Annotated in this window: 49 protein-coding genes (2 of these 49 running past the window's edge); 16 read left to right on the top strand and 33 right to left on the bottom strand. The window is 71.6% G+C overall.

Annotation, left to right across the window (positions count from 1 at the left end; genetic code table 11):
• Positions 1-12, bottom strand: partial view of a Flp pilus assembly protein CpaB gene (gene cpaB / locus ACIPJI_RS08575; protein WP_402245204.1) — the start only. The gene continues 702 nt to the left of window position 1, outside the view; 12 of the gene's 714 nt are visible here — the first part of the coding sequence; the start codon lies at positions 10-12; its stop codon lies beyond the left edge, outside the window.
• Positions 13-169: 157 nt separating this feature from the next.
• A complete protein-coding gene (locus ACIPJI_RS08570; protein WP_402245202.1) occupies positions 170-1,033 on the bottom strand; it encodes a hypothetical protein in 864 nt (287 codons plus the stop codon).
• A gap of 269 nt (positions 1,034-1,302) precedes the next feature.
• Between ACIPJI_RS08570 and ACIPJI_RS08565 the strand changes: the two genes are divergently transcribed.
• Positions 1,303-3,048: a chitinase gene (locus tag ACIPJI_RS08565; RefSeq protein WP_402245200.1), complete on the top strand. Its 1,746-nt coding sequence runs from the start codon at positions 1,303-1,305 to the stop codon at positions 3,046-3,048.
• 87 nt (positions 3,049-3,135) lie between these two features.
• Here ACIPJI_RS08565 and ACIPJI_RS08560 read toward each other — a convergent pair whose 3' ends face one another.
• Positions 3,136-4,443: an Nramp family divalent metal transporter gene (locus ACIPJI_RS08560; protein ID WP_356623340.1), complete on the bottom strand. Its 1,308-nt coding sequence runs from the start codon at positions 4,441-4,443 to the stop codon at positions 3,136-3,138.
• 215 nt (positions 4,444-4,658) lie between these two features.
• On the opposite strand from ACIPJI_RS08560, the gene ACIPJI_RS08555 reads away from it, so the two are divergent.
• Positions 4,659-5,996 (top strand): M14 family metallopeptidase, encoded by a 1,338-nt coding sequence (locus ACIPJI_RS08555; protein WP_307708037.1) that lies wholly within the window; start codon positions 4,659-4,661, stop codon positions 5,994-5,996.
• 243 nt (positions 5,997-6,239) lie between these two features.
• Positions 6,240-7,043: a hypothetical protein gene (locus ACIPJI_RS08550; protein ID WP_402245197.1), complete on the top strand. Its 804-nt coding sequence runs from the start codon at positions 6,240-6,242 to the stop codon at positions 7,041-7,043.
• A 22-nt stretch (positions 7,044-7,065) separates the two neighbouring features.
• On the opposite strand, the gene ACIPJI_RS08545 is transcribed toward ACIPJI_RS08550, so the two are convergent.
• The 5 genes from ACIPJI_RS08545 to ACIPJI_RS08525 form a co-directional block, all read right to left on the bottom strand.
• Complete coding sequence (locus ACIPJI_RS08545) at positions 7,066-7,827, bottom strand: hypothetical protein (protein ID WP_402245195.1); 762 nt, start codon at positions 7,825-7,827, stop codon at positions 7,066-7,068.
• A gap of 61 nt (positions 7,828-7,888) precedes the next feature.
• Positions 7,889-9,361 carry a gluconate:H+ symporter gene (locus ACIPJI_RS08540; protein WP_356623346.1) on the bottom strand — a complete coding sequence of 491 codons (1,473 nt, stop codon included), beginning with the start codon at positions 9,359-9,361 and terminating at the stop codon, positions 7,889-7,891.
• A 126-nt stretch (positions 9,362-9,487) separates the two neighbouring features.
• Positions 9,488-9,892 (bottom strand): RidA family protein, encoded by a 405-nt coding sequence (locus ACIPJI_RS08535; protein WP_159687936.1) that lies wholly within the window; start codon positions 9,890-9,892, stop codon positions 9,488-9,490.
• Positions 9,889-10,653: an IclR family transcriptional regulator gene (locus ACIPJI_RS08530; protein WP_005312701.1), complete on the bottom strand. Its 765-nt coding sequence runs from the start codon at positions 10,651-10,653 to the stop codon at positions 9,889-9,891. Before ACIPJI_RS08530 ends, ACIPJI_RS08535 begins: the two co-directional genes overlap by 4 nt.
• A complete protein-coding gene (locus tag ACIPJI_RS08525; protein ID WP_402245192.1) occupies positions 10,650-11,717 on the bottom strand; it encodes a sugar kinase in 1,068 nt (355 codons plus the stop codon). The genes ACIPJI_RS08530 and ACIPJI_RS08525 overlap by 4 nt, the downstream gene beginning before the upstream one ends.
• Before the next feature lie 130 nt (positions 11,718-11,847).
• Between ACIPJI_RS08525 and ACIPJI_RS08520 the strand changes: the two genes are divergently transcribed.
• The gene (locus tag ACIPJI_RS08520; protein ID WP_402245190.1) at positions 11,848-13,122 is read left to right on the top strand and encodes an amino acid deaminase; all 1,275 of its coding nucleotides are present in this window, start codon (positions 11,848-11,850) and stop codon (positions 13,120-13,122) included.
• Between the two features lie 257 nt (positions 13,123-13,379).
• The gene (locus tag ACIPJI_RS08515; RefSeq protein WP_402245188.1) at positions 13,380-14,990 is read left to right on the top strand and encodes an amidohydrolase family protein; all 1,611 of its coding nucleotides are present in this window, start codon (positions 13,380-13,382) and stop codon (positions 14,988-14,990) included.
• Positions 14,991-14,998: 8 nt separating this feature from the next.
• Here the strand turns inward: ACIPJI_RS08515 and ACIPJI_RS08510 are convergent, their stop codons facing one another.
• The 4 genes from ACIPJI_RS08510 to ACIPJI_RS08495 form a co-directional block, all read right to left on the bottom strand.
• Positions 14,999-15,628 carry an alpha-ketoglutarate-dependent dioxygenase AlkB gene (locus tag ACIPJI_RS08510; protein WP_402245186.1) on the bottom strand — a complete coding sequence of 210 codons (630 nt, stop codon included), beginning with the start codon at positions 15,626-15,628 and terminating at the stop codon, positions 14,999-15,001.
• Between the two features lie 90 nt (positions 15,629-15,718).
• A complete protein-coding gene (locus ACIPJI_RS08505; RefSeq protein WP_356623473.1) occupies positions 15,719-16,579 on the bottom strand; it encodes a tyrosinase family protein in 861 nt (286 codons plus the stop codon).
• Positions 16,580-16,598: 19 nt separating this feature from the next.
• The gene (locus ACIPJI_RS08500) at positions 16,599-17,132 is read right to left on the bottom strand and encodes a tyrosinase family oxidase copper chaperone (protein WP_356623474.1); all 534 of its coding nucleotides are present in this window, start codon (positions 17,130-17,132) and stop codon (positions 16,599-16,601) included.
• 265 nt (positions 17,133-17,397) lie between these two features.
• Positions 17,398-17,775, bottom strand: coding sequence for a hypothetical protein (locus ACIPJI_RS08495; RefSeq protein WP_402245184.1), 378 nt, complete (start codon positions 17,773-17,775; stop codon positions 17,398-17,400).
• Between the two features lie 162 nt (positions 17,776-17,937).
• On the opposite strand from ACIPJI_RS08495, the gene ACIPJI_RS08490 reads away from it, so the two are divergent.
• Positions 17,938-19,203: a cytochrome P450 gene (locus ACIPJI_RS08490; protein ID WP_402245182.1), complete on the top strand. Its 1,266-nt coding sequence runs from the start codon at positions 17,938-17,940 to the stop codon at positions 19,201-19,203.
• Positions 19,204-19,249: 46 nt separating this feature from the next.
• On the opposite strand, the gene ACIPJI_RS08485 is transcribed toward ACIPJI_RS08490, so the two are convergent.
• From ACIPJI_RS08485 to ACIPJI_RS08470, 4 genes are all read right to left on the bottom strand, one after another.
• On the bottom strand, positions 19,250-19,750 hold the full coding sequence (locus tag ACIPJI_RS08485; RefSeq protein ID WP_356623479.1) for a DUF5949 family protein: 501 nt from the start codon (positions 19,748-19,750) through the stop codon (positions 19,250-19,252).
• A gap of 114 nt (positions 19,751-19,864) precedes the next feature.
• Positions 19,865-20,374, bottom strand: coding sequence for a hypothetical protein (locus tag ACIPJI_RS08480; RefSeq protein ID WP_402245180.1), 510 nt, complete (start codon positions 20,372-20,374; stop codon positions 19,865-19,867).
• Between the two features lie 497 nt (positions 20,375-20,871).
• Positions 20,872-22,071 carry an NAD(P)-binding domain-containing protein gene (locus ACIPJI_RS08475; RefSeq protein ID WP_402245178.1) on the bottom strand — a complete coding sequence of 400 codons (1,200 nt, stop codon included), beginning with the start codon at positions 22,069-22,071 and terminating at the stop codon, positions 20,872-20,874.
• Positions 22,053-23,348: an ATP-grasp domain-containing protein gene (locus tag ACIPJI_RS08470; RefSeq protein WP_402245176.1), complete on the bottom strand. Its 1,296-nt coding sequence runs from the start codon at positions 23,346-23,348 to the stop codon at positions 22,053-22,055. Before ACIPJI_RS08470 ends, ACIPJI_RS08475 begins: the two co-directional genes overlap by 19 nt.
• A 146-nt stretch (positions 23,349-23,494) precedes the next feature.
• On the opposite strand from ACIPJI_RS08470, the gene ACIPJI_RS08465 reads away from it, so the two are divergent.
• The gene (locus ACIPJI_RS08465) at positions 23,495-24,745 is read left to right on the top strand and encodes a glycosyl hydrolase (RefSeq protein WP_402245173.1); all 1,251 of its coding nucleotides are present in this window, start codon (positions 23,495-23,497) and stop codon (positions 24,743-24,745) included.
• Positions 24,746-24,850: 105 nt separating this feature from the next.
• Here ACIPJI_RS08465 and ACIPJI_RS08460 read toward each other — a convergent pair whose 3' ends face one another.
• From ACIPJI_RS08460 to ACIPJI_RS08420, 9 genes are all read right to left on the bottom strand, one after another.
• The gene (locus ACIPJI_RS08460; protein ID WP_402245171.1) at positions 24,851-26,005 is read right to left on the bottom strand and encodes a GNAT family N-acetyltransferase; all 1,155 of its coding nucleotides are present in this window, start codon (positions 26,003-26,005) and stop codon (positions 24,851-24,853) included.
• Positions 26,002-26,667 carry a lipopolysaccharide biosynthesis protein gene (locus tag ACIPJI_RS08455; RefSeq protein ID WP_402245169.1) on the bottom strand — a complete coding sequence of 222 codons (666 nt, stop codon included), beginning with the start codon at positions 26,665-26,667 and terminating at the stop codon, positions 26,002-26,004. Before ACIPJI_RS08455 ends, ACIPJI_RS08460 begins: the two co-directional genes overlap by 4 nt.
• A complete protein-coding gene (locus ACIPJI_RS08450; protein ID WP_402245167.1) occupies positions 26,664-27,821 on the bottom strand; it encodes a glycosyltransferase in 1,158 nt (385 codons plus the stop codon). Before ACIPJI_RS08450 ends, ACIPJI_RS08455 begins: the two co-directional genes overlap by 4 nt.
• Positions 27,818-28,588: a polysaccharide deacetylase family protein gene (locus tag ACIPJI_RS08445; protein ID WP_356623490.1), complete on the bottom strand. Its 771-nt coding sequence runs from the start codon at positions 28,586-28,588 to the stop codon at positions 27,818-27,820. The genes ACIPJI_RS08450 and ACIPJI_RS08445 overlap by 4 nt, the downstream gene beginning before the upstream one ends.
• Positions 28,578-30,269 (bottom strand): murein biosynthesis integral membrane protein MurJ, encoded by a 1,692-nt coding sequence (gene murJ, locus ACIPJI_RS08440; RefSeq protein ID WP_402245785.1) that lies wholly within the window; start codon positions 30,267-30,269, stop codon positions 28,578-28,580. The genes ACIPJI_RS08445 and murJ overlap by 11 nt, the downstream gene beginning before the upstream one ends.
• 200 nt (positions 30,270-30,469) lie before the next feature.
• Complete coding sequence (locus ACIPJI_RS08435) at positions 30,470-31,798, bottom strand: O-antigen ligase family protein (RefSeq protein WP_402245166.1); 1,329 nt, start codon at positions 31,796-31,798, stop codon at positions 30,470-30,472.
• A 2-nt stretch (positions 31,799-31,800) separates the two neighbouring features.
• Complete coding sequence (locus ACIPJI_RS08430) at positions 31,801-33,285, bottom strand: exopolysaccharide biosynthesis polyprenyl glycosylphosphotransferase (protein ID WP_402245164.1); 1,485 nt, start codon at positions 33,283-33,285, stop codon at positions 31,801-31,803.
• Positions 33,282-34,463 carry a glycosyltransferase gene (locus ACIPJI_RS08425; RefSeq protein ID WP_402245162.1) on the bottom strand — a complete coding sequence of 394 codons (1,182 nt, stop codon included), beginning with the start codon at positions 34,461-34,463 and terminating at the stop codon, positions 33,282-33,284. The genes ACIPJI_RS08430 and ACIPJI_RS08425 overlap by 4 nt, the downstream gene beginning before the upstream one ends.
• A 41-nt stretch (positions 34,464-34,504) precedes the next feature.
• Positions 34,505-35,599 carry a DUF3344 domain-containing protein gene (locus ACIPJI_RS08420; RefSeq protein ID WP_356623497.1) on the bottom strand — a complete coding sequence of 365 codons (1,095 nt, stop codon included), beginning with the start codon at positions 35,597-35,599 and terminating at the stop codon, positions 34,505-34,507.
• A gap of 351 nt (positions 35,600-35,950) precedes the next feature.
• Here ACIPJI_RS08420 and ACIPJI_RS08415 point away from each other — a divergent pair, with 351 nt between their 5' ends.
• On the top strand, positions 35,951-36,247 hold the full coding sequence (locus tag ACIPJI_RS08415; RefSeq protein ID WP_402245160.1) for a hypothetical protein: 297 nt from the start codon (positions 35,951-35,953) through the stop codon (positions 36,245-36,247).
• Positions 36,248-36,456: 209 nt separating this feature from the next.
• The gene (locus tag ACIPJI_RS08410; RefSeq protein WP_402245158.1) at positions 36,457-36,867 is read left to right on the top strand and encodes a rodlin; all 411 of its coding nucleotides are present in this window, start codon (positions 36,457-36,459) and stop codon (positions 36,865-36,867) included.
• 70 nt (positions 36,868-36,937) lie between these two features.
• On the opposite strand, the gene ACIPJI_RS08405 is transcribed toward ACIPJI_RS08410, so the two are convergent.
• Positions 36,938-37,570, bottom strand: coding sequence for a vitamin K epoxide reductase family protein (locus tag ACIPJI_RS08405; RefSeq protein WP_356623502.1), 633 nt, complete (start codon positions 37,568-37,570; stop codon positions 36,938-36,940).
• Positions 37,571-37,736: 166 nt separating this feature from the next.
• Here ACIPJI_RS08405 and ACIPJI_RS08400 point away from each other — a divergent pair, with 166 nt between their 5' ends.
• Entirely contained in the window at positions 37,737-38,147 is a 411-nt protein-coding gene (locus ACIPJI_RS08400) for a rodlin (protein ID WP_356623503.1), read from the top strand.
• Between the two features lie 211 nt (positions 38,148-38,358).
• Here ACIPJI_RS08400 and ACIPJI_RS08395 read toward each other — a convergent pair whose 3' ends face one another.
• Positions 38,359-39,201 (bottom strand): putative protein N(5)-glutamine methyltransferase, encoded by an 843-nt coding sequence (locus ACIPJI_RS08395; protein WP_402245156.1) that lies wholly within the window; start codon positions 39,199-39,201, stop codon positions 38,359-38,361.
• 361 nt (positions 39,202-39,562) lie between these two features.
• Here ACIPJI_RS08395 and ACIPJI_RS08390 point away from each other — a divergent pair, with 361 nt between their 5' ends.
• Complete coding sequence (locus ACIPJI_RS08390; RefSeq protein WP_356623506.1) at positions 39,563-40,774, top strand: pyridoxal phosphate-dependent aminotransferase; 1,212 nt, start codon at positions 39,563-39,565, stop codon at positions 40,772-40,774.
• Between the two features lie 101 nt (positions 40,775-40,875).
• Complete coding sequence (locus ACIPJI_RS08385) at positions 40,876-41,262, top strand: hypothetical protein (RefSeq protein WP_307708007.1); 387 nt, start codon at positions 40,876-40,878, stop codon at positions 41,260-41,262.
• A 172-nt stretch (positions 41,263-41,434) separates the two neighbouring features.
• Here ACIPJI_RS08385 and ACIPJI_RS08380 read toward each other — a convergent pair whose 3' ends face one another.
• Together ACIPJI_RS08380 and ACIPJI_RS08375 are read right to left on the bottom strand one after the other, a co-directional pair.
• A complete protein-coding gene (locus ACIPJI_RS08380) occupies positions 41,435-43,171 on the bottom strand; it encodes an Ig-like domain repeat protein (protein ID WP_402245154.1) in 1,737 nt (578 codons plus the stop codon).
• A gap of 219 nt (positions 43,172-43,390) precedes the next feature.
• Positions 43,391-45,211, bottom strand: coding sequence for a phosphoenolpyruvate carboxykinase (GTP) (locus ACIPJI_RS08375; RefSeq protein ID WP_356623509.1), 1,821 nt, complete (start codon positions 45,209-45,211; stop codon positions 43,391-43,393).
• A gap of 207 nt (positions 45,212-45,418) precedes the next feature.
• On the opposite strand from ACIPJI_RS08375, the gene ACIPJI_RS08370 reads away from it, so the two are divergent.
• The 4 genes from ACIPJI_RS08370 to ACIPJI_RS08355 all read left to right on the top strand — a co-directional run bounded on the left by ACIPJI_RS08370 (position 45,419) and on the right by ACIPJI_RS08355 (position 50,162).
• Positions 45,419-46,096, top strand: coding sequence for a hemolysin III family protein (locus ACIPJI_RS08370; RefSeq protein ID WP_356623510.1), 678 nt, complete (start codon positions 45,419-45,421; stop codon positions 46,094-46,096).
• Between the two features lie 139 nt (positions 46,097-46,235).
• Entirely contained in the window at positions 46,236-47,702 is a 1,467-nt protein-coding gene (locus ACIPJI_RS08365; protein WP_402245783.1) for an MFS transporter, read from the top strand.
• A gap of 5 nt (positions 47,703-47,707) precedes the next feature.
• Complete coding sequence (locus tag ACIPJI_RS08360; RefSeq protein ID WP_402245152.1) at positions 47,708-48,331, top strand: TetR/AcrR family transcriptional regulator; 624 nt, start codon at positions 47,708-47,710, stop codon at positions 48,329-48,331.
• A 76-nt stretch (positions 48,332-48,407) separates the two neighbouring features.
• On the top strand, positions 48,408-50,162 hold the full coding sequence (locus tag ACIPJI_RS08355) for an NlpC/P60 family protein (protein WP_402245150.1): 1,755 nt from the start codon (positions 48,408-48,410) through the stop codon (positions 50,160-50,162).
• A 132-nt stretch (positions 50,163-50,294) separates the two neighbouring features.
• On the opposite strand, the gene ACIPJI_RS08350 is transcribed toward ACIPJI_RS08355, so the two are convergent.
• The 4 genes from ACIPJI_RS08350 to ACIPJI_RS08335 form a co-directional block, all read right to left on the bottom strand.
• Positions 50,295-52,673, bottom strand: a complete 2,379-nt coding sequence (locus ACIPJI_RS08350; RefSeq protein ID WP_402245781.1) for a galactose oxidase-like domain-containing protein — start codon at positions 52,671-52,673, stop codon at positions 50,295-50,297.
• A gap of 117 nt (positions 52,674-52,790) precedes the next feature.
• On the bottom strand, positions 52,791-53,996 hold the full coding sequence (locus ACIPJI_RS08345) for a glycosyltransferase family 2 protein (RefSeq protein WP_356623513.1): 1,206 nt from the start codon (positions 53,994-53,996) through the stop codon (positions 52,791-52,793).
• Positions 53,993-55,669 (bottom strand): ArnT family glycosyltransferase, encoded by a 1,677-nt coding sequence (locus tag ACIPJI_RS08340; protein ID WP_402245148.1) that lies wholly within the window; start codon positions 55,667-55,669, stop codon positions 53,993-53,995. Before ACIPJI_RS08340 ends, ACIPJI_RS08345 begins: the two co-directional genes overlap by 4 nt.
• Positions 55,666-56,645: the 3' portion of a glycosyltransferase gene (locus ACIPJI_RS08335; RefSeq protein WP_356623515.1), read on the bottom strand. Its footprint extends 292 nt past the window's final position; only the last 980 of its 1,272 coding nucleotides appear in the window; its start codon lies beyond the right edge, outside the window; the stop codon is at positions 55,666-55,668. Before ACIPJI_RS08335 ends, ACIPJI_RS08340 begins: the two co-directional genes overlap by 4 nt.

Genomic DNA, 56,645 nt, shown 5'->3' with positions numbered 1-56,645 from the left:
CCGTGAATTCATGGGTAGGACGACCTCGTTCGATGACGTGGGACGAATGGGGCGGACGGTACCGATGCGGCAGACACGGCGGGGGCGGCGAAAGCGGTCGGTGCGGTGGACGACGCGGCGGGGGCGGCGGCCATGGTGGCGGTCACGGCGGGCAGCCGGGCGTGGCCTTTCATGGCCCCGCGGTCAGCGCCCTGGTCGCCCCGGTGCGGCTCGAGGCGGCCGTGAGCGGGGCGGAGCAGAAGCCGCAGCGGTCACCGATGAGTTGGATGCCGCACCATGTGCACACCTCTCGCCGTACGGAAGAGACCAGTTGGTAGAGGACCGAGATGTCGGGGAGGAACGCGGCGAACTCGATCAGCCGTCCCGTCCCCCACCAGCGCGCGGAGTCCTGGGGCAGCGGGACCTCGTGGACCTGCTGCACGCGCCAGGCCGGGGCGAGGGTGCCGGTCACCCACTCCGACTGGAGCTGTCCTCCGGCGACGATCAGCTGCGTGGCGAAGTCGGGCCCTGCCAGGTGTCCGCCCCCGCCGACCTTGACCATCTGGGGCCGGGGGCCGGCCAGCACACCGAACTGGGTGCCGGGCATCCAGGACTTGGCGTGGGACTTCAGGCTCACCGGGATGCGGTCGAGCCGGGCGACGGAGCCGAGCAGGGCGCCGGCGTAGATGTAGTGGGACAGCAGCCGGGCGGCGGAGGCGATGACTCCGGCTCCGAAGTCGCAGATCGACAGCTGCCGTAGCTGCCGGGCGAGCACGGCGACGCCGAGCGGCGGCAGGTCGAGCCCCAGCAGGGCGATGCGGTCGCTCTCCAGCACGGCGCGGACCGTGTGCAGCCGGCGCTTGTGGGCGGCGGGGAGCGAGGCAGGGTAGAGGCCGACGACGTAGCCGTGCTGCTCGAGCAGGACGCTCATGTCGCTGAGCGCGGCGTCGAGAGGGGCCTCGTCCGGCGGGTGGAGCAGGGCGGCGGTGGGCGTCTGTTGATCGGTGGGCGGTAGCACCAGGTCGGCGCTGGTGACTGCTATTGCGGTCGGCACGCTCGTTCCCCGTTCAGCTCCGGACACCGGGGTGTCCGGCGGCCGCAGATCCCAACTGCTCCCGTGCTCCTGCTGCTGGTGCTCGCTACTCCGTGTTCCTGCATGAGCACTCTAACCATCACCGCCCAGGCAGTGAACACCGTTCCAGGGACCAATCACTGCCAGAGGTCTTGACAACCCAATTGGTCTGGACCAGCTTTTACGCCCAACGGTGGCCACCGTCCGCAAGCCCCATCCCCACCCCCCAACTCCCCCACCGGAGGCCGCAAGTGGACCGCACCACACGCTCACGGAGATGGCCAGGTCCTTCCTGGAACCGCCCGGCGCGATCCGGACAAAGGGCCCTGGGCGCCGGCCTGGCGCTCGCGGTCGGCACCGGGCTGACGCTGATGGGCACCGCCGGGACCGCGCAGGCCGCCGACGTCAACGTCGCGAAGAACGCCGGCTTCGAATCGGGTCTCACCAACTGGTCCTGCTCCGGCGGCAGCGGCGCCGCCGTGTCCTCCCCGGTGCACAGCGGCGCCTCCGCGCTGAAGGCCACGCCCGCCGGCCAGGACAACGCCAAGTGCTCGCAGAGCGTCGCGGTCAGACCGAACTCGACGTACTCGCTGAGCGCGTGGGTGCAGGGCAGCTACGTGTACCTGGGGGCGAGCGGCACCGGGACGACGGACGTGTCCACCTGGACGCCGGGCGGCAGCAGCTGGACGAAGCTCACCACCTCCTTCACCACGGGTGCGAGCACCACGTCGGTGACCGTCTACACCCATGGCTGGTACGGCCAGGCCGCCTACTACGCCGACGACGTGAACGTGTTCGGCCCCGACGGCGGTGGCGGCACCGATCCGGACCCGGTGGTCCCGGCGGCGCCCGCGGCTCCCACCGTCGGCGCGGTGACGTCGTCCTCCGTGGCCCTCAGCTGGGGCGCGGTCTCCGGCGCGACCGGCTACAACGTCTACCGTGACGGCGCCAGGGTCCAGTCCGTCTCCGGTACGTCGGCGACGGTGACCGGCCTCTCCGCGGACACCTCGTACCAGTTCCAGGTCACGGCCACGAACACGGCGGGCGAGTCGGCCAGGTCGGCCGCGGTCACCGGCAGGACCGGCCCCACGGGCGGCAACCCGGGCAATCCGGCGGTGCCGAAGCATGCGCTGACGGGCTACTGGCAGAACTTCGACAACGGCGCCACCGTGCAGAAGCTGCGCGACGTGCAGTCGCAGTACGACATCATCGCGGTGTCGTTCGCCGACTCCACCACCACGCCGGGCCAGATCGTCTTCAACCTCGACCCGGCCGTCGGATACGCCTCCGTCGCCGACTTCAAGGCGGACATCGCCGCGAAGAAGGCCGCGGGCAAGTCGGTGATCATCTCGGTCGGCGGTGAGAAGGGCAACGTCACCATCAACAGTGACGCGTCCGCCACGGCCTTCGCGAACAGCGCCTACGCGCTGATGCAGGAGTACGGCTTCAGCGGGGTCGACATCGACCTGGAGCACGGCATCAACTCGACGTACCTGACCAAGGCGCTGCGCCAGCTGTCGCAGAAGGCGGGCTCGTCGCTGGTGCTGACGATGGCACCGCAGACCATCGACATGCAGAACACCGGCACGGAGTACTTCAAGACCGCGCTGGCCGTGAAGGACATCCTCACCGTCGTCAACATGCAGTACTACAACAGCGGCTCGATGCTCGGCTGCGACGGCAAGGTGTACTCGCAGGGTTCGGTCGACTTCCTGACCGCGCTGGCCTGCATCCAGCTCCAGGGCGGCCTCGACGCCTCCCAGGTCGGCCTCGGCGTCCCGGCCTCCACCCGCGGCGCGGGAAGCGGCTACGTCGACCCGTCGATCGTGAAGAACGCGCTCGACTGCCTCGCCCGCGGCACGAACTGCGGTTCGTTCAAGCCCTCGAAGACCTACCCGGGTCTGCGGGGCGCCATGACCTGGTCCACCAACTGGGACGCCACGGCGGGCAACGCCTGGTCCAACGCGGTCGGACCGCACGTCCACAACCTGCCGTAACCCCTGGCCCCCGTACCGGGCCGTACCGCCGCTCCCCCGGCGGTACGGCCCGGTCGGTGCTTCACCGCCTTCGTGCGGACGGGTACGTCACCAGGGCAGTTCCCGCACCTGCTGGACGCACAGCACGACGAACAGCAGGCCCGCGGCGGCCAGCATCACGTTGCTGAGGATGCCGTTGCGCCACTGCGCCGGGGTGCGTGAGGAGTTGAGCAGCCAGATCAGGGTGAGCGCCAGGAAGGGCATGAAGAACGCGCCCAGCACGCCGTAGGCGACGACCAGGCCGAACGGCTGGTCCAGGAAGAGCAGCGTGATCGGCGGGAACGTCAGCCAGAGCAGATACGCCCTGAACGGCAACGAGCGCTCCTTCCGGCCGGCCGCCACCTCCTCCACGGTGCCCTTGTCGACGGGCACGCCCTTGCGGTCGAGCTGGAGCCGCTCGACGAAGTCGGCGAACATCAGGCTGACGCCGTGCCACACGCCGATCAGGGACGAGAACGAGGTGGCGAAGAAGCCGACCAGGAACAGCTTGGCGGTCACCGCGCCGTACTTGTCCTCCAGGATCGCCCCGAGGTCGATCAGCCCCCTGTCGCCCTTGGTGAGGGCGAGGTGCGAGGCGTGCAGCAGCTCGGCGCCGACGATGAGCATCGCGACGACGAAGACGCCGGTGGTGATGTACGCGACCCGGTTGTCCAGGCGCATGACCTTCATCCAGCCGGTGTTGGTCCAGCCCTTGGCGTTGACCCAGTAGCCGTACGCGGCCATGGTGATCGTGCCGCCGACACCGCCGATCAGACCGAGGGTGTAGAGCAGCGACCCGTCGGGCAGCACCGGGGCCAGGCCCGCGAACGCGGCGCCGATGTCGGGCGTGACGCGGATCGCGACGTACACCACGACCACGAACATGATGCCGATGAGCACCGTCATGACCTTCTCGAAGACGGCGTACCGGTTGAACCAGACGAAGACCAGGCCGACCAGGCCCGTGAGGACCGCCCACACCTTGAGGCCCGGACCGTCAGGGAACAGGGCGACGATGGGCAGCGCGCTGGAGGACATCGCGGTGGCCCCGTAGACGAACCCCCAGACGACCACGTAGATGGCGAAGTAGACGGTGGTCCACTTCCCGAGGGACCGCCAGCCCTCGAAGAGAGTGCGCCCGGTCGCCAGATGCCAGCGTCCGCACGCCTCGGCCAGCGAGATCTTGACGACGCAGCCGATGACGGCCGCCCACATCAGCGTGTATCCGAACTTGCTGCCCGCGATGAGCGTCGCGACCAGGTCTCCGGCCCCGACACCGGTCGCCGCGACGACGATCCCGGGCCCGATGTACTTCCAGCTCGACTTGCGCGGCACGGAGAGCGTCCCGTCCGCGTCCTGCTCGGTGGTGCCTGCCATGGCACAGCCGCCTTCCACTCGTCCCAGGTGATCGCTGTCACCAAAGCGCCGCGCGGGTGATCGCGCAAGGGGCAGTGCCGATCCGGCGGCGTCCAGGATCGGCCGATCCTCTCCTTGACCCGAGCATGTCACCCCGACACGATGTGCTCGAACACCGGCACAGACCCGCACGTCGCACCTGAACACCCCCCACAACTCCCCACCCAGGAGACAGCATGCGACTTCGCATACGTGCGAACCGGAGGAAGGCCGCCACCCTCGCGGCCGCCCTCGCGCTCGCGGTGGCCGCGCCCATCAGCGCCGGCGCCGCACCGTCGGCGGACCGGCCGGCACCCGCCGCCGCCGAGGACGAGCAGATCAGGCAGTACCAGATCCACGGGCCCGACACCGTCGCCGACCGCACCGCCATCGCCCGCACCGGTGTGTCGATCGACGAGGCCGACGACCACACGGTCGTGGTCAGCGCAACCGCCGCGCAGGCACGGCGGCTTCGCGCCCTCGGACACACCCTCAAGGCGCTGCCCGCGCCGCCGCAGCACCGCACGGCGGCGGACGTGAAGCCCTTCGACTTCCCGTCGGCCGACTCCCGCTACCACAACTACGCGGAGATGACGGCCGAGATCAACCAGCGCGTGGCGCAGCACCCGAACATCATGAGCAAGCGGGTCATCGGCAAGAGCTACCAGGGCCGGGACATCGTCGCCGTCAAGATCAGCGACAACGTGGCCACGGACGAGAACGAGCCGGAGGTCCTCTTCACCCACCACCAGCACGCCCGCGAGCATCTCACCGTCGAGATGGCGCTCTACCTGCTGCGCGAGTTCGGCGAGGACTACGGCAGCGACTCCCGGATCACGAACGCGGTGAACGGCCGCGAGATCTGGATCGTCCCCGACCTCAACCCTGACGGCGGCGAGTACGACATCGCGTCCGGTTCCTACCGCAGCTGGCGCAAGAACCGGCAGCCCAACACCGGCTCGTCGAACGTCGGCACGGACATGAACCGCAACTGGAACTACAAGTGGGGCTGCTGCGGCGGCTCGTCGGGCTCCACGGGCTCGGAGACGTACCGCGGCCGCGCCGCCGAGTCCGCGCCCGAGGTGAAGGTCGTCGCCGACTTCGTGCGCAGCCGGGTGGTCGGCGGCAAGCAGCAGATCACCACGGGCATCGACTTCCACACGTACAGCGAGCTGGTGCTCTGGCCGTTCGGCTGGACCAATGCCGACACCGCCCCGGGCATGACCCAGGACGACCGTGACGCCTTCGCCGCCGTCGGAAGGAAGATGGCCGCGAGCAACGGATACACCCCGGAGCAGTCGAGCGACCTCTACATCACCGACGGTTCGATCGACGACTGGCTGTGGGGCAGCCAGAAGATCTTCGGCTACACCTTCGAGATGTACCCGGCCGGCTTCGGCGGCGGCGGCTTCTACCCGCCCGACGAGGTGATCGAGCGCGAGACGAGCCGCAACCGGGACGCGGTGCTCCAACTGCTGGAGAACTCGGACTGCATGTACCGCTCCATCGGCAAGGAGCAGCAGTACTGCGCCTGACCGTTCGACGACCGGTGCCGCGCGGGACACCTCCCGCGCGGCACCGGCACGTCCGGGCACGTGTCCGTCCGGGGAGCGCAATCCCTCCGGACCGGTGAAAGGCAATCTTTCCAAAAGCGTCACAGGTGCTGCGCACCGCCTCCTGGAGCCGCCGTTAGCGTTGCTCGCCGACCGGCCCAAGCACGCTCAACGTGAACAGGTCGCCGATGATCTTGGCGGCGTAGTCAGCACAGGAAGAAGCACATGGACTACTGCTCCTCATGCCGTCGGCACCTCAACGGCGCCCTGGTGTGCCCCGGCTGCGGCGCGTACGCCCCCGACATAGCCCCGCCCACGCACGGCGCGGGGGCCACGGCGGCAACGGCTGCCACGGCTGCCACGGTCTGGGAGCCGTACGGGGCGGAGGAGTTCCCCGCCCGGCCGGAGGCCGCCTCTGCCGCCGGCACGGACAGCGCGACGGCCACGACCACGTCCACGTCCACGTCCACCGGACAGGGCCGTGCCGCCCGGCGGCGGCAACTGGCCCGCTGGAAGAAGAACAAGCGGCGTGCCGCCGCGGGCACGGCGCTCGCGATCGTCGGCGGCGCGCTGACGATCGCCGCGCTGCCCACCGACTCCGGCAAGGGCGGCGCGAGCGCCGCCGCCGCACCGGACCCGACCGTCCCGGACGAGGCCAGGAAGAGCCGGCCCGTCGCGTCCCCGACGCAGTCCGGTGAACGCGCCACGAGGTCTCCCGAGCCCCGGCCGTCCCAGACCGCCGCCTCCGCCCCGCGGACGGCGCAGGCTTCCTCTGCTCCCACCGCGGCGCCCGACCGGGCCGTGCCGGCACGCACCGTGTCCGCCGCTCCCGAGGCCCCGCAGGCCCGTCCGACGCAGGCCCCCGCCTCACCGGCCACCACGCCGGCGACCACGGCCCCCAGCGTCCGGCCGTCCCCCACCTCGCCCGCCGCAGCCGGCTCCGGGGCCGACGAGCCGCAGACCCGCCCGACGGACACGGCGACGACCTCCCCGAACGAGGTCTGCCTGCTCGTCCTCTGCCTCGGCTGACCCGGGGCCGTCCGCCGGGGCCTCACATGCCCGGGTTGCCGCCTCGGTAGTGGCCGAGCGTCACGGCGAGCTGCTGCGACCACTCCCGCAGCTTCTTCTGACGGCCGGCGCCGACCCGGCACTCGTGGAACACGCCATTGCGGTGGGTCACTCCGACCAGCAGGCACAGACCCCGGACGGTGTGGTGGACGGCGTGGACGTCCTGCCAGGCGAAGTCGGTGACGACGTCCCGCTGGTCGAAGGAGACGCCCACCGCGTCGACGAGAACCGCGTTGTCCGCGTCGGCGGCGACGAACTCGGGCCCCTGGGGCACCGCCGGGTACGCAGGCGCGGCAAGCGGGTTCATGGGGTACGCCGGCGCGGTGGCCGGGCTCATGGGGTACGCCGGCGCGGCAGCCGGATAGGCAGGCGGGCTCGCCGGATACACCGGCGCCACCGGCGGAAACCCGGGCTGCGCCTGCGTCAGGGGGATCGACCCGTGCGGCCGGTCCGGGTCCCACCCGGGAAGCAGGGCCGCCATCGCCCGGCGCAGATCGTCCTCGGAACGGACGTCGTACAGCGGCATCAGCATGGGGCTCGAACCGAACTGCCAGACGGCGCCGGTCCGCTTCACGACGAGGTCCGGCCCGTTGCCGTACGTCATCGCGGACGCGTCCCCGTCGAGGTACGCGTCCGGCTGGGTGGTGACCAAATAGGCGTACCCGATGTCCGTGATCCGCCGCTCGGCGTGCAGGGGGCCGTATCGGCCGCGGACCCATTCACGCACCTGTTCGTATGTCAGCACCCGCCGAGCCTAAGGGCAGGGGGAGGGACGCGTCCCTCCCCCTGCCCGGCCCGGGTCGCCGCTAGACGACCAGACTCAGCGCCGCGGCGACCGCGAAGCCCGCGACCGACAGCACCGACTCGAGGACCGTCCACGACTTGAGCGTGTCCCGTTCCGAGATGCCGAAGTACTTGGCGACGATCCAGAATCCGCCGTCGTTGACGTGCGAGGCGAAGATCGAGCCCGCCGAGATCGCCATGATGACGAGCGCCAGGAACGCCTGCGAGTGGCCGCCGTTCTCGACGAGGGGCAGCACGATGCCGGCCGTGGTGACGATCGCGACCGTCGCCGAGCCCTGTGCCACACGCAGCACCAGGGAGATCAGGTAGGCGAGCACGATGATCGGCAGACCGACGTCGTTGAAGGTGTCGGACAGGGCCTGCGCGACACCGCTCGCCTTCAGGACCGCGCCGAACACACCGCCCGCGCCGACGACGAGCAGGATGTTGCCGACCGGCTTGAGGGACTGGGTGGACACCGACTCGAGCGACTTGCGCGACCAGCCGCGCCGGATGCCGAGCAGCCAGTACGCCATGACGAGCGCGATCGTCAGGGCGACGAACGGGTTGCCGAAGAACTCGACGACCGAGCGGAGCGTGGACTCCTCGAGCGCGATGGAGGAGAACGTCGCGGCGAGGATCAGCACCAGCGGCGTACCGATGATGGCGAGGACGGTCCCGAGCGCGACCGGCGCCTCGTGCGGCTGCCGGCCCGCCGCCGCCTGTTCGGCGGCGACGGCGGCCTTGGCGTCCTCCGCGGCCTCCAGCATGTCCTGCGGGACCTCGACGAACAGCCGCTTGCCGATCCAGGCGGCGTAACCCCAGGCGGCGATGACGGCGGGGATGCCGACGACGATGCCCATCAGGATGACCCAGCCGAGGGAGACGTCGAACAGGCCGGCGGCGGCGACCGGGCCGGGGTGCGGCGGGAGGAAGGCGTGGGTCATCGACAGACCGGCCAGCAGCGGCATCGCGTAGAGGATGATCGACTTGCCGGAGCGCTTGGCGGCCGCGTAGACGATCGGCGCGAGGACGAAGATGCCGACGTCGAAGAAGACCGGGACGCCGAAGATCAGGCCGGTGAGACCCATGGCGAGCGGTGCCCGCTTCTCGCCGAAGAGATTCAGCAGGCGGGACGACAACACCTCGGCCCCGCCGCTCACTTCGAGGATCGCGCCGAGCATCGTGCCCAGGCCGATGATGATGGCGACGTGGCCGAGGATGCCGCCCATGCCGGACTCGATGACCGAGACGGCCGCGGACTTCTGCACCGTGCCGAAGAGTTCGGTGACCGACAGGCCCGCCGCGAGGCCGACGGTTATGGAGACGGCGAGCAGCGCGACGAACGGCTGCAGCCGGACCTTGATGATCAGGACGAGCAGCAGCGCGATACCGAGCGCGGCGACGGTCAGCAGTCCGGCGGTGCCGTCGATGAGGGTGAGCAGGCCGCCCGTGTGCGGTGTGGGTGGTGGGGGTGCGTCAGCGGCGAGGAACATGGGGAGCGTCCGTTCAGGGGATTTCAGGCGGATCCAGGCGCTTTCCGCCTGTTTTCGGCAAGGGGGGAGCGCGGCACGGCGCTTCGGGGAGCAGCGCCGTGCCGTGGAGCGGCGGGTTCAGGAAGATCAGTCCAGGACGGCCAGGGCGTCGATCTCGATGAGCAGGCCGGCGGGAAGGCCGACGTAGACGGTCGTACGGGCGGCGGGGGCGACCGTCAGATCCTTGAAGTACTCGTTGTAGATCTCGTTCATCTCGGCGAAGTGCGCCGTGTCCGTGAGGTAGACGCGGATCATCATCACGTCGTCCCAGCTCGCGCCGCCCTCCTCGAGGATCGCCTTGACGTTGGCGAAGGTCTGGAGGGTCTGCTCACGCAGGGTGGGTCCGGCGGGGGTGGGGGCCTTGCCCTCCTCGGCCGGCAGGAAGCCGACCTGACCGGCGACCTGGAGGATGTTGCCCTTGCGCACGCCGTGGGAGAACTTGGCGGGCGGCGCGGTGTGGGTGCTCGGGGTGAGGGCGGTCTTCTCGGTCATGGGCGTTCTTCCTGTCGGGGTGCTTGTCCTGAGTACTCCCGGCTGATGGCGTCGGCGGTGCGGCGCACCAGCGGGAGGAGGGTGAGGAGTTCGTCGGCCGTGACGACGACGTTCGGTGCGGACACCGACATGGCGGCGACGACCCGGCCGTCCGCACCGCGGATGGGGGCCCCGATGCAGTTGATGGACTCCTCGTGGCCACCCAGGTCGGTGGCCCAGCCCTGTTCGCGCACGGTCGCCAGCTCCTTGAGGAAGGCGCCGGCGTTCGGGATCGAACGGGACGTGTACATGGGGAAGTCGAGCTTCTCGGCGAGTGCGCGCCGTTCGGCCTCCGGCAGATCGGCCAGCAGCAGCTTCGCCACGGCCGCGACGGTGATCGCGACGGGCTTGCCGATACGGGAGTACATCCGTACCGGGTAGCGGCTCTCGACCTTGTCGATGTAGAGGACCTCGCTCTCCTCGTACACGGCGAGATGGACGGTGTGCCCGATCTGCTCGTTGAGGGCGACGAGATGCGGATGGGCGATCTCGCGCACGTCGAGGTTCTCCACGGCCTCCTGCGCCAGCGCGAACAGGCGGGCGCCGAGGCGGTAGCGCTGATCCTGCTGGCGGTGGACAAGGCCGTGCTCGTGGAGGGTGCGCAGCAACCGCAGCGCGGTGGACTTGTGCACGCCGAGGCGGTCGGCGACCTGACCGAGGTCGGCCGGCCCCTCCGCGAGCAGCGGAAGGATGCTCAGCGCACGGTCGACGGTCTGGCTCATGGTGTACGTACCTCCTGGTCCTCCCCCGTCCACCCGGGGCCGAGGTGCAGTCTCCCCCAGGCCTCGTCGTCCAGGGCGACGAGCCGGTCGGCATGAGCGGCGGCGGGCGGCGCCGCCAGGTCCCCCGGGACGGTGAGTGCGGCCGCGGCCCACAGGTGCCCGTGCCGCAGCCGCTGCCGCGCCGTGAGCCCGCGGAGCGTGGCGGACAGGAACCCGGCGGCGAAGGCGTCACCGGCGCCGACGGGGGCGGTGACGGTGACGCGGGGGGCTGGGACGGTGGTGAGGACGTCGGTGCCGGTGCCGGTGCCGGTGTCGAGGGCGGGGAGCCGCTCCGGGCCCCGGGTGAAGGACACCGCCCCCGCGGCGCCGCGCTTCACGACCACCACCGACGGCTGCGGCAGCGCCGCGCGGATCGCGTCCGCGCCCCGTACACCCCATGCCTCCTCCGCCTCGTCCTCCCCGACGAACACGATGTCCGCCCCGCGTGCCAGCTCCAGCAGGACGTCCGCGCCGGACGGATCGCGCCACAGGCCGGGCCGGTGGTTCACGTCGAAGGAGAGGAGCGGACCACCGTCCCGCCGGGCGGCGAGGCCGCGCATCAGGGCGAGGCAGTCGGGCGAGAGGGCAGCCGTGATGCCGGAGAGGTGCAGCACGCGGCCGGACCGGACCGCGCCGGACGGCACGGTGTGCGGGGACATCGCCGAGGCGGCGGAGCCCGCGCGGTAGTAGACGACCTCGTGCGCGTCCGTCGCCCGGTCGGTCGCCGTGCGGAAGTAGACGCCCGTCGGGCGTTCCGGGTCGCGGGCCACCATCGAGGTGTCCACCCCGTACGCGGCGATCGCCGAGACGAGGTGGTCACCGAAGCCGTCTGCGCCGACCCGGCCCACCCAGCGTGTGCGGTGTCCCGCCGCGGCGAGCGCGCATGCCACATTGGACTCGGCGCCCCCGATACCGCGGACGAAGGACGGCACATCGGCGAGACGCCCTGCCTGGGTGGGCAGGAACGTGACCATGGACTCGCCGAGGCAGACGACGTCCACGGGTCCGTGCACGCTCGCGGTCATGATCGCGTGGGCTCCTCGCTGGGTCGGTCGCCGGGCCCATTGACCCCGCGTCGGCTCGGATGTTAGACAGCCTCAAGCGAAATACGCAATGGGCGTTGCACATACTGCAACGCGATTGAGGAGGGCTCCCATGGCTGCCGACCACGCCGTCGCACGGCTCGCCGACGAACCGGCCGACCACCGGTTCAAGGCGCTCCCGCCCGACGCCGAAGGCCTCACCGTCGGTGAGCTGGCGGCCTCCCGCCGCAACCTCTTCACCGGCGGCTTCACCACCCCCGTCCTCGCGCTGTCCGCCGAGTCCGTCGAGCACAACCTCGCCCTGCTCGAGACCTACTCGGAGCGCCACGGCCTCGCCTTCGCCCCGCACGGCAAGACCTCGATGTCCCCGCAGCTCTTCGCACGCCAGTTGGAGCGCGGCGCCTGGGGCATCACCGCGGCCGTCCCCCACCAGGCCCGGGTCTACCGCGCCTACGGGATCCGGCGGATCTTCCTCGCCAACGAGGTCGTCGACGCGGCCGCCCTGCGCTGGATCGCCGGGGAACTCGACACCGACCCGGACCTCCGCCTCATCTGCTACGTCGACTCCGTGCGCGGCGTAGAGCTCATGGACGAGGCCCTGCGGGGCGTCTCGCGCCCCCTCGACGTCGTGGTCGAACTCGGCGCCGGCGACGGCGCCCGCACCGGAGCCCGCACGGAGGCGGACTGCGCCGCGGTCGCCGACGCGGTGGCGGCCACCGGAACGCTGCGCCTGGTCGGCGTGGCCGGTTACGAGGGCGAGGTCCCCCGGGCCGACAGCGACCGGGTACACGCCTGGCTGCGGCGGCTGGTGGCGATCGCCGCGGACCTCGACGCCTCGGGCCGTTTCGCCGGCACCCACGAGATCGTGATCAGCGCGGGCGGCAGCGCGTGGTTCGACGCGGTCGCCGCTGTCTTCGCCGAGATCCCCGACCTGTCCCGCCCCGTGCTGAAGCTGCTGCGCTCCGGCGCGTACGTCTCGCACGACGACGGCCACTACCGGCACCTCACGCCCTTCAACCGGGTCCCGGAGGAAGGCGCGCTGCAGCCCGCGTTCCGCTTGTGGGCCCAGGTCGTCTCACGGCCCACCCCGGACCAGGCCTTCGTCAACGCGGGCAAGCGGGACGCCGCGTACGACCTCGACCTCCCGAAGGCCCAGGTCGTCCGCGACGCCCGCACCGGCGACCTCCGCCCCGCCGACGGCATCACCGTCACCGGCCTCTCCGACCAGCACGGCTGGCTCACCACCACCCCGGAAGCGGACCTGGAGGTCGGCGACTGGGTGGGGATGGGGCTGTCGCATCCCTGCACGTCGTTCGACAAGTGGCAGCTGATTCCGGTGGTGGAGGGGGACGGCACGGTGACGGACTTCATCCGCACGTTCTTCTGACCCTGCGGGGCCGTTCCCCCACCCCGCCCCTTCCCGAGACCGGGCCAGGCCCCGGGCCCCGTACCGCCCTGCGGGCGGCGTACCGCGCTTCGCGCGGTGCCCTCGAACGCCGGGCGGGCCGGAAATGCCGCTGCGCGGCAGCCGGCCCCGCCGGCACGGGGGTCCGGGCGGAGCCCGGTCCGTGAAGGGGAGGGGTGGGGAACAGCCCGCCGCAGGCGTCACCCGCCCCCACCGCCCGCGCCCCGAAAGGCACCCCCATGCACCTCGTCATCCGCGACGCCCGCGTCATCGACGGCACCGGCGGTGCCTCCTTCCGTGCCGACGTCGGCATCCGGGACGGCCGTATCGCCGAGATACGCGGAGAAGGCACCGGTCCCCGCCCCACCGCCCCCCGCGTCCTCGACGCGGACGGCCTCGCCCTGTCCCCCGGCTTCATCGACATGCACGCGCACTCCGATCTGGCGCTGCTGCGCGACCCCGACCATTCCGCGAAGGCCGCCCAGGGCGTGACCCTCGAGGTGCTGGGGCAGGACGGGCTGTCGTACGCGCCCGTCGACGACGACACCCTCGCCGCGGTGCGCAAGGCGATCACGGGCTGGAACGGCGACGGCTCAGACATCGACTTCGACTGGCGTTCGGTCGGCGAGTACCTGGACCGCCTCGACCGGAACTTCGGCGGTCAGGGCATCGCGGTCAACGCCGCGTACCTGATCCCGCAGGGCACCGTGCGGATGTACGCGATGGGCTGGGAGGACCGCCCCGCCACCGACGCCGAGCTCACGCGCATGAAGCAACTGGTGGCCGAGGGCATGGCGCAGGGCGCGGTCGGCATGTCGTCCGGTCTGACGTACACGCCCGGGATGTACGCGAACGACTCGGAGCTGGCGGAGCTGTGCCGGGTCGTGGCCGAGTACGACGGCTACTACTGCCCTCATCACCGCTCCTACGGCGCCGGCGCGCTCCAGGCGTACGAGGAGATGGTGAACCTGACCCGCCAGGCCGGATGCGCCCTGCATCTCGCGCACGCCACCATGAACTTCGGTGTGAACAAGGGCAAGGCGCCCGAGTTGCTCGCGTTGCTCGACGAGGCGCTGGACGCCGGCGCGGACATCTCCCTGGACACCTATCCGTACACCCCCGGCTGCACCACGCTCGTGGCGATGCTGCCGAGCTGGGCGGGCGAGGGCGGCCCCGACGCGGTGCTGGCGCGACTGCGGGACGACGCCACGGCCGAGAGGATCCGGCACCACCTGGAGGTCGTCGGCTCCGACGGCTGCCACGGCGTCCCGATCGAGTGGGACACCATCGAGATCTCCGGAGTGAGCGACCCGGCGGTCACGGGCCACGTCGGCCGGACGATCCAGCAGTCGGCCGACGAGCGCGGCGAGGCCCCTTGGACGACCGCCCGGCGGCTGCTGATCGAGGACCGCCTCGGTTCGACGATCCTCCAGCACGTCGGCCACGAGGAGAACGTGCGTCAGATCATGCGCCACCGGGTCCACACCGGCGGGAGCGACGGCATCCTCCAGGGCGACAAGCCGCATCCGCGGGCCTACGGCACGTTCCCGCAGTACCTCGGCCGGTACGCGCGCGAGCTGGGCATCCTGTCGCTGGAGGAGACCGTCGCCCGTCTGACCTCACGCCCGGCCGCCCGGCTGCGGCTGCCCGACCGGGGTCTGGTCCGTGAGGGGTACCGCGCCGACCTGGTGCTGTTCGACCCGCGGACAGTGGCGGCCGGCTCGACCTTCGAGGAGCCGCGCACGCTCCCCGTCGGCATCCCGCACGTACTGATCGACGGCCGGTTCGTGATCGAGGACGGCGCCCGAACCGACGTGCTCGCCGGCCGCGCCGTACGCCGCACGCCCTGACGTGCGCGCTAGCGCACGCCCCGCGGCCGGTACTGGATGCTGATGCGCGGTCCGACGGCGCGCGCCGTCTTGAGGACGGCGTGCTCCCAGGTCCGCTGGCACGAGCCGCCCATCACGATCAGGTCGCCGTGGCCGAGCGCCTTGCGTACCTGCGCGCCGCCGCCCCGCCGGGGCCGGAGCGCCAGCTCGCGCGGGGCGCCGACGGAGAGAATGGCGACCATGGTGTCCTCGCGCGAGCCGCGCCCGATGGTGTCCCCGTGCCAGGCGACGCTGTCCCGGCCGTCCCTGTAGTAGCAGAGACCGGCGGTGCGGAACGGCTCGCCGAGCTCCTCGGCGTAGTGCCGCGACAGGGTGTCCCGCCCCTGCTCGAGCACGGGATGGGGAAGCGGGTCGTCCTCCCCGTAGTAGGCGAGCAGCCTCGGCACGTCGACCACCCGCTCGTACATCTGCCGCCGCTCCGCCCGCCAGGGCACGGTGCCCACGAGCTCGTCGAAGAGGGCGTCCGCGCCGGAGAGCCAGCCGGGCAGAACGTCGATCCAGGCCCCGTCACCGAGCACGGTGCGCCGGGCGTCGCCGAGCGGACCGAGACGGATCTCGTCGGTCTGGTCGAAGAGTGATCCCTGGAGATGTGCTGCCATGTCTCTCACCGTACCTCCGGAACCGAACATACGATCGAAGATCGACTCCGGGCGGTGCGCCCTCCCGGGCGGCTGGTGAGGGATGTCCGGTCAGGCGTACCGGTAGAAGCGTGTGTGGTCCATGAGCGCTGACGGCGTCACGTCCCACGGCGGCATCGGCTCGTCGGCCGAGAAGACCCGCCCGTACTGCGGATCGGACCGCTCCAGCCTCTTGTCCGGCAGATAGCGGGACCCCGGGTGCGCCTTCTGCCAGCGCGTCCACAGCAGGTCCATGTACGCGTGATGAAGCCAGAAGACCGGGTCGTCGGGCGAGGTGGCGCTCATCATGAGGCCGCCGATCCATCGGTGGACCTTGTTGTGCAGGCGCCAGCGTTCGGAGCTGCCGGCGCTCCAGCCCTCCATCCGGTTGCGGAAACCGCGGGGAACGGTGGAGTCCCACGGCGCGGCGTCGTAGAGCGGATCGTCCAGCACCCGCGCCACCTCCGCCTTCGTCGGCAGCGACACCGGGTTGCCCGGGCGGCCCAGGTCGCGGGTGAGGAAGTTGCTTTCGGCGACAGGGGTGTTGATCCGCCAGGCGCCGTTGACGTAGGCGAAGGGCCCGGTCATGACCTGCCGGTCGCTGCGGCGCCCGGTGCCGCCCATGAGATCGTCGGCCCACAGCGACGACGCGGGCGAGTTGTCGCGCGTCCAGTCCCAGTACGGGACGGACACGCTCGGGTCGATCTTTTGCAGCGCCCGCTCGAACTCCAGCAGGAATTTGCGGTGCCAGGGGAAGAACGACGGTGACATATGGGCGGCACGCGGACGGTCCTCCGCGTCGGAGACGTAGTACTCGCCGTGCATCCTGACGAACTCGTCGTACCGGCCGGAGCGCTTGAGTCGAAGCAGCGCCCCGACCAGCCGCCGCTTCTCCGAACGGGTCAGGTTCCGCTGGTTCTTGCGGGTGTACACGGGGTGCCGGCCTCCCTGTTCAGGCGCTGTGCATGGCGGTCATGGGTGTCAAGGAGAGCTGAGTGCCGCCCAGTTCGTCGACCGCGGCGCGGGCCACGTCCCGCAGCGTCGGGAACGACTCGTAGTGGTTGACCAGGCTCAGGTACGTGCCGTCGGCACGCCGCATGACATGCAGCGGTCGGCCGTCGATGCGGACCTCCACGCTCGGCACCGGCCTGGCGCCCCCGGCCGGCCGGCCGGAGCGGACCCGGTCCCCGGCCTCTCCGTCCACGTACCGACCCTCGTCGACGGGGATCATCACGGTGGCGCTGCCCTGGATGTGCCGGCCCTGGTACGTCTCGGCGAACCGTTCCAGCGACCGCGACGTCGCCGCCCCTCTCCCGCCGGACTCCTCGGCGCCCCCGCCGCGCCTGGCGAGGAGCGGCAGCAGCGCCCCGGCGGTGCCGGCGACGGCGCCGACCGTGAAGAGGGCCCGCAGTACCAGCCGACGGGTGGGAAACCCGCCGCCCGTCACCGCTCCGCTGTGGGTGGCGCCCCGGGTGCTTGTCCTCATGGCATCGCCCCTCCCGTCGGTGGACTCACGCGATGGCCGCTGTCGCCTGCGAAGTACCGCTGCCGTGGTGTCGGCAGCGGTACCAGTGGTGACAACGACGCCGCCGTCGAAGGGTTGCTCCGCCAGCCGAGGGAGCGGGCCGTCCCCGCCGGCGGAGCAGCAGGGCGCCGGTCGGCACAGCCTGGAGCACCGGCGCGGTCGGCGGCAGATTGGGCCGGCTCGGGCAGGCCGGCCCCGCCGGCGGTACGGTCACGGGCGCGCCGAGCTACACACCGGGGCTCACCAGCTTCACGTCCGACTCCTGTGCCCGCACCTTCGCGACGCCGAGGTCGTCCTCGCCGAGCGGGTTCTCCACCGGGACCGCCAGCAGTGTCGGGGGCACTTCGCTGCTGACGGGCATCGCCGGCAGCGTGCCCTGCGGCAGCAGGGGCCCGGTCACGTGCCGCGGCCCTTCGGGCGCGCCGGGCACGGGGACCGGCACACCGGTGCGCAGTTCCGGGGCCTCGACAGGTACCGCCGTCTCCAGGCTCTCGAGCGGCAGGACGACCGGCACTGACGTCCCGGCGACCGCGGGTGCGGCCGCCACGGCCGTGCCCATGCATGCCAGTACCGCCGCCAGAGTTCCCCGGGTGGTCAACTTCATCGCTGTGTACGTCCCCTCATGTGCCTGACGGACTCTCCGTCGCTCTGCCACAACGATCCGGACGGCCGAACCTGTGCAAATTCCGCCCGTCCGCAGCAATGTCGGGACGCATGCTGACGCCGCGATGGGCCAGCATGTGGCCTCGAGCACCTGGAGGTTGCCGTGGGTAGGGAGATTCCCGGCCAGGCCGCTGTGGGGCCGGCCGCGCACGCCCCGAAGACCGATCTGTCCGACCCGTCGTTCTGGCGGCTGCCGCGTCCGGCCCGGCTCGCCGCCTTCGCCGAGCTCCGCGCACGCGACACACCCGTGCGGTTCGGGGAGCGTCCCGGCTTCTACGCGCTGGTCCGGCACGCCGATGTCGCGGAGGCGAGCCGGCGGCCGCGTGACTTCGCCAGCGCGCCGGGCGTCACCACGCCGGAGCCGGCCCGCTGGGCCAAGGTGGTCTTCGGGAACTCCATGGTCAACATGGACGGTGCGGAACATGCCACGCTGCGCCGGATCGTGGCCCGTTCGTTCACGCCGAGGCTGCTCGCCGCCACGGAGGACAACGTCCGGGAGGTCGCCGGGCGCATCGTCGGCGAGATGCTGGCGGGCCGTCCGCAGGACTTCGTCCCTTCGGTCGCCTCACGCATGCCGTTCGAGGTGATCTGCGACCTGATGGGCGTCCCGGGCGGGACCCGCGCCGAGATCGCGGCCCGTATCGACCAGGCCTCGGAGAACGTCGGTGTGCAGCGCGGCCTGCGGTCCAGGCTCCGGATGCCCGGACGCGGCCTGCGCGCCCTGGCCCATATGCAACTGGTGATGGCGGGCCTGGCCCGTGAGCGGCGCCGCAGGCCCACGGGGGATCTCATCTCCGCCCTGGTGTGCGCGGACGTGGACGGCCAGGGGCTGAACTCGAGGCAGTTGGGCGCGTTCTTCTCGCTGCTGCTGGTGGCGGGCGTGGAGACGACGCGCAACGCGATCGCGCACGGGCTGTCGCTGCTCAGCGAACACCCCGACCAAAGGGCCCTGTTGGAGTCGGACTTCGACGGGTACGCGGACGGCGCCGTGGAGGAGATCGTCCGCCACTCGACCCCGATCATCCAGTTCCGCCGCACGGTGGCCGCCGAGTGCGAGCTCGGCGGCCACAGCTTCCGCCCCGGCGAGAAGGTGGTGCTGTTCTACGCGTCGGCCAACCGTGACGAGTCCGTCTTCGAGGACCCGGACGTCTTCGACATCACCCGCAGCCCCAACCCGCACCTGGGGTACGGCGGTGGTGGACCGCACCACTGCCTCGGCGCGCACCTGGCCAGGCAGGAGATGAAGGCCCTGTTCCGTGAACTGCTCACCAGGACCGGCGGCCTTCGGGCGGTCGGCCCGCCGTGCCTGGTCGACTCCAGTTTCGACAACCGCGTCCGGTCGCTCCGTTTCGCCTTCGAAGCCTCCTGACGCGATGTCTCCTGACGCGGACCCTCCTGACCCGGATCCCCCCGTGTCAGTGGCGCAGCCGTGACACCGGCAGCAGTACGTGTGCGGAGCTGGTGAGGGTGGTCTCGTCGCCGAGGAAGGACTGGAAGGCCTCGTCACTTACGGGCTTGCCCGGCGTCCCCTCGGGCCACGGGCGGCTCGCGATCATGAAGTGGACGTGGCCGCGACGGTTCGCGGCGGCCAGCCACTCGGGCGGCGCCGGGCACTGGGCCTTCATGTAGGGCATGTTGACGACGGCCTGGCCGCCTTCGACCAGCAGCTGGATCGGGTGCGAGCCGTGGTGTGTGTGGTCGTGCATCTCGTCACCCACGGTCAGCCCGAGCTCCGCGATCATGGCCAGGGCGGCCTCCTCCCCCGCGGCGGGACCGTCGCTGCCGTCACCGAGGGAGTAGGTGAGCAGATAGGGCGTGTCATGTCCCTGGGCGGGATCCCCGATCCACGCGAGCAGGGAGAGCGTGCCCAACCGGCTGCGGTTCACGGCGGATCGGGGGGTGTTCGCTGTGGTCATGGCTCGGCACCCTAGTGGCGGGCACGCCGCGTCCCGGTCCTCGTTCACCTGGACGGGGGAACCGGACGGCAAAGTGCCGTCCCGCGCGTTCGACGCGACGCCGCAGCCGTTCCCTCACAGCCGCCAACTGCGCCGCTCGCCGCCGACCGTGCAGTCGAGCCCTACGGCACGGCTGCCGAAGGGCACCTCGAAGACCAGCCAGCCGTCGGCGTGTTCACCGACGGGGAGCGTCCGTACCTTCAGCGGGAAGCCGGTCGTGAGCTCCCCGGAGCGGACGGCCGGGTGCCGCCGGCCGCGGTCGTCGACGACCCACGTCCTGCCGAGGGGTGACTCGTAGGCCGTGCCGCCGATGTTGGCGAGGCTCAGCTCCACTCCGACCCAGCGGTGTCCCACGGCGGGCCGCGGCGCGGCCCCGGTCGCCACGGCGGGGTCGACGAACCCGCGCAGGGTGACCCGGAGGTGCTCGCCGAACCGTGCGCCGCCGACGTCGGCGGTGTCGCCGATGCCGGTGGCGGCCGCCCGCGCCCCGGCGGACGCCCCGGGCGCCGGCCGCGCACCGGGACCACCGGTGCTCTGGCATGCGGTGAGACCTACGAGGAGTGCCGGGACCAGCACGGTCGCCATGTGTCGCATCGATCCCCTTTTCCGCGGCGCGCTTCGCTGCGTATCTTCGGTTCCGCGAGGGCTGATCGGACGCGGCACGCCCCGAGTCGTACGGGTGAATCTCACCGCCGCGGGCGACCGGCTCGAAAGACCGTTCCACCCGTCCCCCACCACCCGGCCTCGGCAGTGACTTCGCCACCGGCCGCGCGTTTGCGGTCATATGGCAAGGATTACCGCGCCCACTCGATGGCAGCGCGTCCAGACGAGTACGGATCCGACGGCCGCACCGACGGGCAGCAGTCCCATCTACGACCAGCTGGCGCGTGAGTGGACGGCCGCCGGCCGCACCATGCCGGGCCGACCGGACGGGGAGTGGACCAGGCTGAGCCTCTTCCCGCCTCCGCCGCCCGTCGCGAACGAGGCGACCGCCAGGCCCGCTTCCCCACAGCCCCGCAGGGGCTGGCTCTACGACCGGCACCCGGCTTGAGCACACCGCCCCGGCCCCGCCGTGACGCGCCTCATCGGCGCAGCCGGCGCCGCACACCGGCGACGAGCCGGTCGGCGGTGAACGCCGTGCCGTACACGAACCGCATGGCGGGACCGAACGACGGCGCGGTCAGCAGACCGGCGAAGAACAACCCGGGGCAGCTGGACTCGAACCGAGGGGTCAAGGCCGGCGCCCGGCCGGCGCCCGCCCTGCGCAGTGCCTGCCGGAGACCGGGGTCGAGCAGGCCCAGCCGTTCCAGATCCGGGACGAAGCCGGTGGCCGCGACGACATGACTGGTGTCGAGCGAGCGGGTCCCGCCGCCGGATTTCTTCAGCTCCAGCCGCACCCGGCCGTCGGCGCGTACCGAGGCCCGGCGGACGCTGTGTCCGAGCAGTGCGGGCACCCGCTGTTCGTAGCGGTCACGGAGCCACCACGCGCCGGCCGGTCCGAGCGCGCCGGCCGTCAGGCGTTCCCGCAGACCGGCCGGCAGCCGGCCCACCGCCCCGGGCAGTTCCGACCACGCCCAAGTGGTCCAGCCGCTGCCGAGACCGCTGAGCGGGGTGCGCAGGGTGCTCAGCCGTCCGCGCTGCTGCGGCAGGGGCACGGTGTTCCACCGGATGCGGTCCGTGCGGGCCACCAGCTGCGGGCGTGCCCCGTGTTCGGCGAGCAGCGTCGCCGTCTCCAGCGCTGCCTGGCCGGCTCCGACGACGGTGACGTCGAGGTCGCCGAATCCGCTCGGGTCGAGGTGGCCGCTGCTGTGCGAGCAGAGGGCCGGGGGCAGCGCCGCGAGTGGTTCCGGCACCCGCCGGAACGGCATGATGCCCACGGCGAGCGCCACCGTCCGCGCCTCGATACCGTCGCCCTCCGCCGTCTCCACACGGAAGCAGCGGGCCGACGGGACGACCCGGGTGACGGTCTGTTCTTCGACGGGCGGTGCCGCGTGCTCGGCGAACCACATCCCGTACCCGGTGAAGTCGGCGATCGGGAGCGGTCGGCCGTGCACGGCCTCGAAGCCGTGGACGGCGGCGTAGTCGGCGAGGGTGTACTTGGCGCCGGGGTCCGACAGGTCGGAGGCCCAGGGCTCCGACTTGAGGAACATTCCCTCCGGCATGTGGTCCCGCCAGGACGCCATGGTTCTGCCGAACACCCGCAGGCTCATCCCCGCCGCGGCGGCGTGTGCCGCGACGGAGAGCCCGTACGGGCCGGCGCCGATCACTGCCAAGTCGTACATGATGCGGTTCCCGCTCCTTCTGGTCTGGCCTTCGGTCCGGCGGTGGAAGGCGATGTCCGCTGCCGCGGCAGCGGTCGCAGGCGGTCCGTGCCTTTGACGAGGCCCCGTCGCAGCCAGGCCGCGGCCATGGCGAGGAACGGCGGCAGGTCGTCATGCGCGAACCAGGCGGTCTCGACCCCGCGGTGTGCGGCGCCGGCCCGTCCGGGAGTCCGGTGCCGGACGGCGGCGACCGCGGAGAGCAGCGCGTAGTTCTCCGCCACGAAGACCCGCCCCGGCCGGCCGGCGGCCCGCGGCACCGGGCTGCCCGTGAGGTCCAGGTAGAGGGACCGCACGACGTCGAGTCCGCCCTCGTCGGTGAAGAGCCGGAACTGCGCGCCGGGCCGCGGGTTGACGTCGAGCAGCCGGTAGGCGCCGTCTGCCGGGTCGCGCCGGAAGTCGAGGTCGAGGATCCCCCGGTAGCCGGAGTGCGCCACCAGCCTGAGGGCGGCTGCCCACACCTCGTCGTTGTGCTGCCAGCTGCCTTTCGCGGTCAGCCCGGCTCCGGGCGGCCAGGCGAGCTCCTTGCGGCCTGTGCCGCCGAGCAGGAGGTCGGACCGCCGGGAGAAGTAGCCGTGGAAGAACCAGTCGCAGTAGGGCCCTTCGGGCAGCAGCCGCTGGAGCAGCAGTCTGCTGCCGGCCTGTCCGGTGCGCTCGAACAGCCGCTGCACAGCGGCGGGCGAGGTGACGAGGCTCGTGCTGCGCAGACCCGTTCGCGGGTCCAGCAGCCACGGTCTGCTCCACTTGGCCACCAGTGGCAGCCCTAGCTGCCGTACGGCGGCGGCGGCCTCCGCGGCGCTCGTCGGCACGACCGTCTCCGGGTGCGCGATCCCGGCCTGCTCGCACAGCCGTACGAGTTCGGCCTTGTCGGCGAGTGCCGCCGTGGCGTCGGCGGCCTGGTCGGGGAAGAGGAACCGCTGGACGAGACGCGGAGCGTTGGCGGCGACGCTGACGGCGCCGAGGTCGTCCATCGCGATGAGCACGGCGGGCCGGCCGATCCGGTCGGACACGTCGAGCAGCAGGTCGACGAAGGCCTCCGGGCGGAGTTGGCCCGGAGGTCTGACATGGGCCCGGTGCAGATAGCGGGACCGGGCGACCGGGCTGCGGGCCGACTCGACCACGGCATGCACCTCCACACCGGCGCGGCCGAGCGATCTGACGGCTCCCAGGGTGCCGTGGTGAAAGGGATTCCGGTCGAGCCGGAGCACGAGAGCGGGTACTCCCGGGTCGATGGTCGGCATTCGGGTCATATTTTTCACTTGGATGGTCCTGACTGGAGCGCGCCTCTTCGCTAATGGCCTACCGACTCCTCTTCGGGCAGCCCGTCGGTACGACTTTCTGCCTACGGTCGTTGCATCCCGGAACGGGCCGCACAGAGGAGGAATTCATGCCACAACGGCGCCGTCTCTTCAGCACGGGCATCGGAACGGTCACCGCCGGTCTCCTTGTCTCCAGCGCTGTTTCCGGAGTCTGGACGGCGGGCGCGGCCACCGGCGTGAACGACGGTCCTGATTCTCCGGAGAAACCACCGGTCGCCGTGGGGGCTTATCTCCACTACGGTGCGCCCGGTGTCGAGCGCATGGCCGAACTCTCCCGATGGCTCGGCGGTCGGGAGCTGAAAGTCGCTCACACGTACCTCCCGGGCGACCGCTGGGAAAACATCGAGGGCCGGCCCGAGTTCCTGCGTCCCTGGGCCGACTGGCGGCGCGGCGCCGAGGACCGGATGTTCGTGCTCAACGTCCCGATGCTGGAGCGCAACGAGGCGCGGCTGCCGGACAGCGCGGTCAAAGGGCTGCTGACCGCCGGGGCACAGGGCAGCTTCGACAAGCACTTCCGGACGCTGGCGACCCGGCTGGTCGAGTCGGGTGTCCCGGACACGGTGATCGTCCTCGGGTGGGAGATGAACGGCACGACGTACACGCACCGTTGTGCGCCGGACCCCGAGGCGTGGAAGGCGTACTGGAACCGCATCGTCACGGCCATGCGTTCCGTCCCAGGGCAGAAGTTCCGATTCGACTTCGCTCCGAATCGCGGTCAGGACGCCATTCCCTGGACCGAGTGCTACCCCGGTGACGACGTGGTCGACATCATCGGAATGGACTCGTACGACCAGCCGCCTGGCGGGACGTTCGACGAACAGGTGAATGCTCCGTACGGATTGCGGAAGCAGGTCGAGTTCGCCGCGGCGCACAACAAGGCGATCTCGTATCCGGAGTGGGGACTTTTCCGCAACGGCGACAATCCCGAGTACATGCGCCGCATGCTCGAATGGATCGACCGTCACAAGCCGCTCTACCAGACCATCACAGACTACTGCCCGCACGGGGTGTGGCAGTGTGACGACAATCCACAGTCCTCGAAAGTGTTCCGCTCGAAGTTGTCTGCGAATCCCGGTCCTGCCGAGCCCACGCCCCCCGAGCCCGGTCCTGCCGAGCCGGCGCCTGTCGAGCCCGTCCCCGTCGAGCCGGATCCCGTGGACCCCGGCGTCCCGCTCCCGTCCCCGCTGCCGGACGACGTCGTGATGAACCCCGTCGACTGGTGCGTTCCTATGGATCTCGGGGATTGGGTCGCCCAGTGGGTGGGAGAGCAGCAGTTCTGTGTCGAGTTCCCCTGGCCGGACGGGCAGTTGGGCTTCTGACCGCGGAAGTCTGCCGGCGGTGCGTCCGGGGCGTGCGCGCCCCGGAACGCCGCGGACCAGCGGACCCGCGGACCCCGGGACGTGCGGGCGGCGGCCCGAAACGTGTCAGCACCTCGCGGCCGCCGCCCGCCGGCTGTTGAGCCGGTCGCGCCACTCCCGTGCGGCGGGCAGCCGCTCGCGCACCGTCACGGCCGCCCGGTCGCGCAGCCGGGCCCGTGTCTCGTGCAGCCGCAGCAGCGGCTCCAGCGAAGCCGGGGCCAGCAGCAGCCGCTGATTGGTGACGGTCTCCGGCCGCCAGTGGTTCTTGTACGGCTCCGCCCCCCGCAGCAGGCTGAGCACGCCTCGTCCGTCGTCGGCGGCCTGCTGCGCGTCGTGGCGCAGCAGCATGGTCGCCACGTCGGCCTTCCGGTCCCGCAGCGCGGGGTCCGCCCCGTACAGATAGCCGCCCGCCAAGGCGCCCGAGCGCAGGGTGAGGGCGGCCGCGACGACCTCGCCCTCCATCCGGAACTCCGTCAGGACGGCCTCGCCGCGGCGGGCCATCACCCGGGTGGCGCGCACCAGATGGGCGGCGAACCGGGGCCTGAGGTGCTCCGGGTTGACGCCGCGGCCGCGCCACTGGAGTTCGTGCAGCCGCAGCAGGCGTGCGACGGCCTCCGCGACTTCCGCCTCCGGCACGGTGTGCGCCTGGATCTTCAGCGCGTCGATCTTGCGCAGCTTCGCGCGCACACGCTGCGCCCGGGCAGTCGTCATCCGCTTGGCGAGCTCCTCGACGGGGGCGGCCGGGAGCTCCATGCAGACCGAGTCGGTGAGCCGGGCGCGGGCACCCTTCCAGCTCTCGTAGAGCCGCTCCGCCGCCGCGCCGGGACGCACCTCGCGCAGGTCGATCACGGCATGGCGTGCCGCCCTGTGCAGACCCCTCTCCAGCGCCCCGACCGCGGTCCGGACGTCGCCGCCGTCGACGAGTACGTCGCAGTGGTCGGAGATACGGCCGCCCATCGGCACGAGCAGTGGCATCGGTCCGTGCGTCAGTGTCAGCGGCGCGGCGCCGATCAGCCGGCCGTCGCGGCGGACGAGGACGACCCGCAGCCGTCCGCTCGTGCCGTAGGACCGCCACCAGGAGTGGAGCCAGGCGTGGCTCTGGAACGGGGTGGCGGTGGGGCAGTTGTCGTGCAGCCGGTTCCACTCCGGCCCCAGTGCGGCGAAGGCCTCCGGGTCGCGGCACAGGGTGAGGGAGATCCGCCGTCCGCCGCCGGGGGTCACACCAGCTCCCGTTCGCCCGCCGGCTCGGCACGGTGCGCGGGCGCGGGCACACCGGCGGTGGTGACGGTGGGCCTGCGGCGCGGCCCCACGAGCAGCGCCAGCCCGCCGAGCAGTCCGCCCGCGCAGCCGCCGACGGCAACGGCGACGGGCAGCGACGGGGAGACCGGCTCGTGGGGGGCGACGGCCCGCGAGAAGAGGGTCAGTGAGACGCCGGTGTTCCTGGACACCTGATTGCTGCTCACGAACACGGCGTCGGTGACCGCGTCGGCGATGTCGGCGGCCTGGTCCGGATCGGTCGACGTACCGGTGATCGCGATCATCGGCGAGTCGGGGGACGTCTCCGTCTCCACCCGGTCGCGCAGTTCGCCTGCCGGGACGCCGGCCGCGACACGCGCGTACGCGAGGGTCGAGTCGCTGGTGGCGATCCGCCCGTAGGCCTGGGCGAAACCGAGCGCCGCGGCGGGGTCCGAGCCCTTGGCGGGCACGGCGACGACATAGCTGGTGGAGGCGTACTCGGGTGCTTTGAGCAGGCCGTAGGAAGCACCGCAGGCCGTGCCGAGCAGGGCGCAGACCGGCAGGGGCCACCAGACGGGCAGGGTGATCTTCGCGAGGCGGCGGAACCGGCCGGCGGCGGCGGGCTCCTGCTCGGGCGTCTGGGTCATGGGAGTGCTCTCCGGGTCGGGTCGGGGTGGAAGTGCTGCGGCCGGTTGCGGTCCGGCCGGGCGGTGTCCAGGGCGTGGGCGTACACATCCATCAGGAGACGGCCGCCCCGAGCGATGTCGTAGCGGCCGACCGCGCGGGGCGGCGGCAGCCGGCGGGGGCCCGCGGCCGTACGTGCGCGCAGAGCGTCCGTGAGCTCACGCACGCCGTCACCGTTCAGCCGGGTGGCGCCCGGTGCGTCGGCCGGCGGAAGGTCGTCGACGGCGGGGCAGGTGCCGTGCAGTACCGGCAGCCCGGCGGCGAGGGCCTCGACCACGGCGAGCCCGAACGCCTCTTCGCGGGAGGCCGAGACGAACAGGTCCACGGCGGACAGCAGGGCCGCGACACCGTCGGCGTCGCACTCGCCGAGCAGCCGGATCCGGTCGGCCGCCCGGAGCCGTACGGCCAGGGCGCGCAGCGCGTCCCGCTCCGGACCGTCGCCGGCGAGCAGCAGCCGGACGCCGGGCAGCGCGGCGACCGCCTCGATCAGGACGTCGAAGCGTTTGCCGGGGACGAGCCGGCCCACGCCGCCGACCACGTAGGCGTCGGCGGGGACGCCGAGCCGGTCCCGTGTGGCGCGCCGCCCGGAGGCGTCGAAACGGAACCGGGCCGCTTCGATGCCGTTCGGCACGACGTGGATGCGCGGGCCGGGGACGCCCCAGTCCCGGAGCCGGCCGGCCACGGTCGGGGAGACGGCGACGGTGGCGGCGCCGAGGCGTTCGGTGGAGAGGTACAGCGCGCGGGTGCCCGGGGTGAGCGGCCGGCCCTCGATCTCCTGGCCGCCCAGGGAGTGTTCGGTGGCGACGGCGGTCCGCACCCCGCCCAGCCGGGCGGCGATCCGGCCGTAGACGCAGGCCCGGTACAGGTGCGTGTGCACAAGGTCGTAGCGGCCGCGCCGGACGAGACCGGCCAGTCGGGGCAGGGCCGTGAGATCCGTGTTGCCGCGCATGCGGAGGTGGGTGACCGACACCCCGTCCGCGCGCAGCCCGTCGGCCACCGGACCGGGATTGGTCAGGGTCACGACGTCGCACTCGGCGGGGAGATGACGCAGCAGCAGCCGCAGTTGCTGTTCCGCGCCGCCGACGCCGAGACCGGTGATGATGTGCAGGACCCTCATCCGGCACCGCCGAAGTGCACCGGGCCGAGCGCCGGATGACGGCGTGCCCGGTGCCGCAGCCGCTTCGCCCACAGCCGGGTGCCGCGGTCGGCCTGGCTGATGTGCGTGCGGGGCAGGGCGTACGGGCCGGCCGCCTCGCCGGGGGCGATGGCGCAGGCGTACGTGTAACCCGCCCGGCGCACGGCGTCGGCGGCACGCCGGTCGAAGGAGCCGTACGGATAGCAGAACCCGACGGGGGCCGTACCGGTGAGTTCGTGGAGCAGCTCGCGGCTGCGGGCGGTCTCCTCGACGAGTACGTCGTCCGGGCAGCCCGCCAGGCGGCGGTGGAACAGACCGTGCGAGGCGATCTCGGTGCCCGCGTCCGCGGCGGCCCTGATCTGACGGGCGGTGAGCAGCGCGCGGCGCGGGCCCGCCGGGTCCCACTCGTTGGTGCCGCCGAGCCGGCCGGGCAGCACGAACACGGTGGCCGTGCAGTCGTGTCTGGCCAGGAGCGGCAGTGCCGTCTCGACGAAGTCGGCGTAACCGTCGTCGAAGGTGAGGCCGACGAGGCCGGCGGCATTGCCGGCGGTGTGGGCGCGCAGCAGGTCGGCCACACCGACCCCGCGCAGGCCGCGGGCGCGCAGCCAGCGGAGGTGCAGGTCGAGGCGGTCGGGCGCGACGGCGATGCCGTACGGGTCACCGGTGGGGTCGCCCACGGCGTGGTACATCAGGATCCACGGCTGGGCGAGGGGCGGGGCGGCGGGTGGCGCCGCGGTGTCAGTGGTCATGGAACAGCCTCCGTCGTGCGAGTCCCAGCAGGTGTACGGCTTCGGGTGCGCGCAGGGCGCGGGCGGTGAGCAGGAAGACGGCGGGCAGGAGCAGAGCGCCGGCGGCAAGGCTCTGCAGCGGGCCGCCGGTCAGCGGCGCGGCGAAGAGGCCGGCCGCCGTGGCGGCGGCCGCCGCCACCGTGAGCCGTCCGATGCGGCCGCCGACGGAGCGCACCTGGATGGCGACCCCCCGGGATCCGAGGCCGCGCAGCAGCAGCAACGCGGTGGTGCTGATGCCGGCGGCGTTGGCGGCCGCGATGCCGTTCACGCCGAAGGCGCCGACGGTGAGGGCACCGGCGGCGACGGTGACGGCGAGCCCCGCGGCCATGGCGACGGCCGGGAACCAGGTGGGCCGGCCGGTGGAGAAGAACGGCCGGCCGAGCGCGCTGACGAGGCAGTGACCGAGGAGGCCGGCGGCGTACACGCGCATGACGGTGGCGGTGGCCGCGGTGTCCTGCGCGTCGAACGCGCCTCGCTGGAAGAGCACTTCGATGATCTGGGGCGCGTACCCGACGACCATCGCGGTGCCGAGCAGCACCATCGCGCCGGCCATGGCGAGGTCCTGCTCGACGCGTCGCCGGGCCCGGTCGCGGTCGCCCTCCGCCATGGCCTTGGCGACGACGGGGAACGTCACCGTGCACACCATCAGCGACAGCACCATCGGCATCTGCGCGACCTTCTGCGCGTAGTTGAGATGGGAGATCGCCCCGGCCGGGAGCGGCGCGGCGAGGAAGCGTTCGACAAGGACCTGGGACTGGCGGCTGACCGCGAAGAGCACGACCGGCGCGAGGACGGCCGCGCCGAGGAGGGGCGCCTTCGACCGGGGGCGGCGCACCAGCGGCCGCAGTGTCACACGCCGGGCGAAGGCCGGCAGTTGCACCGCCACCATGAGCAGGCTGCCGACGGCGACACCGGCCGCGGCGGCGCGAACGCCCCATACGGAGGCCAGGGCGAACGTCGTGGTGATGATGCCGGCGTTGTAGGCGACGTAGACGCTCGCCGGACGGAGGAAGCTGCCGTGGGCGCGCAGCGCGGCGCTGAAGTATCCGGTGACGCCGAAGGTGAGGACGGTCAGCGCGGTCATACGGGTGCAGTCCACGGCCAGTCCGGGATCGCCGAAGCCCGGCGCGAGCACCCGCACGACGAACGGCGCGCCGATCAGCAGCAGGCCGGCGACACAGGTCAGCAGGGCGAACAGCCGCGGGAAGGTGGCCGAGACCAGTTCCCGTACGGGGTCGGCGATCCGGCGGCCGGCGCCCCGCCGGGCGAGAGCGTGGCTGAACGCGGGCACCAGCAACAAGGCCATCGCGTCCTCGATGAGGAGCGTGGAGGCCATCTCGGGGACGGTCCAGGCGATGAGGAACGCGTCGCTCTCCACACCGGCCCCGAAGAAGTGCGCGACGGTCTGGTCCCGCACCAGCCCGAGCACGGCCCCTGCCGCGGTGAGCCCGGCAGTGACCGCGGCAGCCCGGACGAGGAACCGCCCGAGCGCGGGCGGTGTGCCGCGCCCCGGGCCGTCCGTCCGCGGGCCCCTACGGGCGTGCCGGCCCCGCCCCGGGGCGGCGGCCCGCGGGATCGGCCGGGTCGCGGTGCCCTCCCCCCGCCGCGCCGGCGCCCCGCGGGGCTCTCCGGCCACGGCCACGGCGGGCCGCCGCTCGGGGCCTTCGTGGGGCGGCCGGTCGTCGGTGGCGACGTCATGGATCTCGCCGTGGACGACCCGCTTCGGGGCAAGGGCCCACGCGGCCCCGGCGGCGTCGCCTTCCGGCGGTGCCGCGTGGCGGCCCGGCGCCGGTGACGACGCTCCCGGAGGGCGACGGCAGGCTGCCGGGCGGGGGGCGTCGGTCACGCGCGCCTCGTTCCGCCGAGCGCCCACCAGGCCGCCAGGCCCAGCAGCACACCCGTGAGGACCGTCGACGGGCCGCCGATGTCCGCGTAGAGGAAGTCGACGGTCTGCCAGAGCAACAGGCCGACCGCCGCCAGTCCGCAGTCCGCGGCCCGTCCGTGCGGTGCGCCGCAGAGCCGGCGCAGGCCGAGGACGAGGACGGCGGCGAGGCTGCCGGCGAACGCGGTCAGCCCGATCAGGCCCTGCTCGCCGAGGACGAGCAGGTACATGTTGTGCGGCGACAGCAGCGGCTGCTTCGCGAACTTGCTGCCCGCACCGGCGATGTCGCTGCCGGCGGACAGGCCGATCGAGGAATGACCGTCGCGGTGTGCCGGGAAGCCCTTCAGCCCGACCCCCGCCGCCGGCTCCTCGCGCCACATCCTGGCCGCCGCGGCCCACATCGCGTACCGGTCGCCGACCGACCGGTCCGGCGCGTCGGTGACGCGGGTGATGCTGCTGACACGCTCGGAGATCATCTGGGAGCCGATGCCGAGGCCCCCGACGAGTACGACGCCGAGCGCGGCCACCGCCGAGAGGACCCGCACCGCCTGCCGCAGCCCGCACAGCGCGACCACGGCGAACGCGGCGAGCGCCGTGGCGATCCACGCGCCCCTGCTGAACGACACGGCGAGGGGGACGACGAGCAGGACCGTGGCGGTGATCGCGCACGGCCTCAGCCAGGACGGCGCGTCGGACGGGGGGCGCAGGGCGAGGGCGAGCGCCGCGAGCAGCCCGTACGACACGACGGTCGCCATCCCCATGACGTCCGTCGGTCCGAAGGTGCCCACGGCCCGGATGTCCTCGCCCATGTAGGAGGCGCCCGTGCCGGTGGCGAACTGGTAGGTGCCCACGGTGCCCTGGGCGAGCGCCAGCACGACCAGGGCGCCGGCGACGACGCGGAAGTCGCGCGCGTCCCGCACGAGCAGCATGACGGCCACCGGCACGAGGACGAAGACCTGGAGGTAGCGCAGGAACCCGGGCAGCGCGGCCTGCGGTTGGGCTGCGGTGACGGTCGCGACCGCGAAGCCGACGACGGGCAGTCCGAACACGACGGCGGCAGCAGGCGTCAGGGGGCGCGAGCGGCGGTGCAGGACCTGCGCCGCGCACCACACCAGCAGAACCGCGGAGGCGACGTCCGCCGGGCTCACCGTGCCCGCCCCGCCCCCGCCCCCGTCGATCGCCGGGAGCGGGACGGCCGGCAGCAGCACGGTCGCGACCAGGGGCAGCAGGCGGAGGAAGGGCGGCGGTGTGCGCCCGGGTCGCACTGCGGGCCAGGTGACGGCTGTCATGCTCAGCTGCCTCCCAGCCTGACCACGGACGCGGCGGTGCGGGCCAGGATGCAGACGTCCTGCCACAGCGACCAGGTGTCGATGTAGTGGTTGTCGAAGCGGGCGCGTTCCTCGATGGAGGTGTCACCACGCAGGCCGTGGACCTGCGCGAGCCCGGTGATGCCGACGGGCATCCGGTGGCGCGCCTGGTAGCCGGGATGAACATGGCTGAACTTGGCGACGAAGTAGGGGCGTTCGGGTCGCGGGCCGACCAGGCTCATGTCGCCCCGCAGCACGTTCCAAAGTTGCGGCAGTTCGTCGAGGGAGGTGCGGCGCAGCAGGTTGCCGGTGACGCTCATCCGCCGGTCGGAGGCCACGCTCCAGCGGGTGGCGGACTCGTGCTCGTCGACGGGGTTGATGGTGCGGAACTTCAGCAGCACGAACGGCCGCCCGTCCAGCCCGATCCGCTCCTGCCGGAAGATGATTCCGGGGCCGTCGAAGAGACGGACGGCGAGCGCGCAGACGGCCAGCACGGGCGCCGCCGCGACGAGGGCGACAGCGGCGAGGCACACGTCCATGACCCGCTTCCCCGCGAGGGCGAACGGCCGGCGCGCCGCGTCCAGCGGCCTGACGGGGAATCCCCACAGGTGGTCCCCGCCGGGTGCCCCCCGATGCGTGCCGGGCTCCGCGGGAGTGCCGTCGACCAGCCACACCCGGCAGCCGTGCCGGGCGAACAGGCGAAGCAGCGCGGCGCTCTCCGGGCCGGTCCCGGGCGGCCGGGTGAGGACGGCATGGCCGACGGCGTTCTGGATGACCGCGCGGCTGACGTCCTCCGGCCTGACCAGGACGGGCAGGGCCGCCTGGACCGGCCCGCCCAGCCCGTCGGGATCGACCTGGCCGACCGGACGCATCCCGTACTCGGGGTGCTCGTACAGCGCCGCGGTGACCTGCTGGGCCACCGGTCCGCGGCCGACGACGAGCGCGGACCGCGGCCTGCGCGCGGCCGCCCGCCGGCGCGCGTGGTGGACTGCCGCCCGGCCGGCGCAGGTGAGCAGCGCCTGGCCGCCGGCGGCGAGGGCGGGTGCGGCCAGGGCGACGCCGTAGTGGGGCTCCTGGGCGGCGAAGGTGGCGGTGAGGGCGTACCACTGCAGCATCGCGAGCCCGAGGAGCGTGGGCAGTTCGGCGAGCGCGGACGGCGACAGCCTGTGCCGGTAGAGACCGCGCCAGGCGTGCAGCACGCCCTGGAGCAGCACGAGCGGCACTGCCGACGCGACAGGCCAGGAAGCCGGGGGCCACAGCAGGACCGGTGCGAGGGCCAGGGTGACGACGGCGGCGGTGGCGTCGGCCAGGAGCAGCCCGGTCGGACGTTCACGGCGGGCGGACAGGCGGTGCGAACGGACGGGTGGGCGACGGGGGGCCGCGCGGCGCGGCGCGTGTACCGAGGGCGCCGGACGGCGGGCGGCCGTCACCCGGGCGCTGTGGGGGGCGGGGGCACTCTCCGTCGTCATCGTTCGTCGCGCTCCCTCGTCAAGGGCCGTTGCGGGCTCAGTAGTTCCTGGTACAGGCGCAGGACGGCCGCTGCCGTCGTGCGCACGTCGGACGTCGCCCGCGTGTGCTCCTCGGCCCGGCGGCCCAGGTCCTGACGGAGCGCGGGTTCCGTCAGCAGCCGGACCAGCGCCGCCGCCAGCGCGGGCGGATCCTCCGGCGGGACCAGCGTGTGCGGCTCCTGACCGGGCGGCAGGCTCTCCCTGGCGCCGCTGACGTCGGTGACCACGACGGGCAGCCCACAGGCCATGGCCTCGAGCGGAGCGAGCGCCATTCCCTCCCAGCGCGAGGGCAGTACGGCCACGTCCGCGGCGTGCAGCCACGGCCGGGTGTCGGCGCGGTCGCCGGCGAACAGCACCCCCGGCGGGGCGCCCTGCCGCAGGGCCTCCCGGTCCGGCCCGTCGCCGACCAGTACGAGCCGGGCGCCTGGGACCGCCCGGGCCACCTCGGTCCAGGCCCGGAGCAGCACGTCCTGCCCCTTCTGCCGGCACAGCCGGCCCACGCAGACGACGAGGGGCGTCCGTGCGGGCATACGGTTCAGCTCCGGCAGGAGGGCGCGGGCCTCCTCGCGGCCCCGGTTGCCGCGAGGGGTGAAGTACGTCAGGTCGATGCCGTTGCGGATCACCGACCAGCGGGCACGGATGCCTGCCTTTTCACCGGCGCGGCGCTCGCTCTCGCTGACGCAGAGCGTGCGCGTGCTCCAGCGCGTGCCGTGGCGCTCCCAGGTCAGAGCGAGTTCGGCGCTGCGCCCCTGGACCGCGTCGAACGACCAGGCGTGCGGCTGGAAGACCGTCGGTACCCGGCCGCGTACGGCGAGGCGCCCGGCGAGTCCGGCCTTGGCGCTGTGCGCGTGCACGATGTGCGGTGCACCGGCCCGGATCAGCCGGGTGACTGCGTGTACTTCGCGGGCGAGCCGCGGCCCCGGCTCCCGTCCCGCCGGCCACGGGTGCACCTGCGCACCGGCCTGTGCCGCAAGGCGGGGAAGCTGCCCCTGCGGGGGGCAGGCGACGACGGTCCGGATGCCCTCGCGGACCTGTGCCCTGACCAGGTCGGTGACGACCCGCGCGACTCCTCCCTCCACCGGCTGAACCAGGTGGAACACCGTCATTCGGCTTTTCTCGGTGCAGTTTCTTTGCAGCACGTACGGCCTTCTTCGAACGCGGTGGACTGTGGGTGCGTGAATCAGCGGCGCGCGTCGGCCTGCACGAAGAGAGCGCCGAGGAAATGCCCGCCGTCTTCGGCACCGAAGCGGACCGTCAGCGAATTCGCGCCGTCCGCCAGGGCGGGCCGGATGTCGAACACGTCGGAGTCGTATCCGAGCGTGTTGACGTGGGCGGGCTGCCGTCCGGGCACCGTGGTGCCGAAGTCGGCAATGGTCGAATTCATGGTGTCGTCGGCCGGATTGGCGAGGTCGTCGATCAAGAACGGTCTTCCGTCGCCGGCCCGCACGCTCACCGAGTCGCCACGCGCGCCGCGGTCGCCGTCGTAGGCGACGAGCCCGGCACGTCCGGCGGAGCGTGGCCCGATCCGCAGGCCGGTCAGGGTCACGGAGTGTTGCCCCCGCCTGTGGCCGATGCTCTCGAAGCCGTCCCACAGGACGAGTTCACGCAGGGGTTCGGTGTCCCTCTCGTAGGCCACGACCATGGTCCAGCCGCCCCAGGCGCCTGCCTCCGAGTGGCCCATCGCCACGTTGACCTGGGCGACGGTCCAGTAGCCGGAGCCGCTGCCGCGCACCAGGGGTGTGATGTCGGCGGACGCCTGGTAGGAGTCGCTGCCTTCCGCGTCGCGGTGCGCGACCTGGGTGTCGGCCAGCACCTCCTTGTACTCGCCGCCCGGTTCGGCGACGAGGACACGGCCGTTGTCCTTCGGGGGTTTCTGCTCTCCGACGCGGAGGTTTCCGCCCCAGTACAGGCGGGCGTAACGCACACGGGAGTCCACCGGCAGGGCGAGGCGGGCCCGGCTCGAGTTGTACGTGTTGGGGTCGTCGTCGAGGTCGACGTAGAACATGTCGTAGTCGCCGTTGACACCCCGCGCGCCCCGCTGGAGGGACGAACACGACGCAGCCGACGTGCTGTTCGGGCTACGGCAGGTGATCACGGAATTCGCCGCGCGGACGATCCCGCCATGGTGCACCGCATGGTAACGCTGCGTGAAAGGGATGCCGGATGCTTCCGGCGGCGTGGGGCCCGCCGCGGCCGTGAGCGGAGCGGCCGAGAACGCCGTGCAGAGCAGTGCTCCCAGGACGCCTCGCGCGGCGAAGCCCAGCGACTCCGGCATGGGTGACTCTCCATTTTCGATCAACTCGACAAAACAGGAGTGCACTTTGTCAGAAAGCCAGTTGGAAATCACGCCGGACGCGCACGTACGGCCATTTGGCTGCCATCGCATTCGCCTTGCGGACGGGCGAGTTGCACTTGACCGTGACGCATGGACGACCCGAACAGCGCCAGCCCAACGAGTGATTCGGCAAAACCCTTTCGTCAACGGGTCGTTGAAGGAGACCGCGCGCGAGAGGGGCCGGGCCGGCCGGGCGATGGAGAAAGGCCGAGATGCAGGGTTTCCCGTACGTCCACGGCTCGTTATCCGTATCGACGGCGGAGAACCCGCCGGGGAAAGGGATTCGAAGAGATGAAGTACTCGAAGGCTGCTGCGATCATTGCCGGCTCCGTGGCGGCGCTGGGGGCGGCCTCTCCCGCCTTCGCCGCCGGTTCGGCGGACATGCCGCCCATGAGTCTCAACGGCGGTGCCGCCGAGCTGGTGTCCTCGCTTTCACACATGGAGTCGGTCGAGGCGGGTCCCGCGGTGAAGCAGGCCGTGGACATCGCGACCGCGCTCAACGACATCAAGGGCGACGCCCCGGAGCTGGCGCTGAAGACGACCGGCTCGCAGACGCCCATGCTGGGCGGCGTCCCACTGGGCGGCTGACCAGGCAGGACGGTTCCGCAGCCACCGGGGCGGCCCCGCTGACGACGCGCGGCGGGGCCGCCCCGCCCTCCGGCATGCCTTACGCGGATCCGCCGGACACCAGCCCTGCTGGACAGGGCCGTTGGAGTGAATCGAAAGAACCAAACGCTTCAACTCTGGTTGTCCAGGGCGCTCCATCGGCGGGCACACAAGCAACAGAAGGACAGAGAATGCTGAAGAAGGTTACGGCTACGGCAGCGCTGGCGCTCTCCGTGGCGGCCGCAGGCGCATCCATGGCGCCGCAGGCGATGGCCCTCGGCAACGACGGCGGCACCACCTCGCTGAGCGGCAACGGCGCGACGCAGAGCTACGGCAACTCCGCCACGCTCGGCACCATGAGCCCGCAGCTCAGCCTCGTCCAGGGTTCGCTCAACAAGCCCTGCGTCGGCCTGCCGGCCAAGGCGAACGTCGGCTCCCTCGTCGGTGCCGTCCCGGTCGCCGTCCAGGACGTGCCGGTCCTGTCCGCCCCGCAGAACCAGCAGTGCGTCGAGAACTCCACCCAGGCAAAGGGTGACGAGCCCCTGTCGCACATCCTCAACGACATCCCGGTCCTGTCGGGCAACGGCTCGGCCATCGACTAGTCGCGCCTGTGCGTCAGGGACCCCGGCGGCCATCGGCCGCCGGGGTCCTCCGTTTCGCCCTTCGGCCGGGTCAGGACGTCCAGAAGTCCCACCAGCGGGTCAGGATCAGCATGCCGATCACACCGGTGTGCAGGACGGGCAGCACCCAGGTGAACTCGTCGAGGAAACCGCGCAGCCAGGCCGGCGCGGGCAGCAGTCCGTGGCGGACGTTGTGCGAGGTCACGTACCAGAACATGAAGATCGTGGCGACCCAGGCCAGCGAGCACCACAGGCACAGTGCGTTGATCTCGTACAGGGACTGGTACTGCAGCCAGGTGCAGAAGCCCACGCCGAAGAGACAGCCGGCGTTCAGCCCGAGCCAGTACGCCCGCCCGAAGCGGGCGCCGGCCAGCAGAGCCATGCCGATGCCGATCACCACCGAGTACGTCGCCAGGCCTAGCATCGGGTTGGGGAAGCCGAAGGCCGTCGCCTGGTCGCTCTCCATGACACTGCCGCACGACACCACGGGGTTGAGGCTGCAGCCCGGCGTGAAGCCCGGGTCCTCAGCCAACTTGATCTTGTCGATCGTGATCACCCACGCCGAGAGCAGTCCCGCCGCACCCGTGGCGACGAGCAGCCATGCGAGGGACCGGCTGCCGCCGACCCCCTCCTTGACGGCCCGTCGCCTGCCTTTCTCCGCGGCGGACACCGGCCCGGTCGACATAATTGTCATATTGAATTCACCGATCGGATCGCTTACAGGGCCGCCAATTGTGCACCAGCCGACCACCCGTTACGACAGATGAGTGAACCCCCGGAACCTAAGCGGGCGCACACAGTTGATCAGGCTGCTCCGCGTTCGGGTGTTCATAGCGAAAAGGGACAAGTAAGTGATTAAGAAGATTCTGACGACGGCCATGGTCACCGCATCGATGGCGGGTGCGGGTGCAATGATGGCTCCCCAGGCTCTGGCTCTCGGCAACGACGGCGGCACCAACTCCGCGAGCGGCAACTTCGCCTCGCAGGAGTACGGCAACTTGGCCACTTACGGCAACATGAGCCCGCAGATGAGCCTCGTCCAGGGCTCGCTCAACAAGCCCTGCATCGGCCTGCCGGCCAAGGCCAACGTCGGCTCCCTCGTCGGTGCCGTCCCGGTCGCCGTCCAGGACGTGCCGGTCCTGTCCGCCCCGCAGAACCAGCAGTGCGTCGAGAACTCCACCCAGGCAAAGGGTGACGAGCCGTTGTCGCACATCCTCAGCGACATCCCGGTCCTGTCCGGCAACGGCTCGGCCGTCGACTAGTCACCCCCTCCCCGGTACGCCCCCGAGCGCGACCCGCGCCCGGGGGCGCTGCCTTGCCCCTGGACGGATGAACAGCGGCGCCAAGGAATTCGGGACAGAAAACCGGAACAGGTTCGAAGAATGAGCCGCGCGATATCCGAGTGACGTTCCCAGCCACCGGCCCGGCAGACTCCCCGGCGGGAAGCAGATCGTCCAGGTTCTGCGGTGAACGTCAATCGGCCCGCGTGGGGTCCGCGCCGGCGCCGTGCCGCGGCCGCGTCCCGATGACGACGGTGGCGTCCAGGTCCTCGCAGACGGCCACCTCCGCCTCGAGTCCGTGGCGGGTGAAGGCGGCCACGGTGGAGGGTGCCTGCCGCTCGCTGGTCTCGATGAGCAGGGACCCGCCGGGCGCCAGCCACCGGCCGGCCCGCGCGGTCACCCGCCGCTGGATGTCGAGTCCGTCGGCACCGCCGTCGAGGGCCACCAAGGGCTCGAAGTCGCGGGCCTCGGGCGGCAGCAGCCCGATCTCGCCGGTGGGTACGTACGGGGCGTTGGCGATGAGCACATCGACCCGGCCGGCCAGCGCGGGCGGCAGCGGGTCGTAGAGGTCCCCCTGGTGGACCCGGCCGCCGACGGGCTCGACGTTGCGCCGGGCGCACCGCACGGCGGCGGGCTCGATGTCGGCGGCGTGCAGCTCACCGGCGCCGATGGCGCGCAGCACCGCCGCCCCCAGCGCTCCGGAACCGCAGCACAGGTCGACGACGACGGGGCGGGGCGGGGCGAGGGCGATGGCACGGCCGACGAGGAACTCGCTGCGGCGCCGGGGCACGAAGACCCCGGGGTCGACGGCCACGCGCACGCCGCAGAACTCGGCCCAGCCGAGCACGTGCTCCAAGGGGAGGCCGACGATCCGCCGCTCGACCATGGCGGCCAGTTCGTGGTGGTCGCGGGCGGCGGAGATCAGCAGATCCGCCTCGTCCTCGGCGAAGACGCAGCCCGCGGAGCGGAGCGCGGAGACGACGGAGGAGACGGAGGAGACGGAGGAAGGGGACGGGTTCAGCTCGGAGACCGACATGAAAGCCTTTCGGGGGCACCGACGGGGGCGCCCTCGCGGTCACCTGTGCCCGGTGGACCGTACGGCTGTGGGAGAGAGCGCCCAGCCTGCTACTGCGGGAATGGGTCTCACCTCCTCGGTCGTGGCACCGCTCCCGGATCGCCGGGAGCACTGCTCGGGCGAGCCACCTTACCGGAAGGTGACGAGGGCAACACCCATGCCACCGACTCCTGGATTCACAGGCGTCCGGCCTTCCTCGCCCCGGTTTCGAAGGGGCCGCGACCGTGCCACCCGGTGAGCAACAAAGCAGACATTCACGCCGTGCACCCGGTGGCCCAAAAACGCGGAGCGATCAGCGTTATGCGCCCGTAAGCTCACAGACATGCAGGTGATCCAGTCCACGAAGCTCGCAAACGTCTGTTACGAAATCCGGGGCCCGGTCCTCGAGGAGGCAATGCGGCTCGAAGCGGCAGGTCATCGCATCCTCAAGCTGAACACCGGCAACCCGGCCGCCTTCGGGTTCGAGTGCCCGCCGGAGATCCTCGAGGACATCCTCCGCAACCTCAGCACCGCCCATGGTTACGGCGACGCGAAGGGGCTGCTGTCCGCACGTCGGGCGGTGATGCAGCACTACCAGACCAAGGGCATCGAGCTCGGCGTCGAGGACATCTATCTGGGCAACGGCGTCTCCGAGCTGATCCAGATGTCGATGCAGGCGCTGCTCGACGACGGCGACGAGGTACTCGTACCGGCGCCCGACTACCCGCTGTGGACGGCGTCGGTGTCGCTGTCCGGCGGCACGGCCGTGCACTACCGGTGCGACGAGCAGTCCGACTGGATGCCCGACCTCGCGGACATCGAGCGCAAGATCACCGACCGCACCAAGGCGATCGTGATCATCAACCCGAACAACCCGACGGGCGCCGTCTACGACGACGAGATGCTGCGCAGCCTCACCGAGATCGCCCGGCGCCACAATCTGGTCGTCTGCTCCGACGAGATCTACGACCGGATCCTGTACGACGGCGCGACCCACACCCCCACCGCCGCCCTCGCCCCGGACCTGATGGTCCTCACCTTCAACGGGCTGTCCAAGAACTACCGGGTTGCCGGTTACCGGGCCGGCTGGATGGCGGTCTGCGGCCCCAAGGCGCACGCCTCCTCGTACATCGAGGGACTGACGATCCTCGCCAACATGCGGCTGTGCGCCAACATGCCCTCGCAGCACGCGGTGGCCACGGCGCTCGGCGGAAGGCAGTCGATCGAGGAGCTGGTGCTGCCGGGCGGACGGATCCTGGAGCAGCGGGACGTCGCGTACGACCTGCTGACGCAGATCCCCGGGGTGACCTGTGTGAAGCCGAAGGGGGCCCTCTATCTGTTCCCGCGGCTCGACCCCAAGGTCTACAAGATCAATGACGACCGGCAGATGGTGCTGGACCTGCTGCGGGCCGAGAAGATCATGGTCGTCCACGGCACGGGCTTCAACTGGCCGGAGCCGGACCACTTCCGGATCGTGACCCTGCCGACCGCGAAGGACCTGGCGGACGCCGTGACCCGGATCGGCACGTTCCTGGACGGATACGGACAGCCGTAGGGCGTCGCCGGGGCACCGGCCACGGGACTCCCGAAGCGACTCAACTTTAGACTCGATCCAATGTAGGATGGTCTCCTGACTGTGAGCAGGAGGCCATCCCCATGTACGAGCCGATCCGCACCAAGTCGGTCCACTCGATGGCCGACGAGGCGCAGTACCCCCACCGCAGCCGCGAAGAGGAGCTGGACATCCAGCTGGCCGGTCACCTCGCCGCACTCCTGGCCGTGACCGACGAACTGGGCCTCGACCAGGCGGCGGACGCCATCGCCGAGCAGGTCTCGAGGCTGCGCGGCGCACCGCCGGCCCGCCACGCGGGCCTCAGTGGCGCCGACCCGGCCGACCTGCACCGGCGCGCTCTCGCGCTCGCCGGCCGCGCCCTGGTCGTCGCCGCCTCGCGCGCCGACACCGCCGCCGCGATCCTCTCCGCCGAGCGGATGGACGCGCACACCGCCGCGCTCAAGGACCAGCATCTGGTCGGCGCCCCCTGACGGCCCCGGCCCTCCCCCGCGGCCTAGGCGCGGGAGGGGCCCCTCCGGGGAGGCTGCGGACAGGGTGCCACTTGTTCGCGTCGGCGCCTGACCTGAGGGATTTTGCTGACGTGTGCCGTACCCCGGTGCTCCGGGGTACGGCACACCTATGTCCGGGCTCAGCTGTCCGGGCTCAGCGCGTGACGAACACCGTCGCCGACGCCTCGCTGCCGGTGTGCAGGTCGTCGCCTCCGTACGACACCGTGTACGTCACGTCGCGCCGTGCGCGCGGCATGTCCTTGACCGTGAAGGTGCCGTCGGCCGCGACCGGCACCGACGACAGGCTGCCCGTGCCCAGCCGGTCCGTGCGTTCGACCGCGAGGGTGGCGCCGGCGGGGAGCGCCCGCCCCTGGGCGGTCAGCTTGCCGGTGATCGTGACGCCGACGCTCATCGACGCCTCAGCCGGGGCGGTGAGGGAGACCGACGTCGGGGCCTTCGCCACGTCGATCGTGAGCGAGACGTCCTCGGCCGGCCGGTGGGTCATGTCGCCGAGGAAGGAGACCGTGTAGGTCGCGTTGCCGACCGTGTCGGGCACGTCCAGCACCGTGAAGGTCCCGTCCGCCGCCACCTCGGCCTCTGCGAGCTTGCGCGTGCCGTCGGCCGTGGTGCGTACGGCGCTGACCCTGACGGGCTCGGTCGGCGCGGTGCCGTCGAGTTCGAGGCGGCCGCGGATGCCGACCGGTTCGCCGACGACGGCCTGTCCCGGGGTGTGGGTCAGCGCGCCGGAGAAGCGGGAGTCGTACTGTGCGGCCGGCGGCTGCACGATGTGCAGCCAGAAGGCGTTGCCGTACGCGTTGGTGGTGACGGCGAACAGCCGGGAACCGTCCTTCGACCAGTCCAGACCGCGCGGCACGATCCGGTTGCCGTCGAGGTCACCCTCGAACGCGAACTCCATGGCCGTCGTGCCGTTCGCCGGGTCGGCCGGCTGGATCAGCAGGTCGGGGGTGCTGCCCGCGGCCGAGGCGCCACGCGCCACGAACTTCCCGTCACCGCTGAAGGCGACGGCCGACGCGGTCGCGCCTGCGGGCAGCGGCTGATAGCCGGTGCCGGCGTCGCTCAGATCGCCGGAGTTCAGCAGGCGGGTGCCGTATGCGGCATCCGCGACCGCGAGGCGCTTGCCGTCCGCGCTGACGGCGATGTCCTTCAGTTCCAGCGCTCCCTTGCCCGCCGCGTCCGCGAAACGGCGGGAGTCGCCACGCACCGGGGAGTCGCCGGAGGTGTCGAACGAGGTGAGGAACGGGTCGGGCGCGACCGGCCCCTTGGCCTGACCCATGAACAGCCGGTCCGCCGCTCCGTCACCGGTCGCCAGCAGCAGCTTGCCCGCGGCGTTCCAGTTGGTGCGTGTGTGCACCCCGTTGACCACCGAGTCCAGGTCCGTCCGGTTCTGGTCACAGTAGAAGTCGTTGGAGGCGAGGGTGCTGGTGTGCCAGCGCTTGGTTCCGGTGACCGCGAGCTCCCGACCGCAGGAGTCCTGGTAGGCGGCGGTGCGGCCGGTCTCCTGGAGGGTCAAGGTGTCGTAGGCGAAGACGCCCTCGCGCTGGCCCACGTACAGGGTGGCCGCGTCCTCGCTCAGCGCGAGACCGGAGGCGCGGGTGGCGGTGTAGAACAGACCGACTTGCCGCCCCTGGAAGTCGTAGGCCACGACCATGCCCCCGTAGTGGGCGTATCCCGCCTTGTCGGAGACGAAGACGCGCTGGTTCTGCGAGTCGACCACCATGTCGGAGAACGAGGAGACCGGCAGCTTTGCGACCACGTCGGACGCCTCGCTCGCGTGCGCGGCGGGCGCCGCGAGGACCATGCCGCTGCCGCTGACGACGGCGGCCGCCACCATGGCGGCGATACGTCGTCCGGTGTGCTGAAACGTGCTCAACTATGCCCCCCACAGGCTCAGTTCATCGTTGAACGTGAAGATCCCATGGAACATGTGAGCGAGGTGTGAGCACAAGGCGCCGCGCCACGAAACATCAAAGGTTTCGGCCCCCGGAGCCTGAGGGGACTCCGGGGGCCGTTCACACGTGACGGGTCGTTCGTGACCCCCACTGGTCAGGGCGGATGTCGGGGCGCCCCGCCACGCGGCCTACGGGGTGGCTCAGCCGAGGCGGGCCACCAGTGCGCGGTACTCGTCCCACAGCTCCTTGGGCGTGTGGTCGCCGAAGGTGTTGAGGTGCTCGGGAACCAGAGCGGCCTCCTCGCGCCAGACCTCGGTGTCGACCTTGAGCAGGAACTCGAGGTCCTCCTCCGGCATCTCCAGGCCCTCGGTGTCGAGCGCGTCGCGCGTCGGCAGGATGCCGATCGGCGTCTCGACACCCTCGGCCTTTCCCTCGAGGCGCTCCACGATCCACTTCAGCACGCGGCTGTTCTCACCGAAGCCGGGCCAGACGAACTTGCCGGCGTCGTTCTTGCGGAACCAGTTCACGTAGTAGATCTTCGGCAGCTTGGACGCGTCCGCATCGGCGCCGACCTTGAGCCAGTGGGCCATGTAGTCGCCCATGTTGTAGCCGCAGAACGGCAGCATGGCGAACGGGTCGCGGCGCAGCTCGCCGACCTTGCCCTCGGCGGCGGCGGTCTTCTCGGAGGCGACGTTCGCGCCCAGGAAGACGCCGTGCTGCCAGTTGAAGGACTCGGTCACCAGCGGGACCGCGGAGGCGCGGCGGCCGCCGAAGAGGATCGCCGAGATCGGCACACCCTTCGGGTCCTCCCACTCCGGCGCGGCGATCGGGCACTGCGAGGCCGGGACGGTGAAGCGGGCGTTGGGGTGGGCGGCCGGGGTCGCGGACTCGGGCGTCCAGTCGTTGCCCTTCCAGTCCGTGAGGTGGGCCGGGGGCTCCTCGGTCATGCCCTCCCACCACACGTCGCCGTCGTCGGTGAGCGCGACGTTGGTGAAGACGGCGTTGCCCCAGAGCGTCTTCATGGCGTTGGCGTTGGTGTGCTCACCGGTGCCGGGCGCGACGCCGAAGAAGCCCGCCTCCGGGTTGATCGCGTAGAGGCGGCCGTCCTCACCGAAGCGCATCCAGGCGATGTCGTCGCCGATGGTCTCGACCGTCCAGCCGGAGATCGTGGGCTCCAGCATGGCGAGGTTGGTCTTGCCGCAGGCGGACGGGAACGCGGCGGCCACGTACTTGGACTCTCCCTGCGGCGGGGTGAGCTTGAGGATCAGCATGTGCTCGGCGAGCCAGCCCTCGTCGCGGGCCATGACGGACGCGATGCGCAGCGCGTAGCACTTCTTTCCGAGCAGGGCGTTGCCGCCGTAGCCGGAGCCGTAGGACCAGATCTCCCGGGTCTCGGGGAAGTGCGAGATGTACTTGGTGGAGTTGCACGGCCACGGGACGTCGGCCTCGCCCTCCGCCAGGGGCGCGCCCAGCGTGTGGACTGCCTTGACGAAGAAGCCGTCGGTGCCGAGCTCGTCGAGGACGGGCTGCCCCATACGGGTCATGGTGCGCATGGACACGGCGACGTACGCGGAGTCGGTGATCTCGACGCCGATCGCGGACAGCGGCGAGCCGAGCGGGCCCATGCAGAAGGGCACGACGTACATCGTGCGGCCCTTCATCGAGCCGCGGAAGATCCCCTTCTCACCGGCGAAGATCTCCTTCATCTCCGCCGGGGCCTTCCAGTGGTTCGTCGGGCCGGCGTCCTCCTCCTTCTCGGAGCAGATGAAGGTGCGGTCCTCGACACGGGCGACGTCGGACGGGTCGGACGCGGCGTAGTAGGAGTTGGGGCGCTTGATCGGGTCCAGTTTCTTGAACGTGCCCTTGGCCACCAGCTCCTCGGCCAGCCGCTCGTACTCGGCCTCCGAGCCGTCGCACCAGACGATGTTGTCCGGCTGCGTGATAGCTGCGATCTCGTCGACCCAGGAAATGAGCTCCTGGTGATGGGTGGGGACGCTGGGAGCCGCGATGTCGCGCGCCACGATCGCTCCTAAGTGAGGGTTTGTTTGGTTTGTGCCCCGTGGGGGCCGCGACCCGGATGCTTCGTACCTACTTTTGGCTGGCGCTCATCCGGTGCCGACCGCACTCATCTGATCATCGATGCCGAATGCCCATATGTCCAGAGGCCCTCTCACGTGAGCATCGCCACTCGTCACGGTTACCTACGGTTGCGTAGGTAGCATTCGGGCATGACTGCAGCCACGCCCGAAGTGACCGAACTGGACCCGCCCCCGGTGAAACCGAGGCTGCGCGGATGGCTGCACGCAGGAATGTTCCCCGCCGTGGTGATCGCCGGGATCGCCCTCACCGCACTGGCGGACTCGACCAAGGCCAAGATCGCCTGCGGCGTCTACGTGGTGACCGCGTGCCTGCTCTTCGGCGTCAGCGCGCTCTACCACCGCGGCAACTGGGGCCCGCGCGCCACGGCCGTGCTGCGCCGACTGGACCACGCCAACATCTTCCTGATCATCGCGGGCACCTACACGCCGCTCACGCTGCTCCTGCTGCCCGCGTCCACCGGGCGGGTGCTGCTGTGGGCGGTCTGGGGGGCGGCGGTCGCCGGGATCGCCTTCCGGGTGTTCTGGGTCGGCGCTCCGCGCTGGCTGTACACGCCCTGCTACATAGCGATGGGCTGGGCCGCGGTGTTCTTCCTCCCCGACTTCATGCGCGCGGGCGGCGTCGCCGTGCTCGTGCTGGTGATCGTCGGCGGGCTGCTCTACAGCGCGGGCGGCGTGATCTACGGACTCAAGCGACCGAACCCGTCGCCGCGCTGGTTCGGCTTCCACGAGGTGTTCCACTCCCTCACGCTCGCGGCGTTCATCGTCCACTACGTGGGGATCTCGCTGGTGGCGTACCAGCACTCCTGAGCGGGGACGCCGGCTCAAGGACACAACCAAATATTGACGCTCACCTCTTTTTGAGAGTTACTGTCACTTGACACTCACTCTCCGAAGGAGGTGCGTCGTGTCCGCACCCGACCCCCGGCGCTGGTGGGCACTGGCCGCGATGGTCGCGAGCCTGCTCGTCCTCGGCTTCGACATGACCATCCTGAACGTGGCCCTGCCGGCCATGGCGGAACAGCTCGGCGCCACCACCGGAGAGCAGCAGTGGATGGCGGACGGCTATGTCGTGGTCTTCGCCGCCCTGATGCTCCCCGCCGGGCTCGTCGGCGACCGGTTCGGCCGCCGGCGGATGCTGGTGACGGGCCTGGGCGTCTTCCTGGGCGGCTCACTCCTCGGCGCGCTCGCCGACGACGTCACCACCGTCATCGCCGCACGCGCCGCCATGGGCGTCGGCGCCGCCTTCGTGATGCCGCTCAGCATGGCCGTCGTACCGTCACTGTTCGCCGGCCAGGAGCGGGCCAAGGCCGTCGGCATCGTCACCGCCGCCTCCGCTCTCGGACTGCCGCTCGGGCCGGTCGTCGGCGGCTGGCTGCTCGACCACTTCTGGTGGGGCTCCGTCTTCGTCGTGAACATCCCGATGGTCGCGATCGGGATCACCGCCTGCCTGTTCCTGCTGCCGGAGACCCGCGACCCCTCGGCGCCCAGGGTCGGCGTCCTGGCCACCGCGCTGACCGCCACCGGTCTCGGCGCGCTGATCTACGGGATCATCGAGGCGCCCGTCCGCGGCTGGACGGACCCGGTGGTCCTCGGCGCCCTCGCCGCCGCCGCGGTGCTGATCGCGGCCCTCGTCGTACGGGAGAAGCGCGCCGCGCGGCCCATGCTCGACATGGTGCTCCTCGCCGACCGCTCGTTCCTGCTCAACACCCTGACCGTGACACTGGCGATGTTCGTGCTCGCGGGGCTGATGTTCGTGCTGCCGCCGTATCTGCAGGCCGTCCTCGGGAACGACGCCTTCGGCACCGGGGTGCGGATGCTGCCGCTGATGGGCGGGCTGATCGTCGCCGCGAAGGGCAGCGCCCCGCTGGCCGAACGGTTCGGCGCCCGCTCCGTGGTCACCGCCGGCCTCGTCGTCCTCGCCTTCGCGGGCTTCCTCGGCAGCCGCGTCACCCTGGAGAGCGGTTACGGCTTCACCGCGCTGTGGCTCTCGGTCGCCGGGCTCGGCTTCGGCTTCTCGATGGTGCCCGCGATGACGGCCGCCATCGACGCCCTGCCGCCGGACCGCGCGGGCTCCGGCTCCGGACTGCTGGCGACCGTACGCCAAGTCGGCAGCGCGATCGGGATCGCGCTCATCGGGTCGCTGCTGGCGGCCGTCTACGAGAACCGGCTGCCGGCCGGTGCGCCCGACGCGGCCGGTGACTCCGTGGTCGCCGCGCATCTGCTGGGCGACCCGGCGCTCACCGCGGCGGCGGACGCCGCGTACGCGAGGGGCATGGGTGTGGTGCTGCTGGTCTCCGGGATCGCCGCGCTGATCACCGCGCTCCTCGCGGCGGCCCTGCTGCCGAGGCCGGGGAGCACCCCGGCCGCCGTGACCGCGGACGTGGCAGGGGCGGCGGCGGATGCCCGACAATGACGACCATGGCCGCCACCGCACCTCTCCCGTTCGAGCAGCACCAGCCCCCGATGGGGCTGCGGGAGCGCAAGAAGCTCAAGACCCGTATCGCGATCCGCAAGGCCATGTACCGGCTGATCGCCGAGCAGGGGTACGACGCGACCACGGTCGAGCAGATCGCGGCGGCGGCGGAGGTCTCTCCTTCCACGGTCTTCCGTTACTTCCCCACCAAGGAAGACATCGTCCTCACCGACGAGTTCGACCCGGTCATGCAAGCGTTGTTGCGGGCCCGGCCGGCGGACGAACCGCCGCTCGAGTCCTTGCGGATCATCCTGTCCGGCGCCGTCGCCGCGATCCTCGAGAACGAGCCCGAGGAGATGCAGCTGCGCACCCGTCTCATGCTGGAGGTCCCCGCCCTGCGGGCCCGGATGACGGAGACGATGGCGGACACCTCTCAGCTGCTCGCCCGCCCGATCGCCGACCGGGCGGGCCGGGAACCGGACGACCTGGAGGTACGGGTCTTCACCGCCGCCGTCATGGCCGCGCTGCGCGAGGCCCTGATCCACTGGGGCGAGCGCGGCCAGCAGGACGACCTGGTCGCTCTCGTGGACCGCACGCTGGACGTGCTCGAAGGCGGCCTGCGGCTCTGATCGCCGGGCAGCGGTGGGAAGTTGCCCCTCCGGGGCCACCGTACCGGGCGGCGATCCGCTGCCCGATCATGACTGCATGTCGAACACCTCACGGCGTGGACTTCTCGCCGTCTTCGCCGCCTCCGCCGCTGCCGTCCCGCTCGGCGCTCTGACCGCCGCCCCGGCCCGCGCCGCGGGGCCGGCCCAGGTCGCCGCGCCGCTCGCGGCCCCGGCCGGCCTCGGCACCGCCCGATCGTCCGTGACGCAGGCCCCGCTGGACGCCTCGTACTTCACCCGGCTGACGCTGCACACTCCGCTCACCGCCGCCGTGCTGCCGGGGACCCCGGCACGTACCGAGGTCACCTCCGGCGGCGAACGCGTCGCGCTGCTGACCCATGGCGCGCGGACCGTCGTACTGCCCGGCCCGGAACGGACGTTCACCGAGAACAAGAAGCCGTACGCGGACGACTTCGGCCGCACCCTGCCGGACCTGTCGCTGCCGGCGGCACAGCGCCGCTACTGGGGAAACACGCCCGGCGGCGGCAGCTGGTCCACCCTCGGGCCCGACGAGAGCGACTACTCGGTCGCGCCCGGCGCCGGCGTCATCACCCTCACCACCGACCACGCGAGCCGCCACGCCGGCGTGCGCGACGACGGCATCACCGATGTCGACGTGCGTTCCGTGGCCCGGTTCGACAAGGTGCCGACCGGTCAGGCCTGCTCGTACGCGCTGTCCTTCGGCTATCAGAGCACCCACGACAACTACCGTGCCCGGCTGTCGTTCCTCACCTCGGGCGCGGTCGAACTGCGCGTCGAGAAGGAGGTCGCCGACAACGTCACCCAACTGGCCTCCGCCCTCACGCTCGCCACCGGTGTGCCCGCCGGGACCGACTGGACGATCCGGGTGCGCCGTGAAGGCACCCGCATCAGGGCCAAGGCATGGCGCTCGGATCTCGCGGAGCCGTCCGCCTGGGCCGTCGACGTCAGCGACGCCACGTTCGGCGCCGGGCGGGTCGGCCTGCGGGCACTGGCCAACAGCGGCTGCACCAATCTGCCCGTCAGGCTGACCGTCAGCCGCTTCCAGGTCGACGCCGCCACATGGGAGGCGCCGCCCAGCGTCACGCACCGCGACTGGGTGAGGGTGTTGCCGCAGCCGTTCGACGGGACCTGGACACCGGAGCTCGAGCAGACGATACGCGGCTGGGCCGGCTCCACCGCTCCGGACGTTCTCGCCTACGCGGCCATGTTCCTGACCGGCGCCCCGGCCGTCACCAGCGGGGCGGGACCGACCAAGGACAAGCAGGTGCTGGGCGAGGCCGGGTACGGCTACCTGGACCCGCGGGGCGACCGCTACGAAGGCGCCGACTTCCACGAGTACATGAACCTCGGCTGGACCTCCCCCGACGGCACCTGGACGGGGCCGTCCGGCAAGCAGGTCGGCAACCTCGACTGCTCGGGCTACACGCGCATGGTCTACGGCTACCACCTGGGCGTGCCGCTGGCCGCGGGCGAGGACACGTCGGGCACCCGGCTCCCGCGCAGGTCCCGGGACATGGCCGACCACGCGCCCGGCGTCCGCATCGACCGGACCGACGGCACCCGGCCGCCCGCCGCGACGCAGTTGCAACCCGGTGACCTCCTCCTGTTCAACGCCGACTCCGGTGACGACGCCGTGACGGCCACGGTCGACCACGTCGGCATCTATCTGGGCGAGGACCAGGCCGGCCGGCGCCGCTTCCTGTCCAGCCGCAAGACGGTCGACGGGCCGACGATGTCCGACCTGGGCGGCGCGTCGCTGCTCGACGGCACGGGCACGTACGCCAGGACACTGCACACCGTGCACCGCATCTGACGCCGCGTCGGCGCCCTCCCCGGCCCCGGGGGCGGCGCCGGCCCGATCGCAGGCCGACAGAGGGCGGGTGGTCCGGGCCCTGCCCGCCGATCGGCGGGCAGGGCCGGGACCGCGTGGCTCACCGGCAGTCGCTCACCTCCTGCGCACGTCCCCCTTCCCGCACGCCACACCGTCCCGGTTCGGGTCGAGCCGCAGGGGGTCGTCCGCGCCGTTGACCTTCAGGCGGCCGTAGTCGTGCGTGGCCAGCCAGGCGCACCGGGCGGCCGTCGTGCGGGCCACCGTCTTCGGGAAGGTGGTCGGGACGCAGACGCCCGCGTTGCCGTAGTGGCGGTCGCAGCCCGCGATCTGCGGATCCACCGCCACCGAACTCCGTTTCTTCAACGGCTTCTTCGGCGCCCGCGCCAGATCGTCCGCGAAGTCGTGGACATGGGCGGAGGGATGGTCCGCCGCCGCCCGCGCCATGGCGGGCGGGCCGCCGAGATGCACCCACCGGGCCACCGACGGTACGCCGTTCGCGTCGACCGCGAAGAGCATGTACCAGCCCGGCGGTGCCAGGTTCGGGTTGCTGGTGACGTTCAGGTCGACGTTGTTGCCGTCGACCGTCATCGGCAGGTCCACGAACCGCTGGTTGGGGTCGGACGAGTGCGTGACCGCCGCCGGGCGGATCAGCTCCGCCTTCGCGATCGGCCGGTCGACGGTGATCCGCTGGGTGTCGCCGTACGTCCACTGCCCGTCGATCACCGAAGTGATCTGCGGCCGCGCCCCCTTGAGCAGGTACGGCGGCGTGTAGATCGACACGTTGTGGTTGTAGGTGCCGTTGCCGGGGTTGTCGCCGACCGACATGACGCGGCCGTCGGGCAGCAGGAAGGAGGAGGAGTGGTAGCCGCGCGGGACCGGGTCGGTCGCGAGCCCCGCCTCGTAGGTGCCCGTCACCGGGTCGAAGAACGACGCCTCGTACACCGGGTCGGCCCGGTCGTGCAGGGCGCCGCCGGTCTCGAAGACCTTGCCGTCGGGCAGCAGTACCGCGGAGACGTACATCTTGCCCTCCGCGCCCGTCTGCGGGCGTCGGCCGAGGCCCTGGTCGACCTCGCCCTGCGGCAGCGGCGGGCCGTGCACGTACGCGGGGTTCGGCTCCTTGAGGTCGATGATGTCGGTGAAGCGGTTGGCGACCGGATTGGTCTCGTTGTTGCCGCCGCCGATCGTCAGCACCCGCTGATCCTGCGCGGGCGGCAGCAGCACGCTCGCCGACTCGTCGCGTTCGTCCTTGGCCTGGAGGCCGGGGACGTCGGTGATGGTGTTGGCCTCGTAGTCGTAGATCGAGGCGCCGGTGCCCGGGGTGCCGTTGCCGAAGGTGTGGCTGCCGGAGTAGAAGAGGCGGCCGTCCTGCATGAGGATCATCGACGGGTACAGGCCCCAGTACGACCAGGTCTGGTTGACCTCGTTCATCGGGAGCCACTTGTTCTGGGCGGCGGAGAACTTCTCCGCGGTCACATTGCCGGTCGAGTCCTCCTTCAGACCGCCGAAGGAGATGACGTCACCGTTGCCGAGGATGGTCGCCGACGGGTACCAGTGGCCGCCGTTCATGTCGTTCGTGCGGGTGTAGGTCTCGGTCTCCGGGTCGAAGACGAACGAGTCCTTCAGGCCCTGGTAGCCGATCGACCCGTCCGCCGAGGGGTAGCCCTTGTTGCCGGACATGATCAGGATCTTGCCGTCCTGGAGCTGCACATGGCCCGCGCAGAACATGTCGACCGGCGTGGGAATCGTCTTGAAGGTGCCGGTCGCCGGATCGTGGACGGCCGAGGTGAAGGTGCCCGCCTCGAAGAGTGCCGGGTCGTTGCCCGAGCCGGCGATGACGAGGACCTTGCCGTTGTGCATGACCACCGAGTGCATGGAGCGCACCGGGTTCCGCACCGGAAGGACGTCCCAGCGGCCCTTGAGGCACTCCTGCGGCGTGCCTGTGCAGGTGGGCTCCGGAGCCGGGACCGACACCTCCTCCATCACGTAGTCGTCGGTGGTGACCGAGCCCGTGCCGTACACGGACACGCCCCACGCGATCCGGTCGGTGCCCGGCGGGACGGCGGGGGTGCGGACCTCGGCGCGCCGGTAACCGGCGCTCATCTCGAGGGTCTTCAGGTCCGTCCAGTACTGCCAGCCGGCCGTGGTGTCGTGCCGGAAGAGCGTGACGGAGGCGTCGGGAGTGGTCGACCTGTACCAGAGCGACAGGTCGTACTGCCGGTCCGGCGTCACCTGCGGCGCGCAGGCCGTGGTCTCGGTGATCAGGGCCTTGCGGTCGCCGTCGGCACGCCGGGTCAGCGAGACCTTCATCGCCTTGGTGCCGGAGTGCGCGTCGGCGACCGTCTCGAACGTGAAGTCGTTGTCCCCCCAGCCGGACTTGGACCAGCAGGCGGGCATGTCACCCGTGCCCGCCGTCTCGAAGCCGGGGTTGGAGATCAGGTTGGGCGGACCGGCCTGGGCCGTCTGCGGGACGGACATCAGCAGCGCCGTGGTCATGGCGCCGACGGCGAGCAGGGCGGTCCTGCGTCTGCGTCGGCGGGAGATCCGGAGCGGTGGCGGCATGAGCGGGTTCCCTTCGTGCGGCTCTCTTCCGGGCGATGTCGGCGGGGTGGTTCAGGAGCTGGTGACCCGCACGTCCGGCCGGGCGGCGTGCGGGGCGCTCTTCCTGCGCGGCAGATAGACCAGCGCCTCCGTCGCGGCGAAGCGCACGACGAACGTGGTCAGCAGCGCGAGCGCCGTCGCCGGGAGCACCGCCATGTCCAGCCAGGCCACGAACAGCGCGATCAGCGGGATCCGCAGCAGCAGATCGGCGTTGGCCAGCAGCGCGAAGCGGCCGGCCCGGTCCGCCCAGTGCCGGTGGCGTCTGCGGTCGCGGAACAGCAGCACCTCGATGAGCAGGAAGTTCCAGGCCACACCGAACTGGTTGGCCACGATCTCGGCCGGCAGGTAGTGCATGCCGGCGCCGGTCAGCAGATGCAGTGCGAAGAGGTTGGGCACGAAGCCGGTCAGCCCGATCAGACCGAACGCGACCATCCTGGCCATCGCGGACGCGGTGCGCAGCCCGGTGAGATGACCGAGGAACCGCATGCCCTCCTTCGCCGTCGACTTCGACTCGCCGGCGAACCGGTCCTGGAAGACGAACGGCACCTCGGCGACCGTCTCCGGGCGGCAGCGCACCGCCAGTTCCAGCAGGATCTTGTAGCCGAGCGGCTTCAGCGCGTCGGCCGTCACCACACTGCGCCGGATCGCGAAGAAGCCGCTCATCGGATCGCTGATCCCGCGCAGCCGCCGGGGGAACAGTGCCTTGGTCAGCCAGGTCGCGCCGCGCGAGACGGCGATACGGTAACCGCCGGCGAGGCCCTCGCGGCTGCCGCCGCTGATGTAGCGGCTGGCGACGACCAGGTCCGCGCCCGCGCGTTCGCCCGCCGCGACCAGGTCCGGTACCAGGGCGGGGGGATGCTGGAGATCGGCGTCCATGACGACGATCCAGTCGGAGCCCGCCCTCCGCATGCCTTCGACGACGGCCCCGCCGAGCCCGCCGTCCGGGGTGTCCCGGTGCAGCACACCGACCGGGAACGGGCAGTCCTGCGCCGCGCTGCGGATCACGTCCGGGGTGTCGTCGGTCGAGTCGTCGACGAACAGCACCTCGCAGGGCAGCCGGGACGGCACCGAGTCGGTGACTCTGCGCAGCAGTTCACGGATGTTGCCGGACTCGTTGTAGGTGGGGACGACGATGGTGACGGCGCCGGGCTCGGCGACCTGGGTAGCACTCAGCTCCGGATCGCCGAGTTCCTCGGCGCCCGTACGGGGGGTGGTCACAGCTCGCCTCCAGCGATCCTGCGGATCTCGATACGGTCCTCGCCCGTGCCGAAGACGGCGACCGGCGTCGAGTGTTCGAGCGCGGACTTGACGTTGGGCAGGTCGACGGCGTCACGCCGTACGGTCGGTGACGACACGACGTAGTCGAGGTCGCGCCAGCCGCGCGGCATCGTCTTCGCCACCGCCGGGTCGAGGTCCGCCTTGTAGAACCAGATCGCCCCGGTGCCGGGCTCGAAACCGTCGTGCACGAGATCCAGCCAGAGGGCGTCGTCGACGAGGACGCGGGTGTCGGCCGGGTCGTCGACCTCGTTCTGCATCCAGGCGGCCGCGGCACGGTAGGGGGCGTTGGCGTCGACGGTGAGCGCGGCCCGGTTGCCGTCGTACCAGCGGGGAGCGACGTATCCGACTGCCGCCACGGCCAGCAGCGTTGCCGCGGTGAGGCGTGCGGCGCGCGCCCGGGCGGGCGGGGTGGACAGGCCCGGCCGGGTGGGTCCCGCGCCCAGGCTGCCGCGGCGCAGCACGGCGTGGGCCACGCTGGCCGCCGCGGCCGCCAGGACCAGTGCGAGGAACGGGAGCGCCTGAATCACGTACATCGCCGGGAGATAGCCCGAGGGCCGCATGGCGACGACCGCGAGGATCGCCACCACCAGCGCCGGGCCGGCGAGTGCCCGTGCCGTGACCGACCAGCGGACCGTGGCGAGCAGCAGTGCGGCGCCGGCCAGTCCGCCGAGGGGCAGCACGGAGTCGTAGTAGAGCCAGGAGGTGAGGACCCCGTGGGAGCCGGTGCCCTCGTCGAGGATGAACCCGGAGCCGGGCCGGCTCATCTGGTAGGTGATGCCGTCGATCAGCGACACATGGCCGGCGCCGGGGAACAGCTCGCTGTTCAGCAGCGCGTACAGCGGATACGACAGGCCGATCAGCGCGCAGGCCGTGATCGCTCCGGTCACCGCGAACTTACGGGTGTCGCGGTGGCTGTGCCGCCACATCGTCACCAGCAGCGCGGGCAGCACGACCAGCATGGTCTCCTTGGTCAGCACGGAGACGGCGGCGGTGAGCCCCGCGGCGAAGTGGTGCCACAGATGCCGGCTGGGCGACGCGGCCAGGCAGAACGCCAGCAGCATCCACATCACGGCGATGTTGTCGAGGAAGATCTCGCGCTGCAGCACGACGGAGAGCGGCGACAGACCGAAGAGGGCCATCGCGAGGCCCGCCGCCCATCGCGGCAGGAACAGCCGGCGTGCCAGCACGTACAGCAGCACCGCGCACGCCGCGCTGACCGCCAGCATCGCGAACCGCATGGAGGCGACGCTCATCGTCTCGGGTGCGATCAGCGAGGGTATCCAGGTCAGGAACGCTATCTGGATCCAGCCGAGCGGCGGATGGTCGTACCAGTACGTGTAGTGGGCGAGCCCGTCGCCCTGCTGGACCGCCCACGCCTGGGCGAGGTAGGTGCCCTCGTCGTCGCTGAGTGTCGGGAACTGGGTGATGTTCCAGCCCTGGACGAGCAGGATCACGCACAGCAGCGCGCCGCACAGCAGCAGGTCGGGCCGCGAACTGCGGAACCGCACGACCGGGCGGACGTGCGCGGGCGCGGCGGTGGTGGCCTTCGCCTTCGCGGGCGCGGCGGATACCGGCTCGGTGGCTTCAGGGGCCGGAGGCAGGGTGGTGGTCATCGGCGGGCGGCCTCTCTGGTTCCGGACGCCTCGGTGAGGTGCGCGCCGACATGGCTGGTGAGCTCCCACTCGTTACGGCCGCGCTGCTCCCGCCAGACCGCGCGCACGGCGGCGCCGGCGAGCAGGACCTGGTAGAAGGGGCCGCCGACGACGAGCTTGACGTAGTGGATCGCACGGACCCGCAGGCCGTACTGCTTGCCGAAGTCGTGCAGTCCGACGATCTCGAAGACGAAGGTGACCATCGCCGTGATCAGCGGCAGGAAGGTCACGATGGCGACCCCCACCGGGACGTCGAGGAAGAGCGCGATGGCGACGTTGATCGGGATGACCACACCCGAGTACGCCTGAAGGAACGGCGTCATCAGGGTGTAGCGGGCCAGCATGCGCTGCCCGCGCCCGGGCAGCTGCTTCCAGTCCTTCTTCCGGTAGACCTGGAGGAACCCCTGGTTCCAGCGGGTGCGCTGCTTGAGCAGGCTCATCAGGGTGCCCGGGGTCTCCTCCCGGGTGACCATGTCGCTGTCGTAGGCGACGACGACCTTCTTGCCGACGGACGACAGCCGCACGCCCAGGTCGCAGTCCTCCGCGAGGCAGTTCGGGTCCCAGCCGCCGGCCTCACGCAGCACCGGGGTGCGTACGAAGACGGTGTTGCCGCCGAGCGGGATGAAGCCCTTCTGCGCGTGCAGGTGGAGCCGGCTGCGGAACCAGAAGAAGTACTCCAGGCAGTTGCGCAGGCTGTACCAGCTGGAATGGAAGTTGATCAGCTGCACCCCGCCCTGCACCACGTCGGCGCCGGTGGAGGTGAAGGCGTGGTCGACGTGGGCCAGCAGCTCCGGGTGGACCTGGTCCTCGGCGTCGAACACCCCGACGATGTCGCCGCGGCAGTGCGGCAGTGCCGTGTTGAGCGCCTTCGGTTTGTTCTTGGTCTCGTGCGTGTCGGTGATGACCCGCACCCGGACCGGATCGCGGGCGGCGGCGC

This window comes from Streptomyces sp. NPDC086835 (genome assembly GCF_044745705.1).
In the GTDB taxonomy this organism is placed as follows: domain Bacteria; phylum Actinomycetota; class Actinomycetes; order Streptomycetales; family Streptomycetaceae; genus Streptomyces.
Note: the sequence above shows the minus strand (reverse complement) of the source record. Positions and strands in the feature narration are given on the sequence as shown.

Bases quoted from the DNA above. Each gene is read 5' to 3' on its own strand.
- ACIPJI_RS08560 (WP_356623340.1), bottom strand. From the start codon at position 4,443: ATGGCAGGCACCACCGAGCAGGACGCGGACGGGACGCTCTCCGTGCCG.
- ACIPJI_RS08555 (WP_307708037.1), top strand. From the start codon at position 4,659: ATGCGACTTCGCATACGTGCGAACCGGAGGAAGGCCGCCACCCTCGCG.
- ACIPJI_RS08550 (WP_402245197.1), top strand. From the start codon at position 6,240: ATGGACTACTGCTCCTCATGCCGTCGGCACCTCAACGGCGCCCTGGTG.
- ACIPJI_RS08540 (WP_356623346.1), bottom strand. From the start codon at position 9,361: ATGTTCCTCGCCGCTGACGCACCCCCACCACCCACACCGCACACGGGC.
- ACIPJI_RS08535 (WP_159687936.1), bottom strand. From the start codon at position 9,892: ATGACCGAGAAGACCGCCCTCACCCCGAGCACCCACACCGCGCCGCCC.
- ACIPJI_RS08530 (WP_005312701.1), bottom strand. From the start codon at position 10,653: ATGAGCCAGACCGTCGACCGTGCGCTGAGCATCCTTCCGCTGCTCGCG.
- ACIPJI_RS08525 (WP_402245192.1), bottom strand. From the start codon at position 11,717: ATGACCGCGAGCGTGCACGGACCCGTGGACGTCGTCTGCCTCGGCGAG.
- ACIPJI_RS08520 (WP_402245190.1), top strand. From the start codon at position 11,848: ATGGCTGCCGACCACGCCGTCGCACGGCTCGCCGACGAACCGGCCGAC.
- ACIPJI_RS08515 (WP_402245188.1), top strand. From the start codon at position 13,380: ATGCACCTCGTCATCCGCGACGCCCGCGTCATCGACGGCACCGGCGGT.
- ACIPJI_RS08510 (WP_402245186.1), bottom strand. From the start codon at position 15,628: ATGGCAGCACATCTCCAGGGATCACTCTTCGACCAGACCGACGAGATC.
- ACIPJI_RS08500 (WP_356623474.1), bottom strand. From the start codon at position 17,132: ATGAGGACAAGCACCCGGGGCGCCACCCACAGCGGAGCGGTGACGGGC.
- ACIPJI_RS08495 (WP_402245184.1), bottom strand. From the start codon at position 17,775: ATGAAGTTGACCACCCGGGGAACTCTGGCGGCGGTACTGGCATGCATG.
- ACIPJI_RS08485 (WP_356623479.1), bottom strand. From the start codon at position 19,750: ATGACCACAGCGAACACCCCCCGATCCGCCGTGAACCGCAGCCGGTTG.
- ACIPJI_RS08480 (WP_402245180.1), bottom strand. From the start codon at position 20,374: ATGGCGACCGTGCTGGTCCCGGCACTCCTCGTAGGTCTCACCGCATGC.
- ACIPJI_RS08475 (WP_402245178.1), bottom strand. From the start codon at position 22,071: ATGTACGACTTGGCAGTGATCGGCGCCGGCCCGTACGGGCTCTCCGTC.
- ACIPJI_RS08470 (WP_402245176.1), bottom strand. From the start codon at position 23,348: ATGCCGACCATCGACCCGGGAGTACCCGCTCTCGTGCTCCGGCTCGAC.
- ACIPJI_RS08465 (WP_402245173.1), top strand. From the start codon at position 23,495: ATGCCACAACGGCGCCGTCTCTTCAGCACGGGCATCGGAACGGTCACC.
- ACIPJI_RS08455 (WP_402245169.1), bottom strand. From the start codon at position 26,667: ATGACCCAGACGCCCGAGCAGGAGCCCGCCGCCGCCGGCCGGTTCCGC.
- ACIPJI_RS08450 (WP_402245167.1), bottom strand. From the start codon at position 27,821: ATGAGGGTCCTGCACATCATCACCGGTCTCGGCGTCGGCGGCGCGGAA.
- ACIPJI_RS08445 (WP_356623490.1), bottom strand. From the start codon at position 28,588: ATGACCACTGACACCGCGGCGCCACCCGCCGCCCCGCCCCTCGCCCAG.
- ACIPJI_RS08435 (WP_402245166.1), bottom strand. From the start codon at position 31,798: ATGACAGCCGTCACCTGGCCCGCAGTGCGACCCGGGCGCACACCGCCG.
- ACIPJI_RS08430 (WP_402245164.1), bottom strand. From the start codon at position 33,285: ATGACGACGGAGAGTGCCCCCGCCCCCCACAGCGCCCGGGTGACGGCC.
- ACIPJI_RS08420 (WP_356623497.1), bottom strand. From the start codon at position 35,599: ATGCCGGAGTCGCTGGGCTTCGCCGCGCGAGGCGTCCTGGGAGCACTG.
- ACIPJI_RS08415 (WP_402245160.1), top strand. From the start codon at position 35,951: ATGAAGTACTCGAAGGCTGCTGCGATCATTGCCGGCTCCGTGGCGGCG.
- ACIPJI_RS08410 (WP_402245158.1), top strand. From the start codon at position 36,457: ATGCTGAAGAAGGTTACGGCTACGGCAGCGCTGGCGCTCTCCGTGGCG.
- ACIPJI_RS08405 (WP_356623502.1), bottom strand. From the start codon at position 37,570: ATGTCGACCGGGCCGGTGTCCGCCGCGGAGAAAGGCAGGCGACGGGCC.
- ACIPJI_RS08395 (WP_402245156.1), bottom strand. From the start codon at position 39,201: ATGTCGGTCTCCGAGCTGAACCCGTCCCCTTCCTCCGTCTCCTCCGTC.
- ACIPJI_RS08390 (WP_356623506.1), top strand. From the start codon at position 39,563: ATGCAGGTGATCCAGTCCACGAAGCTCGCAAACGTCTGTTACGAAATC.
- ACIPJI_RS08385 (WP_307708007.1), top strand. From the start codon at position 40,876: ATGTACGAGCCGATCCGCACCAAGTCGGTCCACTCGATGGCCGACGAG.
- ACIPJI_RS08370 (WP_356623510.1), top strand. From the start codon at position 45,419: ATGACTGCAGCCACGCCCGAAGTGACCGAACTGGACCCGCCCCCGGTG.
- ACIPJI_RS08365 (WP_402245783.1), top strand. From the start codon at position 46,236: ATGGTCGCGAGCCTGCTCGTCCTCGGCTTCGACATGACCATCCTGAAC.
- ACIPJI_RS08360 (WP_402245152.1), top strand. From the start codon at position 47,708: ATGGCCGCCACCGCACCTCTCCCGTTCGAGCAGCACCAGCCCCCGATG.
- ACIPJI_RS08355 (WP_402245150.1), top strand. From the start codon at position 48,408: ATGTCGAACACCTCACGGCGTGGACTTCTCGCCGTCTTCGCCGCCTCC.
- ACIPJI_RS08350 (WP_402245781.1), bottom strand. From the start codon at position 52,673: ATGACCACGGCGCTGCTGATGTCCGTCCCGCAGACGGCCCAGGCCGGT.
- ACIPJI_RS08340 (WP_402245148.1), bottom strand. From the start codon at position 55,669: ATGACCACCACCCTGCCTCCGGCCCCTGAAGCCACCGAGCCGGTATCC.